We start from the raw sequence: 57,671 nt of genomic DNA on the forward strand, positions 1-57,671 counted from the left end.
ATTTTTAACTGAAAAACCGACGTGATTAACACTTAAGATCATGAGATTACCTGCTGGGTTTTGAAAATTTAGCATCCAACTTTCTAAAATACCTGTGACCTGCCCCCAGGATTAGATACAACGCTCAGTTAGTAATGTCGGATCCTGACCCTGACCCCGAATATGATCCAGTCATAATCAGGAATTACCGGCTTCATGTTGGTTGTGTATTCTGGCAACCAGCAGACTTCTCAGCAAATTCTGACGGGGTCATCCAGCCCAGCGCAGAATGGGGACGCCTCTGGTTATAGTGTATGCGCCAGGCCTCGATTTTGCACCGTGCATCCTCCAAAGACATAAACCAGTTCTCGTTCAGACATTCCTGTCGTAACCTGCCGTTGAAGGACTCCACCGTCGCATTGTCCGTCGGTGTTCCCGGGCGTGAGAAGTCGATTCTGATGCCTCTTTCGTACACCCATCTGTCCAGCATTTTCCCTGCAAATTCAGAACCATTATCGGTTTTTAGCAACTGAGGTAAAGGACGTCTGAACGCTATGCTATTCAGCATTTCTGCCACTTCTGTTGAACGCAAATTCTGCCTTCGGTGAATCGTGACTTTTTCATCGGCACATCCTCCGTTCAGGGGAGTCATTATCATGCCGGAATTCTGTTTCTGAATGGCGCAGGATTTTGGGGTAGGGTCACTCCTACCATGGAACAAAGCTCTTCTTTTCAGATAAACTTCAATGCAGCATAGCATTTTCTCTAACGAGATATCCTAAACGAGGTGGCACAAATAGAGTCAAATATGTGCGGATAGAGTTTAATGATCTATGTAGTATTGTTATGACACCAGTTTGAGCGATTTGTCTTCGATGGAAAAGTACTTTATACCAAGACCGTGTTTATACTGGAAAGTAGTTTGTATAACTTTCATAATAGATTATATATAATCTATTATTGCCATAACAAAGATGGGTACATAGTCTATCTTAAATGAGAGCTCAATTATGACCAGGAAAGAGGAAATTCTTCGTGCAGCTCACAGATGTATGCGAGAAAAAGGTTTCCATAATACTTCCGTACAAAATATTTCCCGAGAGGCTGGGGTGAGTACGGGGCTCATTTATCGTTATTACAAAAGTAAAGCTGAAATTATTGAAATTCTCATCATTGATGCCGTTAATAATTTAAAAAAGTTACTTACTGAAAATCACAGTCAAAGTAAAACTGACATTTTTTCGCCTGACTTCGTTTTTGCTGAAAATAGATCATTTATTGATAATGCACAAGAAAGTATTTCTTTACTGCTTGAGGTTTCGGCAGAAGCGCGTCGTAATCCATGCTACCAGTCTCTTTTTACCGCAGCGTATGAGGAGTTGAAAAATAATGTATATCAGCGTGAGGCTGAGCAGCATCCTGATATGTCCGAAAGCGCCCTTCGGACACGACTTTATTTTTCCTCACTTCTGATAGATGGACTGGTGATACGCCGACTCAGATTAGGAGAAGAGTCAAATAATGAGGCTGATAAAATAGCTATGCGGTTTTTAAATGTTATGACAGCAAGCCAGAACCGATGAGTTGTTATTCGATCTCGAAAAGGAAGGACTCAATTTTTTTGAGTTCCTCCAAATCCAGTTGTTCCTCTCTAAAAATTCGACAGAGAAACCCATCGATAACAATCAGTATCAACCTGATCCGATTGGAAGAATATTTCATCTTTCCTTTATTTCTGAAACATAAGGTTTCAATCAGCAATAATTCTTCTTTGCATAGTATTTCCCTGACCTCTTTATTGCGCGCTGCTTCAGAATAGGCTTCGAGCAAAAGGGCGTGATCTTGTGAAGACCAGCCCTGCCAAAAGGGAGACTGAACATCCAAAATATGTAACAACTCCGTCAGATGTATAAGGCGTTCAGTTAGAAAATTTCGCCACTCAGCGGCGATGATCCGCACCACCTCATTTATTAATTCCGTCTTGCTCTTGTAATGGCGATATAACTGTCCCGGCCCCATTCCTGTCTCTTTGGACAGATCGCTTATGCTGCCACCGTGAAATCCGGAGCGGCTAAAGCATACTTTAGCTGCCTCGGCTATTATTTTTCTTCGTTGGGTATATAAAAGGGTGTTAGATTTCTCAGTCAAAATATCACCAGTGACAAAATATAAAGGTTCTGCAAGGTGTTAACCCCCTCAAGACGAAGGGTTTATTCATCTTTAATTAATGCCATCGGGTGGCGACACTTCGATATATTCCCCGTCAATGTTGCGCTGATAATACCTGCCCGCCCTGACATAATAGCGTTTCCCGTTGTAATCCATCACCGACATGGCTTTATTATGAGCACGCGTGACAGGCGCTTCTACCACAACATATCGATTGCCTATTTCCCGGTAATAAGTGTCATTGAATAGCCAATACGTCAAACCTCCGATCACAATCATTTCTGCCGCAGGAGGCGGGACAGTAAACGGTGCCACTATACCTGGCATTGGGGGAGCGGCGATTGGCCTGCCCGGGCCGTCGAAGGGAACGGCATGGGCGCCAGCCGGTATGCTCAGACAAAATAAAAGGGTGCAGGTGTAAATCTTCTTCATAGATACCTCGTAATTTTTTGATTATATACAAAATCAACCTTGAGGCAGGTAATTGCCAGCCATCTCAACATACTGGTCTGGCTGGCAATCCGCCTTAGTGTTTAATCTCCGACTCTTTCAGGGCAGTTCCTCCCCCCATCACCTTGTAAAGCGTTATCAGGTTTTCGTAATACTCCTGCTGGGTACTGATAAGCGACGTTCTCGCCGTGTAAAGCGTACGCTGGGCAATGAGAGCGTTCAGCCAGCTATCCACACCATTTCGGTAGCGCAGATCTGACAGATGGTAATAACTTTGAGCTGAGGTCACGTAATTCTGCTGACCTGTTAACTGGTCATTGATAGTACCTCTGCGTGCCAGCGCATCGGCCACCTCCTGAAACGCGGTCTGAACGGCCTTATCATAGGCCGCTACGTAATATTCCTTTTGGGCTTTGGTGTAATTCAGCTGGGAGGTGTTATAGCCGCCGGAAAAAATGGGCAGGGAGATACTGGGCGAGAAGGACCACACGCCAGCGCCGTGTTTAAACAGAGATGAAAGGTCAGAACTGGCTGCGCCTCCACTGGCAGTCAGTGAAATGCTGGGATAAAAATTCGCCCTGGCAGCGCCGATGCTGGCATTGGCCGATTTCAGATTATGTTCCGCTTCCAGCACGTCAGGCCGGTTCAGTAAAACGTCAGAAGAGAGACCCGCCGGTATTTCCCGGAATGCATGGGAGAGTGTTTCAATGCCTTCAGGTAAAAGTGCGTCGGGAACCGTTTTTCCGACGACCAGGTCAAGCGCATTTTTATCCTGCGCTACGCTGGTTTTATAACTTGCCACATCGGCAAGCGCAGACTGATACGTGGTATCCGCAGAGGAGACATCCACCATCGATGCCGTTCCGTGACGAAGCTGCGCCTGTGTCACCTCCAATGACTGACGGGCACTTTCTGCGGTTTCCTGGGCGACCGCAAGATGACTTCGGTCGGCAGCCAGCGTCAGCCAGTAGTCGACCGTATTATAAAGCACGGTCAGGCGGGTACTTCGCGCCCCCTCAAGCGTACTGAGATACGTTTCATACTGCTCGCGGGTCAGGCTCTGGTTCTTACCAAACAAATCGAGCTCAAAGGAACTGACGCTGGCGTCTCCCTCGTAACTGGAGCTTATGGCGGTTTTATTCCCTTCCCCTGAGAGCGAACGGGAGTGACTCCCGCTGAGTTCAGCATTTATGGTCGGGAAAAGATTAGATCGCTCTTCCCCATATTGCGCCTTGGCGGATTTTACATTGGCAACGGCTTCGCGCAGGTCCCTGCTGCTGTCAAGCGACATCGCCACCACCTGCCGGAGTTTGGCATCCTGAATATAATCGTACCAGCCTGTGTCGCGATAACGTCCGACCGTCGCCTTGCCCGAACTGGCATAGGCCTCCCCTTGCGGGGAGGTGGCCGGTGTCGATAAGTCAGGACGCTTATAATCGGGATCCAATGAAATGCAACCGGCCAGCAACATTGGAAAGCATAGGATCAGAAGCTTAACGTTCATTTTGTTCTCCTTTTTCTTCTGCGGCATTACGTACCTCTTTATGGTCTGCCGGAAGTCCGGGAAACATGCGTCTTACCAGAACGAAGAACAGGGGGACCAAAAATATGGCCAGAAGCGTGGCAGTGACCGTTCCGCCAATGATGCCTGTGCCTATCGCAATCCGGCTGTTCGCGCCCGCACCGGAAGAAACCGCCAGCGGCAATACGCCGGCCGTAAAGGCAAGGGACGTCATAATTATCGGACGCAGGCGCATACTGGCTGCATGAATAGCGGCCTGCAGCAGATTTTCGCCTTTCCGATAATTCTCTTCGGCAAATTCCACGATGAGGATGGCATTTTTTGCTGAAAGCCCAATGATGGTCAGCAGCGCAACCTGGAAATAAACATCATTTTCCAGCCCGCGCAGAGTGATAGCCAGAAGGGAGCCAATGACACCCAGCGGAACGACCATAATGACGGAGAAGGGAACCGACCAGCTCTCATAGAGGGCGGCCAGGCAAAGAAACACCACAATCAGAGAAATACCGTAGAGGGACATGGCCTGATTGCCTGAGAGTTTTTCCTGGTATGAAAGTGATGACCAGGCGTACGTCACACCGGACGGCAACGTGCTGGCAAGCTTCTCCATGGCGGTCATCGCATCACCGGAACTGTTGCCAGAGGATGCACTTCCCTGAATTTCATACGAAGACAGTCCGTTGAAGCGTGAGAGGGTATCGGAGCCGTACACCCAGTGAGAGGAGGCAAAAGAAGAAAACGGTACCATTGTACTGTTGCCATCACTGTCAGTTCCGCGAACGTACCATTGATCGATATCCTCCGGCTTGCTGCGATGGTTCAAATCACCCTGCACATAGACTTTTTTCACACGACCGCGGTCAACAAAGTCATTCACATAGGTACCGCCCAACGCCGCGCTGAGCGTATCGTTAATATCACTGACGGAGACGCCAAGGGACTGTGCTTTGTCATCGTCGATGTCGACCTGAAGCTGAGGCAAGTCCGGCAGTGTATTGGCCCGGACGCTGTCCAGCGACGGATCTTTAGCCGCCTCAGAAATAAGTTGGTCACGGAGTTTAATCAGCGTGCTGCTGTCCGTCCCCGCGCGCGCCTGAAGCTCGAAGGTGAAACCATTGGACTGCCCGAGTCCCGAAACCGCCGGTGGGGTCAGTACGAAAATTTGTGCATCCCTGATCCCTGCCAGGTTCATCATTGCCCGCCCGGCAATAGCGTCAGCCGTGTTGTTACTGCCTTTGCGGTCATCCCAGTTTTTAAGTGAAATAAAGCCGATGCCCGCATTTTGTCCGCTGCCAGCGAAGCTGAAACCGTCAACCAGCATGCCGACATTAACGTTATCTTTCTCTTTGGTCTGGAAATACTGCTGTATTTCTTTGCGCACTTCACGGGTGCGGTTTTCAGTAGCACCAGGCGCCAGCTGGTACTGCACCATGATGTATCCCTGGTCTTCAGTAGGGAGAAAGCCGGTGGGCAGCCGCATGTACATGACGGCACAACCTAATAAAATCACCCCGTAAACAAGAATAAAACGCGTTGGCCCATGAATAACACGCCCTACGCCATTCTTGTAGCGGCCTAGAAGGGTACTGTATGTGCGGTTAAACCATCCGAAGAAGCCTTTATCATTGCTTTGCGGGTTATGGGGTTTAAGCAATGTTGCGCACAGGGCGGGCGTCAGTGTCAGGGCCACTATCACTGACAGCACCATAGAGGAAACTATTGTGATGGAGAATTGCCGGTAAATAACGCCCGTGGAGCCGCTGAAAAAAGTCATCGGCAGGAAAACGGCGGAAAGGACCATCGCAATCCCTATTAGTGCCCCGGTTATCTCTCGCATCGATTTTTCAGTGGCCTGGCGAGGGGGGAGATTTTCCTCGCGCATGACGCGCTCAACGTTTTCGACGACGACAATGGCGTCATCCACCAGCAAGCCGATTGCCAGCACGATACCAAACATCGTCAGGGTGTTGATGGAATAACCAAATGCTGAAAGCACCCCAAACGTGCCCAACAGCACAACCGGAACAGCGATAGCCGGTATTAAGGTGGTGCGGATATTTTGCAAGAAAACAAACATCACCAAAATAACCAGCAAAATGGCTTCGCCAAGCGTTTTAACCACCTCGGTGATGGATACTTTGACAAAGTCCGTACTGTCCAGCGGGTAAGCCACTACGTAACCGTCGGGCATGCTCGTCTGAAATTCAGCCACTATTTTTTTGACTTGTTCTGCTGTCGTGAGCGCATTCGCTCCCGATGCCAGCTGAACTGCAATCCCGGCAGCCGGATGACCATTGGCAATAACGTTAGAGCTGTAATCTTCGTTACCCATCTCAACCCGCGCCACGTCGCTCAAACGCACGGCGGAACCGTCAGATTTACTCTTAAGAACAATATGACGGAATTGCGCCGGCGTCTGAAGACGTGAGCGTGACTGAACGGTGGCAACCAGTTGCTGTTCTTTTCCTGACGGCATCGCGCCAAGCTGGCCGGAGGCAACCTGGGTATTCTGATTCTCAATCGCCGTTTGCACGTCAGAGGGCATAAGGGAATAGGCGGCAAGTTTGACGGGATCCAGCCAGATACGCATGGCATATTCTGAGCCAAAGACCTGAACGCCCCCGACGCCTGAAACGCGCGCCAGCGTGTCCTGCATGTTACTCACAAGGTAGTCTGCGACATCGGCGGAGGTGCTTTTATCTGTCTTGTCATACAGCGCCATAATAAGCAGGAAGTCGCTCTGCGCCTTCTCGACAGTTACACCTTGGGATGTCACCGAGTCAGGCAGGCGACTTTCTGCCTGCTGAACTTTATTTTGCACCTGAACCTGTGCGATATCCGGGTCGGTTCCCTGTTTAAAGGTCACGGTGATTTTCACCTGACCCGTAGACGCCGTGCTGGTCGAAGAGAAATACAAAAGGCCATCAAGACCGGTCAGCTCTTGCTCAATAACCTGAGTCACGCTGCTTTCAAGCGTTTCAGCGGATGCGCCCGTATACGTAGTCTGAATACTAATTTGAGGCGGCGCCACGTCGGGATATTGCGCAATAGGCAGGCTGTTAATGCTGATAATACCAAACAGCATGATGACGATGGCGATGACCCAGGCGAAGACAGGGCGTCTGATAAAAAACTGTGCGAGCATGCTTACTTGCCTCCGGTAGCGGTGATGGAAGCGTCGTTCGCAGCCGTGCTGCCAACCTCGGTGGTTTTAACGTCCATACCGGCCTGGACTTTACTCGTACCCTCTGTGATAAGACGTTCGCCCGCCTGAAGGCCGCCGGTAATCAGCCATTTATTGCCCACCACACCCTCGGTGGTGACCTGCCGGCTTTCAACTTTGTTGTCCTTCCCTGCGACAAGGGCCGTTGCATCGCCTTTGGCGTCACGCGTGATACCTTGCTGAGGGGCCAGGATGGCATTGTTGCGAACACCCTGGCTCACGGAGGCCCTGACGTACATACCCGGCAAAAGCTCATGTTCCGGGTTAGGGAAAATGGCCCGGAGCGTTACCGTGCCCGTGGATTCATCAACGGAAACCTCTTCCAGTTCAAGCTTCCCTTGATGCGGGTATTTTGTACCATCATCTAACGTCACGGTCACGGGGACGGTGTCTTCTTTCTGAGCGGCGTGTTGTTGCTGTTTCCTGAGCTTTAACAGCTGGGTACTGGACTGTGTTAAATCGACATAAATGGGATCCAGTACTCTTATCGTTGCCAGCGCATCGGTCTGGCTCGCCGTGACTAATGCACCTGGGGTCACGGATGAAATACCGATACGGCCTGAAATCGGCGCCCTTACCTGAGTGTATTCAAGATCAAGGCGGGCGCTCTGCGCTGCTGCCCGGTACTGCGCCACGGAGGCCACATTCTGTAGGTAGGTCGCTTGTGCATCGTCTGCATCCTGACGGGTTACGCCCTTTTCTTGCAGCAGCGCGGCATAACGTTCAGCTTTAAGTTTGCTGCTTTTCACCACGGCACTGGCATTGTTCATCTGCGCAACCGCTTCATCATAACTGGCCTGATAAGTGGCCGGGTCAATTTGATAAAGCACCTGTCCCGCCTGAACCTCATCCCCTTCCGTGAAAAGCCTTTTCTTGATGATGCCACCGACCTGTGGCCTGACATCAGACACCATCGTGCCGGTAACACGTCCTGAAAGTTCACTATAGAGGGTAACGGATTCAGACTTTAGGGTGACGACGCCCACGTCAGTAGGCATGGAACCCGGCCCCGGCATCCCGGCATTCTTTTGATCACAGCTGACGATCAAAAGTGCGAGCCCTGTAATAAATAATTTTCTGTAAACCATACGTAGATCGACCTTTAGTGAACGTTCATTCTCAACCTGAGACTTTACCAGCCCACATAAAAGACGTACGTAAGTACTACGAAAAGAGCCTGCATGAAAATTGAAATCATCTGGCGTATCTGTAACGAGGCGACAGGATAGCGTCAGGCACTATTAAGAATGCGAAAAGGCTCTGTGCAAGCCAGAAACTCTGCTGCAAGATGCACAAACTTTAGTCTGCTGGTGGATTTGTCGTGAAAAAAAAGTCGCTCTGCTGTGTATTATGGCCCTACCCGTGACCTCAATGGGCTCTGCAAAAACTGATGGACTGAGCCTGGGTGCCGGCGTCGCCATTGCGCAGAGCCCCTATAAAGATTATGACAATGATGTCCAGGCCCTCCCGCAAATCATGTATGAGGGAGACAACTTTTGGGTGCATGGGCTCGGGGCCGGGTACTATCTTTGGAACACGGATGAAGACAAATTGTCAGCGACGGTGTACTGGGCGCCTTTTAAGTTCAAATCTGATGACAGCAGCGATAATCAACTGAAACGACTGGATAATCGTAAGTCAACTGCCATGGCGGGATTCACTTACACCCACATGACAGCGTATGGCTTTCTCCGGGCCGCTGTCGCGGGCGATGTACTCGGCAACAGCGACGGTATGACAGGGAATGTGGGCTGGATGTATCCCTGGAGCGTGGGGGGTATTGATTTTCTTTCCGGCGCTGGCGTGGAATTTGCCGATGCCAAACAGAATAATTACTACTACGGGATCTCACAGAAAGAGTCGCGCAGAAGTGGTCTGAGTGCCTATGACGCAGGCAGCAGCTGGTCACCCTTTCTGGAACTCAATGCCGCCTATTCCATTAACGAAGACTGGAAAATTAACGTAGCCGCTCGTTACCTTCATCTTTCTGATGAAGTTACGGATAGCCCGATGGTCGATAAAAGCTGGACAGGTATCCTTTCGACCGGGGTGACTTATACCTTCTGAGATAATGAAAAAAGGGACGTCCGGCGTCACCAGCGGAATCAAATACTGGCCGCCGGGCGAAATCGCCGCTATCCATTTCATCCACAATCTGGCACCTGTATCTGACAGGATCCTCACTCTACGTATCACAAGGGAAGTGCAATTTCTTCATCATTGGCTTTCTCGCCATAATATAGCGAAGGCAAGAAACGAGATAAGAAGGTGAACTCAGTATAACAATGTCGTATAAGCGCTAATCCCATTTCATCTGTAGGATGACCGGAATCGTCGTTGCTCATCCCAAGAATAAAACGGCTACGCAGCACACATCCAAACGGCGTATCCCGTGCAATATGTAGCATCTGCCCATCCAATGGATCGCCCTGGCTGTCCAACCCGACCTCTTCACCAAAACCTATCCTTGCGGCAACGATTGCCGAGACGCAATCATCAGCCATCGCCTTTTCCAACGTTTTTTCTCCGAATATTGATGCAGGATTATGGAATTTCAGACAGGCGGGAATGGGCGGGATTTCAGCTAACGATTCAACGGCACGGATGCTGGCACCGTAATCACAAGCCGGTGTCGCCAAAAAGACGGTATATCGCTTTGCGAAGAATCGGGATGAATTGCTCGGCCTTTCAGTGCGTAATTGGACTGATAATTATGCGCCGCTCACACAACTCGACCCTAAGGATAAGAGTGACGTTTTACCAACCTTAAGAAAATTACTGACGGCCATTTGTGGTCAGGCACTTTCAGAATCAGCAGTGAAAATGTTCCGTCTTCTCAATACGACATTTCCGGGCAAGGGGGAACTGCTCAAAAAATATAATGAAAATGGTATTGAACGGGGCCAGCAATTACTCACCGACTGGATAACACGGCAACAAAATCATGGGTGGTTTCCGATGTTACCCGCAGACATCAGTGCCAAAGCCATCCTCGCTATGTGCGTCGCCGAGCCTTTACGGCAAACGGCTATTGGCTTAACTCATACCTTTGAGGATGAAGCAGTTGAGGCACATCTGGATTCTTGCATGCAATTCATTTTGCTCATATTCAATCGAGATAATGAATAACATGCTGCCATTTCGGTGTCGCTCACAGAACCATTAACCTACTTAATTTACACAGAGCAAAAACAAGTAAACGGTATTAATTTCAAAAAAAATCAGCGCATGTGAAGCAAATAGTCTCTGGACTGTAGCAATTGCCTAGAGCGTTCTCGGGGAGCCCCAACTCGCAAAGGCTATTGCATAGAAACATGGAGGGTCAGATTAATGTGAGTAACGTCTGCTATGTGCCATAAGCGGACTTTGCAAACATCACTGTTTTATTAAGAAGGTAACGGGTCAAAACATGTGGACTTCATTGACTGCGTTCCATCAACTCAAGCGTCTGACCATCGGGGCTTTGTAAATATATTACTCTGGTTCCCTGCATGGGTCCTGACAAGACTGTCTGAGGTTTACCCGGCGTCTTCCAGCCGTAGTCAGATACTTTGCCCAAGAGCGTATCAAGATCCTCTACATTAAACGCAAGGTGAGCGTAGCCAGGGATGTAGGGTGCTGAAGGCTCTTCTGGCTGTTCAATGTTATTGTATTGCAGTAATTCAACTTTAATACCAGCCAGTTCAAGCAAAGCCATTCGTACATCAGCTCCCCTTGCGCCTGTCACTTCATCAATAATAGGTCCAGACATTTTCCCTTCGCGTAATAACTCCCCTCCAAGAATATTAGTCCAGAAAAATAATGAGTCTTCAATATTTTTAACTGAAAAACCGACGTGATTAACACTTAAGATCATGAGATTACCTGCTGGGTTTTGAAAATTTAGCATCCAACTTTCTAAAATACCTGTTTTATTTCTTCACGATAAGTGCGATGGGATTTTTTCAGGAAAAAAAAAGCACAATTAAGTGCGGTCTGAAAAATATATTTACGATTCATTCACAGCGACAGCTGTACAGGTTAACTGCTCCCTGTTGATAACTACGCGACTGCGTTACAAGCCTGTATCTATTGTAGGAAAACTGCGAATGTCCGCTCCTCGCTCACAGCCGACATTTTCCATGGTTAGTGCCAACAGCGGACATTGACCAGTATTAAGACTCTGGTCACTCCAAATCTGACTCTTAACCGTCCAGAAGAATAGGGCATCTTCATTAGAAGTTTTCTGGAATTTGTCGAGATAAATAGGGTGCTTCGCCGTACTCGCTACTCCGGTTGCATTTTTCTGTTCCATCCAAAAGTGTCGGCGCAGGGTGCTAACCATTGACGGATTTTGGAATTGCACGACAGCGCCTCGGGTTCGAGCAAGCGCGCTCCGAAATTGGCATGCCGCAGGAAGCGCATATCCAGGCATTGCTCAAGTTGCCCAGCCAGCAGGGGAAAATCCATGAGGCTGTATAGTCGGGGCCATTTGATCAATTTTCGGTAGCGCAGTTGCTCCGACTCGATGCGCAAGTCATCATTTTGATATGGAAAGGCTAAACGGCAAAATCTATTCATCGAGCAATGCTTTAATATTAGCGGACGTTATTGCCGTAAGTTTTCGCGTAATTTGTTCTACAGGCCAGTCCCACCACGCCAATTTTTCCAGAGCTAGAATAATATCATCAGTAAAACGTTTCTTAATGACTCTTGCGGGATTGCCGCCCACAACTGTATATGGAGGGACATCTGAAGTAACCACGGAACGCGTTGAAATTATAGCTCCATTGCCGATCTTAACGCCTGGCATGATCATCGCCTGATAACCTATCCATACATCATTACCAATCACCGTATCACCTTTGTAGGGTAATTCACCGGGTTGAGGCATGCTTTTTTCCCATCCGTTTCCGAAGATGTAAAACGGAAAAGTAGAGAAGCCATCAATTTTGTGATTAGCTCCATTCATAATGAACTGAACACCTTTTGCTATCGCGCAAAACTTACCGATGATCAGCTTGTCACCAATAAATGGAAAGTGATAGAGAACATTACGCTCGAAGTTTTGCGAGTCCTCTGGGTCATCATAATAAGTAAAATCACCGATAATGATGTTGGGATTTGTCACGGTGTTTTTGATGAAACAAACCTGTGGAAAACCCTGCATTGGATGTGTATCAGCGGGATCTGGTCCGTACATAATTCCTCCCAAAAAGTCGTTATATTGCTTTAACGTAAATATAGCATGAAGCCAGTATCCCTTTAAGCGTAAGCATAATGTCCCCTTTACGCGCATAGCTGCCGGTTAGATACCGCAGACACCGGGTGAACAGCTCAGGCATGTATTAAAAAGTTCTAGTTAAAGATTTTTTTGTGAGGGCGGTCAGCCTGTATTGAACAGACGGAGGGTTGTGTCCAGATAGCGCGAGAATTTAATGACAGGCAATAAAAAATGTCGATTGCGCGGCTATATTGTACATAGCTGCACAATTAACGGGATCGTAAACTCTCAATTGTACTGTTGCTAAGCGTGAGAACCGATTTAACGCTGACGCTGATCCTATCGATAATGGCCTGCCGGGGGCCCAGACGCCATTCTTCACTGTTGTAAAAAGATTCCTGAGAGGATTTGAGCTGGGAGAGGCTGTTATAAGCTCTGATCAGATAGTATGCGTCGTTGTCATGTGCGGATATACCAAAAGAAATAATATCCATACCCGCTGAACGGTGAAGCGGAGCACTCTCCTCCGTCATGATTCTGTGGAAGTCTTTCCCGGTGCCGGGTTTTAGGGTGTACAGCAGAAATTCGACTGTTTTCATCTTCGATATCCTTTTCATTTTTCTGATCATGCTGAGCCTGAGCGTCTCCCGAGTGCCAAAAGCGAACGTTAAGGACATTGCGAGGCGTTATGTGATAACGAGTCGGTTAACTTGCCTTCAAGAATGTTACGGATCAAATCCAATGGGAAGATTGTTTCATTGGTACATCTGAGTTCTTCTATTGTCCACCAATAATGATCGCGAATGACTTTCTTTTCGTTACTACTCCACCCAGATCTGTCGATATCTGATTCATCTGTATTGATAATAAAGAAACGTTCTTCTGCAAGAACAGTCTCACCACTGGGCAAAACCATTGTGAAGGTTCTGGATGCTATTTGCGGTCCCGTAGTACTTCTTTTCAGACCTGTTTCTTCAAGTAACTCACGCAAAGCCGCCTGCTCGAAAGATTCATTGTGTTCAAGCCCACCCCCTGGGGTTGCCCAGTAGGATCTCCCACTCAGAGCATCATCTTTATGAACGAAGTTAAAGAGCAGCACGTGATTTTCAGGCGAGAGTATTATTAATCGCGATGATGGACGAATGCGCACAAAGTCACCTCAAGAGAATTTAAAACCCTATTTAGAATTATATATAAAAATAAATTAATGCATGAACAATCATTAATCCTGAATGTTTTTATAGCTTTAACATAACTCAAACGTCCGCTCCTCGCTCACAGCTAACCCACCACCACTCTCAGTCTCATAGCCACACACAAGACAGTTGCCTGGAGCCGCAGCGTCCCGTCTCCCGTGAAGACACGGCTTCAGCCGTTGCTGACCAGTGTTTTCAGAAAACGTTATTGAGTGGATTCCAGACGCTTGTCCAGGTTGACCATGGAAAAAATATTATTAATATCGTTCGGGGTTATCAGGCTGACTGTGTGGAGGGGAAGGTGTTTGGTTGGAAATTACTCTTGGCTCTGCTGACAGTAACGGTTGTTGGCTTCGCACTCTTTGGCTTCATTTTTTCACTCCAGCAGCTGGGGTAAACGACCGTCATTCTTTACTGCGGTTGGAGTATTTACCGGGCCTTAAAATGAAAAAACCCGCTCAGGGCGGGTTTTTTATCACTTTCACTTATCTGCTCAGGCTGTTGCCTTCATCGCTACCGTAAGTGTTAGTGCAATTATCGGCAATTACAGCGCGATAACATTTGCAGCTGAAGGGCCTTTCGCGCCGTTCTCAATAGAGAACTCCACTTTTTGGCCTTCGTCTAAGGTTTTAAAATCGCTGCTCTGAATGGCGGAGAAGTGTACGAACACGTCCTTGCTGCCGTCTTCAGGAGTGATGAAGCCGAAGCCTTTTTCAGGGTTAAACCATTTTACTAAACCAGTCATTTTGTTAGACATAGATACTTCCTTTCGTTTTTGAGCCGCTTATGCAGCGAAGATGGCCTGTTTTGCAGAGTTTTACTTATTGGGCACTTAGGAGGAGGCTCATGAAGAAGGGTATCTAGGATAACGCTTAAATGAGGACTGCTTTACTAAAACTGCTTTCATAAGGTCTGTGTTCCAAACCGATGCCGTCATAATAGACCTGGTTTGATTTTTTATGCAAGGATTAATTTTCGGTGAATAATTAAGCAGTCGAAGCACTGAAACAGGATGAGGGCAGGGGGAATCCATTATTGATGCATAAACAATAAAAGCCCTGACTGTACGAGTCAGGGCTTTTAAGGTACTGCTAACTTAAGATTTAACATTAATATACTTCGTTACTTTTTACTGCTATTTGGTACTGCTTTAAATGCACAAGTTACTACAGATAACATCGGGTACTGAAATTATAACTCCCTCCTTTATCGATTTAAAACCACCTGACAACTTACACCAACACAAATCAAGTCAGGCTAAACTACTTCAACTCGTACATTTCCCCTTCGCGATATATACTCTTTGATGCGTGGCTTTACTTCCTTCGCGATAGTTAAACTACTGACACTCATTGCTTTCGCGAACTCATAGTCAATAAAAAACAAAGCCTTACATCATCGCGCTTGTACTAACACTTATTACACTTGCCTACAACTATTACTACAATTAACACAACTACATGTATTTCAGACTATACATCAGGTACATCTACTTACATTTAGTACTACAACTTACGTTAACCCAAATTAATTATTAAACTAACGTATTCAATCTTTCTAAAACTAACAGAAATACATTTTCGTATCGCTGTTGAAACCTAATTTACGGATTTTTAGTACCGTGTCAACACTGTTTTTAATAACATGTTTTTATTAACAGTGTGCATCAGTTTGCAGATTTAAGAAGCTTCTGATTCCTTTATCTTCTGCATCTTTTTGAGCTGTATTTGCCTGTTGATCACTTTCACGGTGAAACACCTCGATAAAACAGTACTAACCCTTTATAGCGTTCGGTTCACCTTTTCGCTTCATTTCCCCTTGAATGTTGAAGCTGGCAACGCGCGTACTGTCACAAGTACAGACATTTATGGCACGTTTAAATGACATCCCTGCCGGGATAATAATTTCGAGCTTAGTATCTTTATTACCCAGGTGCTCTACCCTAAGGGTAGCGCTGAGTTATTTAGCGCTAATATGTACTGATGTTTTTGCAAATGCAGACCGGCCAGTGAGCCGGTTTTTTTGTGGAGGTATCTGGAAATGTGGCACCAAAAATATTAACTTGCCCGCTGCTGCCGAAACAGTAGCCGGCCCGCCAGGGCCGTGACTCTGCCTGCTGATGGCCCGCTTGCTAAAGGGGGCTTTTGTTTACCCAGAATTACACAAGACAGTTGCTCGCAGCTGTTCTGTCTTTTGAAAAGGCATTACGCGCCTGCGCACATTGATTCACTTTTGAAAGAAGAGCCCGATGATGATCAAGATAAACATGCTTCCCCTCTGCGCGCTGGCCGCGATCGGCCTGACGGGGTGTCAGAACCATCAGGATGATGTAAAGAATGAACGTGCGAAAAACGCCGCCACCGTGCAGCAGCCGGACACCTGCGGCGCGGGTTCCTTCAGTTATCTGATTGGCAAACCGGCCTCGGCACTTGATACGCTGCGGTTCGCGCAGCCGATGAGACACATCACACCAGACACGGCGGTAACGATGGATTACCGCGCCGAACGTCTGAATATTGAGTCTGATGAGAAAGGTGTGATCACCCGTTTGTACTGTTCCTAACCGATCTGCTTGTTTATTAAACAACTCAGGCGGGTTGCTGTGATTATTCTTAGAAACCTCATCGGAAATTAAGGTTTAGATCACAGATTTCATTACATTTTTTAATATTCAGAACGTCGATTAACCCTGTACTAAAATACAGTGTTGACACGCAGTTTATAACGAGTAGATTAGAACTTAACGCTGGAGAGGAGATGGTTAAGAGATTTATTATCCGGCGTGTATTACCGAGTAGTGAGTACCAAAGTTATTGAGCTGTAAATAAATGCGATGAAGGCCACGATGTATTTAGTATGGGTTCTTCAACACCGGGCTGAAATACCAAGCCACGTGAGAAGAGGATGTCAGGCCTCGAAGTAGAATACTGTAATCGCATCATGTGGACCATAACGCGATGATGTAAGGCCTTGTTATGAAGAGTAATGTTCGCGATTTGGGTACGTAAGTATGAAATCGAGAATGTCGCGAAGAAAGTAAGGCAACGCATCAAAGAGTCTATATCGCGAGGGCGATGTACTCATTAAGACAAATCTTAAGGATATGCCTTAATGAAATTAGCAGGATGAACGCTTATTCCATAAAACTCTAGGAGGACAGCAGTAAAGCAGTAACAAATATATCCTGTGAAAATATGTGCATCATGAGAAGTAGAGTTAAGTAATTAAGTTGATGAATGTTAAATATTAATTTGGTAGTACCCTGAAAGCCCCGGTGATTCATTACTGGGGCTTTCTCTATTTAGGGGTTGTGATAATTAAAAGTCCGGGTGTATCTCTGAATCCCAAAATCCTGTGATTATATAATCCACATGATTTTTATGTTCCGCTTTTATGTTCCGCTGATGGTTCCCGCCAGGCTGGCTTCTGCCCCGAGCAACACCAAAAAACAGACCAGCGTTGATTCACGGCTGGCTTTTGCCACCGGCAGGCCGCTCGCGACATCACTGATCGCATCACCTTTCTCAAGCCGGTACTCATCAAGAGTAATTTCACCGTCCATGACATACATCCACTGGGCAAAACCCGGATGCGACGGGACAGCGGTGGTGGAATCTTTCTCCAGCCGGATATCATAGACATACACCGCCTGATGAATTTCCAGCGGCGAATTGATCCCTTCCGGCGCGGCCAGCATGGTCCAGTGATCCACCCCGATGCCCTCCGGACGTTCCATAAACTGAACGCGGCTTTCTAAATCGGCTTTGCGCGGGCGGATAAAAATTTGCAACATTTCCGTCGCGACGAGCGGGGTGGATTCCTCGTGCCAGATGCTTTTACCGGCATTCATCATCATCAGTTTTTTCGGCGAAAGCGCCACGCGGTGCCCTGCGGCGTCTTCATGGACCATCGATCCGCGCCACAGGTAGCTGAGAATTTCATCATTGTTGTGTTCGTGCAGGGTGACCATTGTGCCTACGTCCAGCGTGGCGTGGTCGATGACGCTGAGCGGGCCGAATGCCTCATCACCCGCGTCCGGCAGAATAAGGCCTGGCCGCATACGTCTGATTTTGAAAGGGCCGTATTCGAATGTTGTTTTAGGCGCGGCGCGCAGTACGTTAAACATAATCTCTCCGGCTGATTTTCAGGCTGACAGGTTTTTTTAGCACACAATCTTCTCTAAAGCGCACCGTCCTGACAAAAAGGGACGAATACACCAGAAATAAAGGCCGCGTCCTTGCGGCACTGCGGTCGTCAGGTCAAATCCAGCAGGGCGTTCAGCTCGGCGATTTGCTGCTGCCAGCGGTTTTGCAACTCTGGTTTCTGATGTTTCGGCTTCCGCGCACGGTCTTCCTCCAGCTTACTTTCCAGATCCAGCAGCATCGCCAGCAGGCGTTCCTCTTCAGTTTCCTGCACCGGTATTGCGGATGTCTGCTTCTCGGCAGCCAACGCAACCGGCGGCGGCCCGCCTGCTAACATTGTGTAAACCGGTTTAAGGTCATGCCACTCCTCCAGCCGCTGTTTGTCGATAAGCCAGAACCGGTTGCAGCTTTGTTCAATCAGCCGCCGGTCGTGCGACACCAGCAGCACTGCGCCACTGAAGGTTTTCAGCGTTTCCGCCAGCTCTTCTTTGCCTTCCATATCCAGATGGTTGGTCGGCTCATCGAGCAGTAACAACGAGTAGTTCGCCAGCGTCAGGCCGATAAACAGCAGCCGTGAACGCTCACCCCCGCTCAGCGTGCTGACCTTTTGCTGATGGCGGATGTACGGGAATCCGGCGCCGATCAGCGCCATTTTTCGTTGTTCCTCAAGCAGCGGAGCAAACTGTGCCAGCGCATCGCTCAGGCTGTCGTCATCACGCAGTTGTTGCAGGCTCTGATCGTAATAACCCGTACGCACGCGGGGGTGAAAAATCACGCCGGGAACCACTGAGTCCCGGTGGATAAACGCCTGCCAAAGCGTATGTAAAAGTGATGATTTCCCGCAGCCATTGCGCCCGACCAGCGCAATACGGTCGCCACTTTTCACCCGCATCTCTTCCAGCTTAAACAGCACCGGAGCCTCTGGCGCGGGGCATACCTGCAAACCGGACATCGCCAGCACGCGGTCAGCCGGTAAGGCTTCACCGTTAAGCCGCAATTTCCACAGGTTACCGGCTGTCACCTCGGTTTGATCGTCTTTCAGCCGTTCTGCCTGTTTTTCCATCTGCTTGGCCTTGCGCGCCAGCCCTTCGTTGTCATACACGCTGCCCCACACCGCCAGCCGTTTGGCGCTTTTTTCCACGCGGTCGATCTCCTTCTGCTCGGATTTGCGGCGCAAAGCGTCAGCGCAGTCTTTTTCCTCCAGCGCCAGACGGGCCTGCGTACAAGGCAAACGGATAAATTGCAGGGTTTTATCGCGCAGGATCCAGGTGGCATTAGTGACGTTATCCAGCAGGCTGCGGTCATGGGAAACGAGCACAAAGCTGCCGTTCCAGTTTTTCAGAAACTGCTCAAGCCACAGCAGGGTGGGGAGATCCAGATGGTTGCTCGGCTCATCGAGCAGCAGCAAATCCGGCTGGCGGATCAGCGCCCGCGCCAGCAGCAGGCGGGTGTGCTGGCCGCCGCTGAGCGTGCCGGCGGTCAGATCCCAGGCCGTTTCGTCAAACCCCAGCGTGGCAAGCAGCACTTCTGCCTGCCAGCGTTCCGGCTGATGCAGACTTTCCGGCAGATGGTTCAGCACGGCGTCAATCAGCGAACCCCCGGCGAGCGCTGCCGGCAGATGCTGTTCAATACGGGCCATCAGACACTGGCCGGAGAGCGTCACCGTGCCGGAAGACGCGGCCAGATCGCCACTGAGGATTTTCAGCAGGGTACTTTTACCGCAGCCGTTATGGCCGATAAGCCCGATGCGGTCGCCTTTTTTCAGGCCGAAGGAAATCTCAGCCAGCAGCGGGCCGAAGGTATTATCAAAGGATAAGGATTGTGCAGACAATAATGTTGTCATGTTGCTTACTCAGGTTTTCAGGCATAGCTATGCCCATCGTCAGAAACGCCGACGATAACCGGTAAGCCGGAGGGAAGTTCTCAGGTTGTCAGTTAGCTTCGCTCAGGCGGGTTATCGCGGCACGGTGCCGGAAATACCTGAGCAGTGACGATCGCTAAGGACGAGTGAAATTAAAAAAACTTCACGGGTCAGCATGGCAATCCTCCTTATATAACGTTGGTGAATGAATGAGTTGAGTATATTGGGGATTTTGGATTTGTTCCAGTGACGAAAATCCCCGCCATACATTTATGCTGCAATCACTTCGTTTTCCAGCTTCTGCCGTTTGCGCAGGCCGGGGAACCACGTCATCCATAAGCCGACCACGATCAGCGTACCCACACCGCCGATGGCCGCGGCAGGCACTGCGCCGAGCCAGGCCGCCATCAGGCCGGATTCAAACTCGCCGAGCTGATTTGAAGTGTTGATGAAGATGGAATTGACTGCGCTGACGCGGCCGCGCATATCGTCAGGCGTATCGAGCTGCACCAGTGCGCCACGGATCACCATGCTCACCATATCGAATCCGCCGAGGGCGAACAGCGCCAGAATGGATAACCACAGCGAGGTGGAAAATGCGAACACCAGCGTCGCGGCACCAAAACCGGCGACGGCAGCAAACATGATTTTCCCGACGTTGCGGTTAAGCGCCCGGTGGCTGAGCCAGAAACCGACAATCAATCCACCGACCGCAGGCGCGCCGCGCAACAAACCTAATCCCCACGGCCCCGTGTGCAGAATATCGTGCGCGAATATGGGCAGCAGGGCGGTGGCGCCGCCGAGCAACACGGCAAACAGATCCAGAGAAATCACGCCCAGCACGTCGGGGCGGTTGCGGATAAACCCGATCCCGGCGAAAAGCGTTTTGAACGTCGCGGGTACGCGGCGCGGTGGCGTATGTTCGTAACGTAAACGGCTCACCATCACAATCGACAACAGATACAGCGCCGCACACACCGCGTATGCGACACCGGCGCCCGCGACATACAAAAAGCCGCCGAGCGCAGGGCCAACCATCGCCGCAGCCTGGCCGGAAACGCTGTTCGCCGCCATGGCGCGCGCCAGCAAATGCGGCGGCACCAGCGCAGGCAACATCGATTGCAGGGAAGGCGCTTCCATCGCTTTGGCCGTGGAAATCATGAAAATCAAACTGAGGATCACCACTTCATTTACGTGATGCGTCAGTGTCAGCCAGGCCAGCGCGGCGATAGCGACCCACTCGGCAATTTGCCCGAGCAGCACCACGCGGCGGCGGTCGAACTGATCGGCAACGTGGCCGGCGACCAGCGCCAGCAACACCGACGGCAGAAACTGCACCAGGCCGATCAGCCCGAGGTCGAACGCCCGGCCGGTCATCGAGTAAATCTGCCAGCTCACCACAATGGAAAGCATCTGGAAACCGAAGCTGGATGCCGCACGGGCGATCCAGAAAGCGACAAACGAGCGGTGCTGTAACAGTGAGTCCGACTGGCCGGAGAGAGCAGACATGACAAATCCCTGAAGAAAATGAAAGATGCCGGGTCTGCGGTCGGTGACGACTCGTTAGCCCGGCAATTATTGTGTATACAAATAATTAACAAACAAGGTGAGTCGTATATTTATCACAAAACCTGCGGCAAATCTTCAACCCGCAGAGTGAACAACGTTGTCGTACGCGGTCTGGCGGTGCTGCCTGCGGATTGCCACCATGCAAAACGGCCTCCGCAGAGGCCGTTATTTAGCGTTTTAAACAGGTGTGAACCTTTACCAGCGCAGTTCGCGGCCGGAATATTCCACAAAATGATGGCCGCCTTTGCCGCGCCATTTTTCGAATACATCAGCAATGCCGTTGGTGCTTTCAGAGATGGTCAGCGTGGCATTTTCGCCACCCATGTCAGTCTGCACCCAGCCCGGATGCACGGACAACAGCGTCTGACCCTGCTTGTCGGTTTCTTCTTTCAGCGGACGCGTCAGCATATTCAAAGCCGCTTTGCTGGCGGAATACAGCGGGTAGGTGGCGACGTCGTTTTCATTCAGGCTTGCCAGTTCAGACGTCATCAGCGCGATGACACCGGTTTTCGCTTTCAGCAAAGGCAGCAATTCTGTTGCGCAGCGCACCGGGGAAAACGTGTTGGTCATAAACAGCCTGACGATCTCTTCATCATCTGCCTGATTGACGTCCTGATGATCCGGGCCGAATGCCCCTGCGTTAACAAAAATCAGGTCGAACGTGCTGTCTGAAAGCGCATCTTTCACCGCCTTGCGTTCATCAGCTTTATTGATGTCCAGCTTCAGCCACTCTGCAGAGGACGGACTGCCGGCAGGAACCGCATCACGCGTCGTCGCGGTGACCTGCCAGCCGCGTTCTGCCAGAACATTTACCACGCCTAAACCGATACCGCGCGAGGCGCCAATGATCAATGCTTTCTGAGAATTAGTCATATTCATCCTTTATGTTCAATGGGTTATATCAGATATTCGTTTTCAGCCTTTCGTCATGTTACCGGCAGTATGCGGCAGAGCCCGCGGGGCGGCAATGGCTCGCTGTCCCATTTTCCCGGTGTGCGGTTGACGTCTTCACGTTTTACGCACCGGCCGGTTTTATAAAATAATTAAAATAGTTTCATTGCGAACAGGTAATGATTTTTAATGAGTTTTTGACGAATTTGACTTAAACGGACGTTGAATTCGCGGTGCGACAGAGGCAATTTCCCGTTTTATGGCTAATCTTATTTAAGCTGCTGTCAGGTTTATATATTTAATATGGCCTTATGCGGTGGTTCTCAGGAGTTTAACGTACCTTATTTGCTTTTTTTTAATGAAAAGTATGGTAACCAATGGAGATATCAAAATGATTGAAAACCCTAACCCTGCACCAGGGCATTACAATAATACGCTGGTTGAACCGGTAAATTCTGTTCCCCTTAAACGTATTTCATGGAGTGCGGTATTCGCGGGTGTCATTATTTCAATGGTGGTTTATCTGCTGTTGTCCATATTAGGTACCGCGGTCGGAGCCAGTACCATTGATCCGCTGAAAGAACAAAATCCGCTGGACGGTCTGGGTATGGGCGCGGCCATCTGGACCGGTGCCAGTATGTTGATCTCCATCGCGGCCGGTGCTTACGCCAGCGGCCGTCTGGCCCAGCGCGAAGGGGCGCTGCATGGTCTGTTAATGTTTGGCGTCAATACGCTGATTTGCGCCTGGTTCCTGCTGGTGGTGGTGAATAATGCCATGAGCGGTGCGATGAGCGTGGTGGGTTCCGGGTTGCAAACGTTAGGCAGCGGAATATCCGCCGCCGCGCCGCCGGTGACTCAGATGGTAAAAGATAAACTGGGCGAGAATAATATTAACCTCGACAGTTTACAGAATGAACTTGAAACCACGTTGCGTCAGACGGGTAAACCGGAATTACAGCCGGAGAACTTGCAAAATAAAGCGGAAGGTGAAGTCAATAATGCACAGGCGCAGGCCGATGACACCGCGAACCATCCGCAAACTGCCGACACTGATTTGACCAACTTTATTAAGGGCCTTATTTCCCGTAATGAAGCGACATTCCAGGCCGCTGACCGCGAAGCGCTGAAAAATATCATCAAAGCGCGTACCGGTAAAAGCGATCAGGAAGTGGATCAGATTGTCAGCCAGGCTGAGAAAACCTATCAGCAGGCGCGGGCAAAATACGAAGAACTGAAACAGCAGGCGGAGCAGAAAGCCCGTGAAGCTGGCGAGAAAGCCGCTGCCGCCACGGCGAAAGCCAGCTGGTTCGCCTTCTTTATGTTAATCGTTGAAGCCGTACTGGCCGGTGCGATGGGCATGTTGGGTCGCCGCACTCAGCCTGAGCCGGTGTTTACACATCAGCGTCATTAACGGCTAAGTCAGTTGTCATTTATACCCGGAGGGAGATAGCGATATCTCCCTCTTTTTTATGTGCAGATTTACCCCGCGCCGCCGCGCATCCCGCAACATTTCCGTGCTCCCTCCCGCCTGAACGCCCGCAAATGCCATGCGTTATTGCCACCCTCCGGCGCAGTGCGTAATGTGGAGGTTTCGAACAATTCTCTCAGGTGAAAAAAGCATGATCACCCTTAAATGGTTTAGCCTCGTCTTTGTCTGTGTTTTGCTGCTGTCATTTGGATACAGCTATGCCAAAGCGACCCAGACCAAAGAAGAACCCGTGCAAAACTGGTCAACGGCACGCCGTGATTCCGCCGGGATTGCACCAGACCCGGTTAAGCTCAAAGACACCGCGATTGTGCAGATTTACGTTGCACCCACTTACGGATGGCGCGGGCTGGTCGCCGTCCACCCGTGGATTATTTTCAAACGTGAAGGGGAAACCGCCTTTACCCGTTACGACGTGGTCAGCTGGGGCAGCGACAACGTCGTTCGCCGCAACTACGCCATACCTGACGGCTACTGGTTTGGTTCAAGGCCGAGAAAGCTGGTCGATCACCGGGGCGCGTCAGCGCAGGCGCTGATCCCGCAGATTGAAGCGGCCATCAAAAATTACCCTTATCCGCATACCTATCACGCCTGGCCGGGCCCGAACAGTAATACCTTTATGGCGCATATTGGCCGTGAAGTGCCGGATCTCAAGCTAGATATGCCGTCGAATGCGATCGGTAAAGACTATCGCGGCATCACCAATCCGATCGGTTTACCGCCGTCGGGGCGTGGCGTTCAGGTATCGGTGCTGGGGCTTCTCGGCGTCACGATGGGCGTGGAAGAAGGCGTGGAGGTCAATGTGTTAGGGCTAAATCTCGGCATTGATATTAAGTCTCCGGCGCTGCGTTTACCCTTCATCGGGCGTGTAGGTTTTGATAATCCCGGCAATGCCGAACTCTGAGCAGATACCCCCTTCAACACATCAGTTTCATTAAACAATTCCGCCGTTTTTTATTCTGCTGATTTTTCACCTTTGCCTGAAGTGATTCAGGCAAAACACCCTAAGGAATTATTCAGAATAATCGTTCGCTTTTCTCTCATTTCACCCTCCTGCCACGCTGTATAAGACAAATTCTGGTGATTTTCTTTGTAAGGATTTCGCAAATATTCCTAGGATTTGCCTGACTTTTGTAAAGCTTTTCCGACGATTGTGAACGAATCCCCTGATTTCAGTGTGCTTTTTGTCACTTCACGACAACTTTTTGTGAGAAAAATAACACCCTGATATCACAGGCAAATTCATTCATCTGATGAATGCAAAACTTAGGATTTTTCGCACCGCGTGAATGTGTCCTCCGATTGTTTCAGAGCGTTCCGACGGTTTTCAGCCACTATTTCTGAGTGAGGAACATTGCAATAATGATGCCGTAAGTGAAAAGGAAGAGATGTTTCGGAAACAGTGCGACAGCGGCACGAGGATGTTTCCGACAGGATACCGACAGGAGCGTCAGATGAAAAAAATGCTTAAGAGTGTCGTAACAAAGTGCAGCGTGCTCACTCTGTTTCTGACGCTGCCGTTTATCACACAGGCCGCCGTTTCAGAAACAGCGCCACAGTGGGCCACTGCGCCGTCGATGAAAGGCATGGATTCGGTGGATCTGAAAACCGCCATTTTGCAGGCGTTTTCACGCAGCCCGTCCGTTACCCAGCAGGCGTATCAGATGGGGATTGGTCAGGCGCAAATCCGCGAAGCGCAAAGTGCGTGGTATCCGCAAATCGGGCTGACCGCCAATACCGGTAACTCGACGCAGCAGGACTCCTTCAACAGTCTGAACAATGCGGCGGCTTACGGCCTGACGCTCTCACAGCTGGTTTACGATTTCGGCAAAACCAACGCCAGTATTCACCAGCAAAAATCTGCCCAGGAAAGCTATCGCTACAAACTGCTGGCGACACTGTCTGACGTCGCCGAACAAACGGCAACGGCGTATCTCGATGTGCTGAAATATCAGGATCTGACCCAGGCGGTGCAGGATAATATTAATGCGCTCGAAGAAGTCCGGCGAATGTCTTCTTTGCGCGCCGATGCCGGATTAAGTACCCGATCGGATGTGTTGCAGGCGCAATCACGTATTTCCGGGATGCGTTCAACACTGAAACAATATCAGGCGAGCTTATCTGCGGCGAAAGCCCAATTAGCGTCGCTGACCGGCGTGAAAGCAAATCATTACCTGCCCGTGTCCGGTGTGAATTTAGATCCGCCGGTCATGCCGGATAATATTAATTATTCGCGGGTGCCGTCCGTGTTATATGCGCAGGCGCAACAAGAATCCGCCTCATTTGAAGTGAATAAAGCCAAGTCTGATTATTTACCGACCCTGAGTTTACAGGCCAGTCGAACCCGTTACGAAACAACCAATAATCCTTACTGGAATAATCAGATCCAGCTGCACGTGAATGCTCCGCTCTACCAGGGAGGCGCGGTTTCCGCCCGCGTCAGCCAGGCGGAAGGGCATAAAAACATTGCCGCCACGCTGGTCGATCAGGCCAAGCTGGATGTACTGCAAAAAGCCTCTGTGGCTTATGCCAACTGGGCTGGCGCACAAGGGCAGTTGCAGGCCAGTGCGGATCAGTTGCAGGATTCAGTCCGCTCGCGTGATGTGTATAAAAACGAATATAAGCTCAATCAACGCACCCTGAATGACTTACTCAGCGTGGAACAGGATGTATTCCAGGCGCAGTTTTCACAGGTCAGCGCCCGATACGACAGCTGGTATTCGCAAATAAATTACGCCACGGCGATGAATGATTTATTGCCACAACTCGGTATTAACCAGGGCGTGAGTCAGTCACTGCCTGATTTAAAGTAACCTGCAGTTCCGACAGAAAAACAATGCCAGGTTAATGGCGTTGTAATAACACCTATTGGGTATATAAAAGGAATGGACACAATATCATGAGCAAAACCATGGATATTATCTCTCGTAAAACGTCATTGAAAAATGTTTTCACCGCAGAAGGAAATACATCCGTCGCGATGAATGAATCCGGTGTGGTCGTTATTCATGACGCAGTGAAAAATGTCGCCAGCTATGAACGCAGCGGCAATGATCTGATTATTCATATGCAGGATGGTTCGGTTATTCGCTGTGTAGGATATTTCGAGAATATAGGTGATAAAGACGAGAATAAACTGGTCTTTCAGGATGAAAATCAGCAGATGACCGAGGTGAATTTCACCGACGCCACTGCCCCTCATGATACGCCGGTATTTACCCTCACCGCGGCGGAAACCCCGCTGGCGGACATGAGCAGCTTAATGCTCAGCACGGCAGAAGTGACCGTGGAATGGCCGTACCTGCTGGCCGGTGTGCTGGGCGCGGGCGCGGCGGGCGCGTTGCTGGGTCACAGCGGCGGCACCGACGAAAAAACCAGGGTCATCGATAACACCAAAGATGTCGAAGTGGCACAGCCGACGTTCCTCGTGACCGACACGCAGGGCGACAGCCAGGGCATTCTGGCGAATCAGGCGGTGACCGACGACACGCGTCCGACATTCACCGGCACCGGGTATCCGGGGGCGGATATCGCCATTGTGGATGCCAGCGGTAACATCATTGCCACCACCGTGGTTGACGCAAACGGGCAGTGGACCGCTCAACTGGCCGCGCAGTCTGCCGGTTCGCATACCTACATGGTGGTACAGGAAAGCAACGGTTCCACCACCAGCGCAGGCTCCATCACCCTGACCATTGTCACGGCCAAAGCCTCCCTGAGCATCGACACCATGGCGGGCGATAACGTGCTCAACGCTGCCGAAGCAGGCAGCGACGTTACGCTTTCCGGTAAAAGCGAAAACCTGGCGGCGGGCACCACCGTGACCGTTTCACTCAACGGCTCAAGCTGGCAGACCACCGTGGGCGCAGACGGCTCCTGGTCCGTGCAGGTGCCGGCGGCAGACGCACAGGCTCTGGCTGACGGCGTTCACACCGTGCAGGTCAGCGGCGTGGATCGCGCCGGTAACAACATCACTTCCGCCTCAACGCTGACAGTGGATACGCACCCTCCGTCGCTGACCATCGGCACGCTGGCGGGCGATGACATTCTTAATGCGGCGGAAGCGGGCAGCGACCTGATCCTCAGCGGCACCTCCGATGCCGGTGCCGGTCAGACCGTCACTCTGAACCTGAACGGCCAGACCTACACCACGACCGTTGGCGCAGACGGCAACTGGTCCGTGAGCGTTCCGGCCGCGCAGGCAGGCGCACTGGCGAACGGCAACGTTACCCTCAGCGCCAGCGTCAGTGATGCGGCGGGCAACAGCACTTCCACCACGCATGATTTCCGCGTAGACACCACCGTGCCGGTCGTCACCATCGATACCATCGCCGGTGACAACATCCTCAACAGCGCGGAGCAAATGCAGGCGCACATCGTCAGCGGCAGCAGCACCGGCGGGGAAGCGGGCGACACCGTCACGCTGATCATCAACGGCCAGACCTACACCACAACGCTGGCGGCGGATGGCTCATGGAGCATCGGTTTACCGGCGTCCGTGTTCAGTTCGCTGGCAGACGGCAGCCACGATGTCAGCGTCAGCATCACCGACAAAGCAGGCAATACCGGCAGCCAGACCTCTACCCTCGTACTGTCTTCCGATTTGCCGGAACTGACCATCGATACCGTCGCGATTGAAAACGTGATCAACGCCGAAGCCAAAGGCGCAGCGCTGGCCGTCACCGGCACCAGCAGCAGCCCGGATGGCACCTCCGTCACCCTGACGCTCAACGGTGTGGATTACACCACCCGCGTCAGCGGCGGCCAATGGTCAGTCAGCATTCCGGCGTCCGATGTGGCGAAACTCGGCGAAGCCCATTACACCCTGACCGTCGTCAGCACCGACGCGGCCGGAAACACCGGCAGCGCATCGCATCAGGTGCAGGTGGATTCCGTGTTACCGCAGGTCACGGTGAACGTCACCGCGGGCGATGACATCATCAACGCCACAGAAATCACCGCTGACCAGATCCTCAGCGGGAAAGTCACCCATGCGGCGGCGGGCGATACCGTGCTCGTCACCTTGGGCGGCCACACTTATCAGACCACCGTCGCAGACGACCTGAGCTGGAGCGTCAGCGTGCCAGCGGCAGACTGGCAGGCGCTTGGCGACGGAAATCTTACCGTCAGCGCGTCAGTGACCAACCAGCACGGCAACACCGGCAACGGCGAGCGCGAAATCATCATCGACGCCAGTCTGCCGGGCTTGCGCATAGATACCGTTGCGGGCGATGACATCGTCAACAGCATCGAAATCCAGCAAAACCAGATCATCAGCGGCACCAGCACCGGCATTGCCGAAGGCAGCACGGTGATCGTGACGGTCAACGGCGTGGAGTATCGGGCGAATGTGAGTGCCAGCGGCAGCTGGTCAGCGGCCATTCCGGCGGCAGACGTGGCGAACTGGCCAGCGGGCGAGCTGAACATCAGCGTGACCGGCTCCAGCACGTCGGGCAACAGCGTCAGCATTGCCAACAACATCACCGTTGATCTCAGCAGCGTGGCGATTGCCATCGACACCATCGCGCTGGACAACATCCTCAATGCCGCGGAAAAAGCGGCAGATGTCACGCTGAGCGGCACCACACAAAATGTCGAAGCCGGTCAGCAGGTGACGGTGAATTTCGCGGGCGGCACCTATCAGACGACGGTGCAGGCGGACGGCAGCTGGAGCGTCACCGTTGCGGCGGCGGACATCAGAAATCTGAAAGACGGCGACACCAACGTGAGCGTCAGCGTGACAAACGTCGCGGGCAATAACGCCAGCGCGGCGCAGGAACTGACGGTAGACACCGCCGCGCCAACGCTGAGCCTTAACGTGATCGCCGGTGACAACGTGCTGAACAGCGCCGAAGCGGGCGCGGACGTGGTTGTGAGCGGGACGACAACCGCCGAACCCGGTCAGCAGGTGACGGTTACCCTTAACGGCAAAACCTACACCGCGGACGTCGCGGCCGACGGCACCTGGCGCACCACGGTGCCGACGGCAGACGCGGGGGCGATCACCGACGGCACTTACACCGTCAGCGCCAGCGTCAGCGATATCGCCGGTAACACCACCGGCGCGAACGGCTCGCTGCTGGTGGACGTGACCGCGCCAACGCTGACCATCAATACTGTGGCTGCCGACGACGTGATCAACGCGCAGGAGCATCAGCAAAACCTGATGATCACCGGCGGCAGCACCGGCGTGCCTGCGGGCGGGCTGGTCACGGTTGAAATTGACGGCCACAGTTACACCGCTGCGGTTGATGCGTCGGGCAACTGGAGCGCCGGCGTTCCGGCCTCTGTGGTCAGCACCCTGAACGATACCGGCTACACCATCACTGCCAGCGCGAAAGACTCGGCGGGCAATCCGGGTTCCGTCACGCACGGCGTCACGGTAGATAACGTTTCTCCGGTACTGACCATCAACACCGTGGCCTCCGACGACGTGATCAACGCCATCGAAAAAGGCGAAGCCCTCACCGTCAGCGGCACCAGCGACGGTGCGGACGGATCAACCGTCACCCTGACCCTCAACGGCAAAGCGTACAGCACCCAGGTCAGCGGCGGCGTCTGGGCGCTGGACGTTCCTGCGGGCGACGTGGCAAACCTCGGCGAAGCGAACTACACCCTCAATGCCTCCAGCACCGACGCGGCGGGCAACACCGGCAGCACCACGCACAACGTGCTGGTCGATACCTCGCTGCCATCCGTGATCATCAATTCGGTGGCGGGCGATGACGTGATCAACGCCGCCGAAGCAGCGGCAGACCAGACCCTGAGCGGCCGCGTCACCAACGCGGCAGAGGGTGACATAGTCACTATCACCCTCGGCGGCAAAACCTACGAAGCCAACGTGCAGGCAGATCTGAGCTGGAGCGTCAGCGTGCCATCGGCTGACCTGCAAGGGTTCGGCGACGGTGACCTGACCGTCAGCGCCAGCGTGACCAACCAGCACGGCAACACCGGCTCGAATGAGCGTGATATCGCCATCGACGCCAACCTGCCGGGCCTGCGTCTGGATACCGTGGCCGGTGACGATATCGTCAACAGCATTGAAACCCAGCAAAACCAGATCATCAGCGGCACCAGTACCGATCTCGAACCGAACAGCACTGTGACGGTGACCGTGAACGGCGTGGAATATTCTGCCAGCGTGAAGGCCAACGGCAACTGGTCCGCGGCCATTCCGGCAGCGGACGTGGCGAACTGGCCTGCGGGCCCGCTGGCCATCACCGTCAGCGGCGCGGACGCCTCCGGTAACCCGGTGACCATTACGCAAAACATCACCGTTGATCTGAGCAGCGTGGCGATCACCGTCGATACCATTGCGGCTGACGACATCATCAACGCGGCGGAAAAGGCGGCAGACCTGACGTTGAGCGGCAAGACGCAAAACGTTGAAGCCGGTCGCGACGTGACCGTCAACTTTGCCGGTCACATTTACACGGCCAAAGTGGGCGACGACGGCAACTGGAGCGTCACCGTTCCGGCAGCGGACATGGCGGCGCTGAAAGACGGCGACGCCACGGCGACCGTCAGCGTAACTAATGCGGCAGGTAATAGCGCCAGCGCGGCGAATACCGCAGAAGTGGACACCTCTGCGCCAACGCTGACCATCGACACCCTCGCCGGTGACAACGTGCTGAACAGCGCGGAAGCGGGCGCAGACGTGGTATTGAGCGGGACGACAACCGCCGAAGCCGGTCAGCAGGTGACGATTACCCTTAACGGCAAAACCTACACCGCCGACGTCGCGGCAGACGGCACCTGGAACACCACGGTGCCGGCGGCAGACGCGGGGGCGATCACTGACGGCACTTACACCGTCAGCGCCAGCGTCAGCGATATCGCCGGTAACACCACCGGCGCGACCGGCTCGCTGCTGGTGGACGTGACCGCGCCAACCCTGACTATCAATACCGTGGCAGCCGACGACGTGATCAACGCGCAGGAGCATCAGCAAAACCTGATGATCACCGGCGGCAGCACCGGCGTGCCTGCGGGCGGGCTGGTCACTGTTGAGATCGACGGCCACAGCTACACCGCTGCGGTGGATGCGTCGGGCAACTGGAGCGTCGGCGTTCCGGCGTCTGTTGTCAGCACCCTGAACGATACCGGCTACACCATTACTGCCAGCGCGAAAGACGCGGCGGGCAATCCGGGTTCCGTCACGCACGGTGTCACGGTGGATACCGCTGCACCGGTGCTGACCATCAACACCGTCGCCTCTGATGACGTGATCAACGCCATCGAAAAAGGCGAAGCGCTGACCGTCAGCGGCACCAGCGACGGCGCGGACGGTTCAACCGTCACCCTGACTCTCAACGGCAAAGCGTACAGCACCCAGGTCAGCGGCGGCGTCTGGACGCTCGACGTTCCGGCAACTGATGTCGCAAACCTCGGCGAAGCGAACTACACGCTGAACGCCTCCAGCACCGACGCGGCGGGCAACACCGGCAGCGCCACGCACAATGTGCTTGTCGATACCTCGCTGCCATCCGTGATCATCAACGCGGTGGCGGGCGACGACGTGATCAACGCCGCCGAAGTGGCGGCAGACCAGACCCTGAGCGGCCGCGTCACCAATGCGGCAGAGGGTGACACTGTCACCATTACGCTCGGCGGCAAGACCTACGAAGCCAACGTGCAGGCCGATCTGAGCTGGAGCGTCAGCGTGCCATCGGCTGACCTGCAAGGGTTCGGCGACGGTGACCTGACCCTCAGCGCCAGCGTGACCAACCAGCATGGAAATACCGGCAACGGCGAGCGCGATATCGCCATCGACGCCAACCTGCCGGGCCTGCGTCTGGATACCGTGGCCGGTGACGACATCGTCAACAGCATCGAAATCCAGCAAAACCAGATCATCAGCGGCACCAGCACCGATCTCGAACCGAACAGCACTGTGACGGTGACCGTGAACGGCGTGGATTATTCCGCCAGCGTGAAGGCCAACGGCAGCTGGTCGGCGGCAATCCCTGCCTCGGACGTGGCGAACTGGCCTGCGGGCGAGCTTGCCATCACCGTCAGCGGCGCGGACGCCTCCGGCAATCCGGTGAGCATTACGCAAAACATCACCGTTGATCTGAGCAGCGTGGCGATCAGCGTCGATACCATCGCGGTGGATGACATCATCAACGCGGCGGAGAAAGCGGCAGACCTGACCCTGAGCGGCACCACGCAAAACGTTGAAGCCGGTCGCGACGTGACCGTTAACTTTGCCGGTCACATTTACACGGCCAAAGTGGCCGACGACGGCAGCTGGAGCGTGAATGTTCCGGCAGCGGACATGGCTGCGCTGAAAGACGGCGACGCCACGGCCACCGTCAGCGTGACCAACGCGGCAGGTAACAGCGCCAGTGCGGCGAATACCGCAGAAGTGGATGCTTCCGCGCCGGTGGTGACCATTAATACCGTCACCAGCAGCGACGTGCTGACCGCCGTTTCGGGCAATGCAGACGTCACGCTGACCGGCACCAGCACCGCTGAAACCGGGCAGACCGTCACCATTACGCTCGGCGGCAATACCTATCTTGCGCAGGTTGCCGCAGACGGCACCTGGACCACCACCGTACCGGGCACTGTGTTCTCCGGCCTGGGCGATGGCAGCTACACCATCAACGCCTCGGTCAGCGATATCGCGGGCAATCCGGCATCGGCAACAGGCACCGCGCAGGTAGATCTCACCGCGCCGGTCGTGACCATCAACACCGTCGCGGGCGATAACGTCATTAACAGCAGCGAACATGCGCAGGCGCAGGTGATCAGCGGCACCGTCTCCGGCGTGGAGGCGGGCAGCGTTGTTATCGTCACCATCAATAACGTCGATTACCGTACGGTCAGCGACGCCAGCGGCAACTGGAGCGTCGGCGTTGCGGCGGACGTGATCAGCGGTCTGAACGACGGCAGCTACACCATCACCGCACAGGCGACGGACGTGGCCGGGAACACGGGTTCTGCAAACCGCGATGTGACCGTCGAAACGACCGCGCCGGTATTTACCATCAATGACATGGCCGGTGGCGACAACATCCTTAATGCCACCGAAGCGCTCACCACCCTGACCATCACCGGTACGGTGTCCGGTCTGGCGGATGGCACCCAGGTTATCGTCACGCTTAACGGTCTGGACTATCAGGGCACCGTGACCAACGGCGCGTGGAGTGCGGACGTTCCGGCGAGCGATCTGGCGAACCTCGGACAGGCGTTGTATCAGGTGAGCGTGCGTGGCACCGACGAGTACGGCAACAGCGGTTCAGTCAGCAAAGGGCTGCAAACCTCTTCTGACAGCCCGGCCGTGACCATCAACGTGGTGGCCGGTGATGACGTGATCAACGCCAGCGAAGTGACCGCCGATCAGGTGATCAGCGGCACCGTGCTCCATGCGGAAGCGGGGCAACAGGTGGTGGTCACCGTGGGCGGCAAGACGTATCACGCCGAGGTACAAAATGACCTGACCTGGAGCCTGACCGTTCCGGCTGCCGATCTCGCGGCAATGGGCGACGGCGCGCTGACGGTTTCCGCAACGGTGACCAATCTCAGCGGCAACACCGGTTCCGGTGAGCGTGATATTGCCATCGATGCGGCGATCCCCGGTTTACGCATTGATACCATTGCCGGTGACGACATCGTCAACAGCATTGAAATTAACCAGAACCAGATCATCAGCGGCACCAGCACCGGTATCGCCGAAGGCAGCACGGTGATCGTGACGGTCAACGGCGTGGAGTATCGGGCGAATGTGAACGCCAGCGGCAGCTGGTCAGCGGCCGTTCCGGCGGCAGACGTGGCGAACTGGCCTGCGGGCGAGCTGACGGTTTCCGTCAGCGGCACCAGCTCAGCCGGAAACAATGTCACCATTTCTGACGACATCACGGTGGATCTGACCGGTGTGGCGATCGCCATCGACACCGTCACCACCGACAACATCCTCAACGCGGCGGAAAAAGCGGCAGATCTGACCCTGAACGGCACAACGCAAAACGTTGAAGCCGGTCAGAATGTCACGGTGATTTTCGCCGGTCATACCTACACCGCCAAAGTGGCCGACGACGGCAGCTGGAGCGTGACCGTTCCGGCGGCAGACATGGCGGCGCTGAAAGACGGCGACGCTACCGTTTCCGTGAGCGTCACCAATCTGGCAGGCAACAGCGCCAGCGCGGCGAATACTGTGGAAGTAGACACCGCCGCGCCAACGCTGACCATCGACACCCTCGCCGGTGACAACGTACTGAACAGCGCCGAAGCGGGCGCAGACGTGGTAGTGAGCGGGACGACAAACGCCGAAGCCGGTCAGCAGGTGACGATTACCCTTAACGGTAAAACTTACACCGCCGACGTGGCGGCAGACGGCACCTGGCGCACCACGGTGCCGGCGGCAGACGCGGGGGCGATCACTGACGGCACTTATACCGTCAGCGCCAGCGTCAGCGATATCGCCGGTAACACCACCGGCGCAACCGGCTCGCTGCTGGTGGACGTGACTGCGCCAACGCTGACTATCAATACCGTGGCCGCCGACGACGTGATCAACGCGCAGGAGCATCAGCAAAACCTGATGATCACCGGCGGCAGCACCGGCGTGCCTGCGGGCGGGCTGGTCACGGTTGAGATCGACGGCCACAGCTACACCGCCGCGGTGGATGCGAACGGCAACTGGAGCGTCGGCGTTCCGGCCTCTGTGGTCAGTTCCCTGAACGATACCGGCTACACCATTACTGCCAGCGCACAAGACGCGGCGGGCAATCCGGGTTCCGTCACGCACGACGTCACGGTAGATACCGTTCCTCCGGTACTGACCATCAACACCGTGGCCTCTGATGACGTGATCAACGCCATTGAAAAAGGTGAGGCCCTCACCGTCAGCGGCACCAGCGACGGCGCGGACGGTTCAACCGTCACCCTGACCCTCAACGGCAAAGCGTACAGCACCCAGGTCAGCGGCGGCGTCTGGACGTTGGACGTTCCGGCAACTGATGTCGCAAACCTCGGCGAAGCGAACTACACGCTGAACGCCTCCAGCACCGACGCGGCGGGCAACACCGGCAGCGCCACGCACAATGTGCTTGTCGATACCTCGCTGCCATCCGTCACCATCAATGCGGTGGCGGGCGACGATATCATCAACGCCGCCGAAGCGGCGGCAGACCAGACCCTGAGCGGCCGCGTCACCAACGCGGCAGAGGGTGACACTGTCACCATTACGCTCGGCGGCAAAACGTATGAAGCCAACGTGCAGGCCGATCTGAGCTGGAGCATCAGCGTGCCATCCGCTGACCTGCAAGGGTTCGGCGACGGCGGCCTGACCGTCAGCGCCAGCGTGACCAACCAGCACGGCAACACCGGGTCGAATGAGCGCGATATCGCCATCGACGCCAATTTGCCGGGCCTGCGTCTGGATACCGTGGCCGGTGACGACATCGTCAACAGCATCGAAATTACCCAAAACCAGATCATCAGCGGCACCAGTACCGATCTCGAACCGAACAGCAATGTGACGGTGACCGTGAACGGCGTGGATTATTCTGCCAGCGTGAAGGCCAACGGCAGCTGGTCGGCGGCCATTCCGGCAGCGGACGTGGCGAACTGGCCTGCGGGCCCGCTGGCCATCACCGTCAGCGGCGCGGACGCCTCCGGCAATCCGGTGAGCATTACGCAAAACATCACCGTTGATCTGAGCAGCGTGGCGATCACCGTCGATACCATCGCGGTTGATGACATCATCAACGCGGCAGAGAAAGCCGCAGACCTGACGCTGAGCGGCACCACGCAAAACGTCGAGGCCGGTCGCGACGTGACCGTTAACTTTGCCGGTCACATTTACACGGCCAAAGTGGGCGACGACGGCAGCTGGAGCGTGACCGTTCCGGCAGCGGACATGGCTGCGCTGAAAGACGGCGACGCCACGGCCACCGTCAGCGTGACCAACGCGGCAGGCAACAGTGCGAGCGCGGCGAATACCGCAGAAGTGGATGCTTCCGCGCCAACGCTGACCATCAACACTCTCGCCGGAGACAACGTGCTCAACAGCGCCGAAGCGGGCGCAGACGTGGTGCTGAGCGGGACGACAAACGCCGAAGCCGGTCAGCAGGTGACGATTACCCTTAACGGCAAAACCTACACCGCGGAAGTCGCGGCAGACGGCACCTGGCGCACCACGGTGCCGGCGGCAGACGCGGGGGCGATCACCGACGGTACCTACACCGTCAGCGCCAGCGTCAGCGATATCGCCGGTAACACCACCGGCGCAACCGGCTCGCTGCTGGTGGACGTGACCGCGCCGGTGGTGACCATCAACACTATCGCCGGTGACGATGTCATCAACCTCAGCGAACACGCTCAGGCGCAGGTGATCAGCGGCGGCAGCACCGGCACGGTCAGCGGTAACACCGTGACAGTGGTGATTGACGGCAACACCTACACCACCGTGGTGGATGCCAGCGGTAACTGGAGCGTCGGCGTACCGGCCAGCGTGATCAGCGGCATTTCTGACGGCACTTATACCGTCAGCGTCAGCATCACCGACAGCGCAGGCAACACCGGTTCTCAGACCCATGATGTCACCGTCGACACCGGCCTGCCGGGCCTGAGCATTGATGCGATTTCGCAGGACAACGTGCTGAATGCCATTGAAAAAGGTGAAGACCTGACAATTTCCGGCACCGGCACCAACCTGAGCGAAGGCACGCAGGTTACCGTGACGCTGAACGGCGTGACTTATACCGCGCAGATTGCGGCGGGCGTCTGGAGCCTGACGGTTCCGGCCAGCGCACTGGCGGCACTGGGCGAAGCGAACTACAGCGTGACCGCCAGCGCCAACAGCGATATCGGCAACAACATCACCGAAAGCGCTAACCTGCTTGTCGATACCTCGCTGCCATCCGTGATCATCAATGCGGTGGCGGGCGACGACGTGATCAACGCTGCCGAAGCGGCGGCAGACCAGACCCTGAGCGGCCGCGTCACCAACGCGGCAGAGGGTGACACTGTCACCATTACGCTCGGCGGCAAAACGTATGAAGCTAAAGTCCAGGCAGATCTGAGCTGGAGCGTCAGCGTGCCATCGGCTGACCTGCAAGGGTTCGGCGACGGCGACCTGACCGTCAGCGCCAGCGTGACCAACCAGCACGGCAACACCGGCAACGGCGAGCGCGATATCGCCATCGACGCCAATCTGCCGGGCCTGCGTCTGGATACCGTGGCCGGTGACGACATCGTCAACAGTATTGAAATTAACCAAAACCAGATCATCAGCGGCACCAGCACCGATCTGGAACCGAACAGCACTGTGACGGTGACCGTGAACGGCGTGGATTATTCAGCCAGCGTGAAGGCCAACGGCAGCTGGTCGGCGGCCATTCCGGCGGCGGACGTGGCGAACTGGCCTGCGGGCCCGCTGGCGATCACCGTCAGCGGCGCGGACGCTTCCGGTAACCCGGTGACCATCACGCAAAACATCACCGTTGATCTGAGCAGCGTGGCGATCACCGTCGATACCATTGCGGTGGACGACATCATCAACGCCGCGGAAAAAGCGGCAGACCTGACCCTGAGCGGCACGACGCAAAACGTCGAGGCCGGTCGCGACGTGACCGTTAACTTTGCCGGTCACATTTACACGGCCAAAGTGGCCGGCGACGGCAGCTGGAGCGTGAACGTTCCGGCAGCGGACATGGCTGCGCTGAAAGACGGCGACGCCACGGCGACTGTCAGCGTGACTAATGCGGCGGGCAACAGCGCCAGCGCGGCGAATACCGCAGAAGTGGATGCTTCCGCGCCAACGCTGAGCCTTAACGTGATCGCCGGTGACAACGTGCTCAACAGCGCCGAAGCGGGCGCAGACGTGGTCGTGAGCGGGACGACAAACGCCGAAGCCGGTCAGCAGGTGACGATTACCCTTAACGGTAAAACCTACACCGCCGACGTGGCGGCAGACGGCACCTGGAACACCACGGTGCCGGCGGCGGACGCGGGGGCGATCACTGACGGCACTTACACCGTCAGCGCCAGCGTCAGCGATATCGCCGGTAACAGCACCCGCACCGACAGCGCCCTGCTGGTGGATGTCACTGCGCCGGTGGTCACCGTCAACACCGTCGCCGGTGATGATGTGCTGAACACCGCAGAACATGCGCAGGCGCAGGTGATCACCGGTGGCAGCACCGGGACGCAGGCGGGCAATCTGGTGACGCTGGTGATTGACGGCAACACCTACACCACCGTAGTGGATGCCAGCGGCAACTGGAGCGTTGGCGTACCGGCGAGCGTGATCAGCGCGCTGGCCTCCGGCGAAACGACCTTCACGGTGAGCATCACCGACAGCGCGGGCAACACCGGCAGCACCGGCCATCTGATCACCGTCAATACCGATGCGGTCAGCCTGAGCATCGATGCGATTGCGCAGGACGACATCATCAATGCGGCGGAGCACGGCAACAGCCTGACGCTTTCCGGCAGCAGTGAAAAACTGATTTCCGGCACAGAAGTCGCCGTTGTGCTGAACGGCAAAACCTACACCGCACAGGTGGATGTCAACGGTGACTGGACGCTGAGCGTTCCGGCGACCGATGTCGCCAGCCTGACGGACGGTAACTACACCGTGACCGCCAGCGCCCGCGATACGGCGGGTAATCCGGCCAGCGCCAGCCATGACGTGCTGGTGGATACCACCGCACCGGCGCTGTTGATCAACCCGATCACCACCGACGGCATGCTGAACGCGGCAGAACTGGGACAGCCATTAACCCTGAGCGGCACCTCCACGGCGCAGGCTGGTCAGACGGTGAGCGTGACGCTCAACAGTGTCACGTATACCGCGCGGGTTAACGCCGACGGCACCTGGTCGGTGCAGGTTCCGCAGGACGACGTGGCAGCCTTGCAGGACGGCACCCTGACGGTCAACGCCAGCACCACGGACGTGGCGGGCAACCCGGCCTCGGCGAGCGCGTCAGTGATTGTCGATACCCTTGCGCCGACGCTGACCATCAGCACCATTGCCGGTGATGACATCATCAACACCACCGAGCAGCAGGCGGGTCAGACCATCAGCGGCACCACGTCGGCAGAAGCCGGTCAGACGGTGACCGTGACCTTCAACAACCGCGAATACCACGGCACCGTCACCGCAGAAGGGACGTGGAGCGTGAATGTGCCTGCGGCAGATTTCAACGGTGTGGCCGACGGCAGTTATACCGTCAGCGCGTCCGTGACGGATGTGGCGGGGAACCCGGCAGCGGCGGATTCTTCTGTCAGCCTCAGCGGTGTGGTGCCTGAAGTCACCATCAACACCTTCGCGCAGGACGACGTGATCAGCGCGGCGGAACACGCCGGGCCGCTGGCGATTACCGGGACCTCAACGGCACCGGCAGGTTCCATCGTGACGGTAACGCTGAACGGCCAGAGCTACACCACGCAGGTCGGCAACGACCAGAACTGGACGCTGAACCTCAGCGCCAATGCGGTGAATGCGCTGGCGGATGGCGAGAATTACACCATCACCGCGTCGGTCACCAACAGCATCGGCAACGTCGGTGCGGCCAGTCACGACATTGCAGTTGATACCACTGCGCCATCGATGACCATCACCCTGGATTCGATCAGCGATGACACCGGCCGCAGCAACAGCGATTTCGTGACCAGCGATAACACCATCACGCTTAACGGCACGCTGTCTGCGGCATTGGGCAACAACGAATTCGCGCAAATCAGCCTGGATGGCGGGGTGACCTGGACTGACTTAACCGTGACCGGCACGACCTGGCGCTATGCGCAGGGGAGCGCGCTGGCGGATGGCAGTTACACCTATAACGTGCGGGTGATTGATGCGGCAGGCAACGTCGGTTCGACGGCGGCGCAGACCGTGGTGATTGATACCCTGGCACCGGACGCCAGCCAGACCATCAGTATCGATGCGATTTCGCAGGATACCGGCCTGAGCAACAGCGACTTTATCACCAGCGACACCACCATTAACCTGCGCGGCACGCTCGGCGCGGCGCTGGGGGCGGATGAGTATGCCCAAATCAGCCTCGACGGTGGCACTACCTGGCAAGACGTCAGCATCAGCGGCCTGACCTGGACCTACATCGATGGCCGTACGCTGACCGACGGGGATTACAACTACCAGATGCGCGTGGTCGATCTGGCCGGGAACGTCGGCGCGACCGCCAGCCAGGTGGTCACCATCGATACCACGGCACCGGACAGCAGCAAAACCGTCAGTATTGATGCAATAAGTCCGGATACCGGTCTGAGCAGCACCGACTTTGTGACCAGCAGCACCGCGCTGACCGTCACCGGTAAGCTCGGCGCGGCGCTGGCTGCCGACGAGTTCGTGCAGGTCAGTCTCGATGGCGGTGTGACCTGGTCGAACGCGACCACCATCGGCACCGGCTGGACATTTGTGGATGGCCGCACGCTGACGGACGGTGATTACACCTATAACGTCCGCGTGGTGGACACGGCGGGTAACGTCGGCAGCGTGACCTCGAAAGTGGTTACCGTTGATACCGTTGCGCCGGACAGCACTAAAACCGTGACCATCGACAGCATCAGCACGGACACCGGTATTTCAGACAGCGACTTCGTGACCAGCGATACCTCGCTGACGGTCACCGGTTCGATTGGCGCGGAACTTGGCGCAGGCGAAGTGGTGCAAATCAGTGTTGATAACGGCGCGACCTGGACCACCGTGACGCTACAGGGCAGCACCTGGCGCTACGTGGATGGCCGCACGCTGACCGACGGCCAGACGCTGTATCAGGTTCGCGTGGTGGATCAGGCCGGTAACGTCGGCCAGACCGCGCAGCAGGTGGTGACCATTGACACCACCGCGCCGACGCAACTCATCACCATTAGCGCGATCAGCACTGACACCGGCGATTCCGCCAGTGACTTTATTACCAGCGACAATACCCTGACGTTCACGGGAAGACTTAGCGCAACGCTGGCGACCGACGAAAGGGCGCAAATCAGCCTCGACGGCGGCAACACCTGGACGGATGTGATCGTTAACGGCCAGTCATGGAGCTATGACGCCACCGGCACCGTGCTGACCGACGGCAATCATAACGTGCAGGTCCGGGTTATCGATCAGGCAGGCAACATCGGCACGATCGGCAGCCAGACCGTGGTCATCGACACGCTGAACCCGGAAGCGGTCGCGACCATCGTTCAGTATTCGGATGACGAAGGCGACCGTCAGGGATCCTTCGGTTCCGGCACTTACACCGATGAAACCGCACCGACGCTGAGCGGCACGCTGAGCAAGGCGCTGGCCGATGGCGAAGTGCTGAAAATCTACCGCAACGGCGTGTTTGTTGGCGTCGCGACGGTGGTCGGTCTGGCCTGGACCTTCTCGGATTCGGCGCTGGCTGACGGCACCTATGTTTACGTCGCGACTTCGCAGGATCTGGCGGGGAACACCACGTCATCCACCGATTTTACATTGACCGTGGATACGTCAATTCCGACCACCATTGCCACCGTGACAGCGGAATCTACGCAGGACACCACGCCGATCATCAGCGGGACCTTGTCCGAAGCGCTGGGCGAAGGCATGTATGTGCAGGTGGTGGTCAACGGCGTGACCTACACGTCGGAAGCTGGCGGTGCCGTGGTCGTCGATCCGCTCAATAACACCTGGTATTTGCAGGTGCCGGGCGCTCTGGGGCTGGCAAGTTATGACGTGACCGCGCAGGTAAGAAGCAGCGCCGGTAACGGTAACGATGCGGGCATCAGCACCAGCGCGATCATCGTGTATGCCGAAACCGCCGTGGACACCAGCTGGGCCACCACCGCAGGGGCGACAACCACCAACGCGATGGCGTTCAGCGTGAACGCTAACGGTTTGTGGAACATTGTCACCGGTATCTCCGATTACACCAGTACCGACCTGAACAGCTATACCGGCACCACGCTGACCAACTCCCGCGGCAACATTGTGGTGAGTTATACGCTGGCGGATACCGACCGTAACGGCACGTCAGACATTTATGCGACGGAAACCAACTACGGCGGCAGCATCCAGGGCAAATGGACGGCGAACCCGGACGGCACTTACACCTACGGCCAGCAGGCTGTCGGCACGCTGATCTGGTATGGCGGCGTGATTGCTTACGACAAAACCGGCGATGGCTGGGTGGATCTGGCCTACGGCGATGCGGGCGGCGACTCCCGTACGTATCTGGTCAATAACAACGGCGTACTTTCCGCGGACGGTACCAACGGCGCGGCAGGGCTGGCGGGGGTGACATACCGTGAAATCTCCGGCGTGGATATCAACAACGACGGTACCGTGGACATCGTTCAGCACACCAACCGCAACGGCGCGTATGCGCTGACGGTGGTGAGCAACAACGGAACCGGCACGCTGACAGAAACCCAAAATATCGCCAACGTCTTTGTGCCGAATGCGGCCAACACCACCACGGCGGTGTCGATGACCTGGGCGGACTTCAACGGCGACGGCCTGATGGATTTGTACATTTCCTCCGGTCTGAACCCGAACGGCACATACAACTATGGCGGCGCGATTTATTACAACAGCGGGCAGGGCACCCTGCTGACCACGCCAACGGCGGTGGGCGCGGCGACGACGAATGCGGCGTCAGCCGGGTATCTCTCCGCCGCCGTGGACTGGGACGGTGACGGTGATATGGACATCATCAAGTTCAGCACCTACTCCGGCAGCCAGACCGCCACGCTGTTCATGAATGACGGCACCGGTAACAACTGGAGCAGCAACACGCTGGCCACCGCACTGGTCAACGTCACGGGGATTGCCACCCTCGATTACGACTGGAACGGAACACAGGATCTGCTGGTGTCGCAGGCTAACGGCAAAGTGGTGTACATCGCCAACAACAGCACCATTGCCGACGGCACGGCGATCCACCTGCGCATTCTCGACGGCGAAGGGATGAACGTGTTCTACGGCAATACCGTACAGCTGTACAACTCAGCCGGTGAACTGGTGGCCTCGCAGATCATCAACGCCCAGTCAGGTATCGGGATTAACGATGCCTCGGCGCTGGTGAATTTCTACGGGCTGGATCCGAATGAAACCTATTCGGCGGTGCTGGTGCGCAACATCAACGGCGTGTCGTCCAATGCTACCTGGACTGACCTGACCGCAGGCGATGGCACCAGCAGCTACTCGGTAACGGCGGATGCCGCCACCGGCGGACAAAGCGGCACCCTTACCGGCACCGGCTACAACGATACGTTTATCGCGGAAAGCGGCACCTATATCTACAACGGTTCCGGCGGCTGGAGCACCACGTCAGACCATGCGACATGGAGCGCCACCGGGGGTCAGGATATCGTCGATTACCGCAATGCCACCAGCGGAGTCACCGTGGATCTGAGCAACACCAATGCCCAGAACACCGGGTTCAACACGTCAACCTTCAAAGATATCGAAGGCATTGCCGGGTCGAACTTTGACGATGTGTTCACCGGCAGCGCGGGCGATAACGTGTTCGAAGGGCGCGGCGGCAACGACACCTTCAACCTGGGCAACGGCGGGCACGACACGCTGCTGTACAAGTTGCTCGACAGTGCTGACGCCACCGGCGGTAACGGTGCCGATACCATCAACGGCTTTACGGTCGGCACATGGGAAGGCACGGCGAACACCGACCGACTTGATCTGAGCGATCTGTTGCAGTCGAGCGGTTACACCGGTACGGCAGATGCCAGCTACGTCAACGGCGTCGCCACCCTGGGCGCTGGCGTCGGCAATCTGGCGGAGTACCTGAGCGTCAGCACCGAAGGGAATGACACCGTCATTAAGGTCGATCTGGATGGCAGCGGCACAGCGCAGTCGATGACCACCATCGCCACGCTGACCAACGTTCACACCGATCTGGCGACGCTGCTGGCGAACCATCAGTTAGTGGTTGGCTAACGGCAACCGGAAAGCGGCGGGGCAGAGGGATGATCCTCTGCTCCGCTTCTCCCGCTCAATATTCATGTTCTGGAATGAACGTGAAGGAACAATGAATTAGGGAACAATGCAGATGAATAAAGAGATCATGTCAGAGAAAAGCAGTACCGCACCGGAGGCCGTGGCGTTCGATGGCCGCGCCGCGCAGGCGGAGAAACAAAAAGGGTATAGCGCGTGGCTGAGCGCCATGCTGGATGTCGCCCGCCACTATCGTCTGGATTATTCAGAAGAGCATGTGAAAGCCACGCTCGCCTGGGAGATGGGCGCACCGCAAAACAGCGTGCTTGATGAGATGGCGCGCAAACTCGGGCTGGCGCGCGTAACCCGCTCATTCCATCCTGCCGATCTGGACCCGATGTCCGTGCCGTTTATTTTGACGCTGGACAATGGCCGTCTGGGCGTGGTGACGCATCTGGACGCCAGCGGCCAGTGCGCCGTGCAGTTTACCGAGGATCAGGGGCTGGAAACCACGCTCACTCCTGAACAGCTTTTATCGCGGGTGCAGAGCATCACTCTGCTGCGCCCTTTGCAGGCCCTGCCGGATGCGCGCGTTGATAACTACATCAAGCCGTACAAAAAGAACTGGTTCTGGGATCTGGCCCTGAAAGACTGGCGTCGCTACGGCGACATCATGGTGGCGGCGATGATCGCCAACGTGCTGGCGCTGGCCGGTATGTTGTTTTCCATGCAGGTGTACGACCGCGTGGTGCCCTCGCAGTCGGTGCCGACGCTGTGGGTGTTATTCGGCGGCGTGATGATCGCCATTGTGTTTGAATTCGTGATGCGCATGGTGCGCGTCCATATTTCTGACGTGGTGGGGAAACGCGCCGATCTGCGCATTTCCGACCGCGTTTTTGGCCGCGCGCTGCGCATTAAAAACGGCGCCCGCTCCAAATCCACCGGCTCCTTTATTTCGCAAATCCGCGAGCTGGAATCGGTGCGTGAACTGATCACCTCGACCACCATCAGCGTGATTTCCGACCTGCCTTTCTTCCTGTTATTCACGGTCATTCTGTGGATGATTGGCGGCCCGCTGGTGTTTGTGGTGCTGCTGGCGATCCCGCTTTTTCTGATCCCAGGGTTACTGATCCAAAAACCGCTGGCGAGACTGGCGAACGAAGGCATGCGCGAATCCGCAGTGCGAAACGCCTCACTGGTGGAAGCGGTGGAATCTCTGGAAGACATCAAACTGATGCGCGCTGAACAGCGCTTTCAGAATCAGTGGAACCACTGCAACGAAGTCTCCGCCGACATCAGTATGCGTCAGCGTTTTCTCACCAGCCTGCTGATGACCTGGACGCAGGAAGTGCAGTCGATCGTTTACGCCATCGTGCTGCTGGTGGGCTGTTATCTGGTGATGAACGGCGACATGACCACCGGTGCGCTGGTGGGGACGACCATCCTCGCCTCCCGCACTATCGCGCCGCTGGCGCAGATCTCCGGCGTGCTCTCCCGCTGGCAGCAGGCCAAAGTGGCGCGTAAAGGGCTGGATGAACTGATGCAGCGGCCTGTCGATCAGGAAGACGGGCAGAAAATGGTGCATAAGGCGCAGATCGCCGGTGAATACCAGGTGCACGATGCGGTGTTCTATTACGACGAAGAAGAGAAAGTGGCCAATCTGGCGCTGAACAACCTGCACATCAGGCCGGGCGAGAAGATCGCCGTGCTGGGTAAAAACGGTGCCGGTAAATCGACGCTGTTGCAGGTGCTGGCCGGCATGCAGCAGGTACAGCAGGGGCAGGTGGTGCTGGATAACGTCAACATCAAACAGATCGATCCGGCGGATTTACGCCGTGACGTGGCGCTGCACAATCAGCACGCCAGACTGTTTTTCGGCTCGGTGCGCGACAACATTACCATGGGCAGACCGCAGGCCACGGACGACGAGATCCATCAGGCGCTGGTGTTAAGCGGAGCGCTGACCTTTGTGCAGCAAAAAGAGAATGGCCTGAATTTCCTGATCCACGAAGGCGGCGTTGGCCTCTCCGGCGGCCAGCGTCAGGCGCTGTTATTGGCGCGTCACATCATCATGCAGCCGCAGGTGTTGCTGCTCGATGAACCGAGCGCGTGGCTGGATGAAATCTCCGAGGCGAATCTGATCACTCACCTGGCCGCGTGGGGTAAAGGCAAAACGCTGGTGGTCGCCACCCACCGTCTGGCGCTATTGCAGTTGGTGGACAGGATTATCGTGATGGACAACGGACGCATCACGCTCGACGGCAGCAAAGACGAGATCCTCAGTAAACATTTCAGACCGAAAGGGCAGCCAGCCCAGGCCGCGAAAGCCGTCAATAAGGAGATGACATCATGAATGGAAACAAACGCCATCACCGGCCACTGAGTGAAAATACCTTGCCGCGTTCGACCCTGCTGGTGTGGAGCCTGGCGCTGATGCTGTTGTGCTTCACGCTGTGGGCGAATTTCTACACGCTCGACGAAGTCACCACCGGCACCGGCAAAGTCATCCCTTCGGCGCACGAACAGATCGTGCAATCGCTTGAGGGCGGTATCGTTCACAGTATTGACGTGCGCGAAGGCGAAGTGGTGGAGCGCGGCCAGCGTCTGGCGCAGCTCGACCGCACCAAAACCGAGTCCGGCGTGCAGGAAAGCCAGTCCCGTCTGCACGCCGCGCTGGCGACGGCGGCACGCCTGACCGCACAGATCAACGGCACACCGCTGACGTTTCCGGCCGATCTTGACGATGAACCGGAGCTGGTGAAATCCGAAACTGAACTGTACAACTCCAGCCGTAACAGCCTGGAGAAGCAGCTTTCCGGCCTGAAGCAGGGCGTGGCGCTGATCCGCCGCGAGCTGAGCATGACCGTGCCGCTGGTTAAACAGGGCGCGGCCAGCGACGTGGAAGTGCTGCGTCTGCAACGTCAGATCAACGAAATGGAAAGCAAAGCCACCGATCTGGAAACCCAGTATCACGTGCGTGCGGGCGAAGAGCTGGCGAAAGCCAATGCGGAGATCGAAACCCAGCGCTCGGTGGTTTTAGGCCGTAAGGATTCCCTGAACCGTCTGGAGTTTTTCTCCCCGGTTAAAGGCATTGTGAAGAATATTGACGTCAACACCGTCGGCGGTGTGATCCCGCCGAATGGCAAACTGATGACGCTGGTGCCGATTGACGATCAGATGCTGGTGGAGGCACAAATTTCACCGCGCGACGTGGCGTTTATTCACCCCGGCCAGAAAGCCAAAGTGAAAATCACCGCCTACGACTATTCGATTTACGGCAGTTTTGACGGAGAAGTGACCACGATTTCGCCCGACACTATTCAGGACGAGGTTCGCCGTGACGTTTATTATTACCGCGTGAACATCAAGACCAACGCCAATTATCTGGAAAATAAGCATCATGAAAAGTTTTATATTTTCCCCGGCATGATCGCGACAGTGGATATCAAAACCGGCAACAAAAGCATTCTTGATTATCTGCTGAAACCGCTGAACAAAATGAACGAAGCCATGCGTGAGCGTTAAGCCTGACGGCGGCATGACACAGAAAAGGGCGCGTTACCTGAGGTAGCGCGCCCTTTTTGCGTCACCGGCAATCGTGTTACTGGAAGTAGATATCGCCGGATTCGGCTTTGAGAATTTTGCCGTCGGTGTCGGTGATCATCGCGTAATTGCCCGCGATGTAGGTCCAGTGGCTGCCTGCGTCAGGGGCGGGCAGGTGGCGCTGTTGCCAGTCAACAATTTCATAAGGCTTGGTGCGGTATAAACCGGGCACGGTGTCGCCCAGTTTGTATTCGGTCGAGTCATCGAAGAACGATTTGATCTCATGAGAAGGGGTCGCCGCAGACGCGGTGTGCGACAGCGTCATCACGGAGGAGAAAACCAGAGCTGACAACATCATCATTTTTGAGTAACGCATAATATATCCCGTTAAAAACTATCAATATAACGTCCGTCGTCAGTCCTTTGTCGTCGCAACGAAGCCTGTACTTTTCAGTCTGGTCAGGATAATAACGAGAAACAGGCCGTAAGGCGGGGCGAATAATTGTGTCGAAATGCAAATGAGTGAAAGGGTTTCCCCTGCGGCGGGCAAGGGCTGCCACAGACTCAGAAATATCCTTAATGACACATAACCTGGCATATCTGTTCTACCTTTAGGGTTCCTTCATTCGTTTTTATACAAGGAGCCTGTGTATGAACAACAACAAAACGATCCCCGTTTCCCTTAACGATCCGCACGTGGACACTTTTCCAAAACCGCCTTTTGAACAGCAAAAGCAGCCGTTCCCCGGTCTGGTAAGCAAGATGATCCCGGTGCCCGATCACGGTGAAACCTCTTATAAAGGCAGTTCACGTCTGAAGGGGCGTAAAGCGCTGGTGACCGGCGGTGACTCGGGTATCGGCAGGGCGGTGGCGATAGCCTTTGCCCGCGAAGGGGCCGATGTCGCGATAAACTATCTGCCCGATGAAGAGCCGGATGCGCAAGATGTGGTGGCGTTGCTGCGCAAGGAAGGGGTGAAAATCGTCACGATTCCGGGCGATATCCGCGAGGAAAAATTCTGTCAGACGCTGGTCAAAGAGGCGGCTGAACAGCTTGGCGGGCTGGATCTGCTGGTCAACAATGCGGGGCGTCAGCAGTTCTGCAATTCGATCAAAGACCTGACCACCGAAGCCTTTGACGCCACGTTCAAAACGAACGTCTATGCCATGTTTTGGATCACCAAAGCCGCGCTGGACTATATGCCACGTGGCAGCGCAATCATTAATACGTCTTCGGTTCAGGCATTTTTACCGAGCGATAATCTGCTCGATTATTCGCAGACCAAAGCGTCGATTGTCGCCTTCACTAAAGGTCTGGCGAAGCAGCTGGCCGCAGACGGTATTCGTGTTAATGCCGTTGCGCCCGGCCCGTACTGGACCGTTCTGCAAACCTCCGGCGGCCAGCCGCAGGAAAAGGTCGAGAAATTTGGTGAGCAGTCACCGCTTGGCAGACCGGGGCAGCCCGCCGAGATTGCCGGCATGTACGTGGCGTTAGCCTCCAGCGAAAGCAGCTACACCTCCGGACAGGTGTGGTGTTCGGATGGCGGTACCGGCACGGTCTGACCGACATTTCCCCTCAGAAACAACAAAGGCGCCCTCATCAGGCGCCTTTTTTTTGGCAAGGCAGGGTTAACGGCTCATCTCGTTAAGTTTCGCCATCACCTCATCCGACAACGTCAGCCGCGCGCTGGCCAGGTTTTCCTGCAAATGCTGCGAAGATGAGGTGCCGGGGATCAGCAAGATATTAGGAGAACGCCTGAGCAGCCATGCCAGCGCCACCTGCATCGGCGTGGCCTGTAATTCAGCGGCCACCTCATTAAGCTGTGTTGACTGCAAAGGCGAGAACCCCCCGAGCGGGAAGAACGGCACCCAGGCGATCCCCTGTTCAGCCAGCTCATCCACCAGCGCGTCGTCGTGACGGTTGGCGAGATTGTACATGTTCTGCACGCAGGCGATCGGCGTGAGTTTGCGGGCATCGGCCACTTGTCTGGCCGTCACATTGCTCAGCCCGATATGGCGGATCAGACCCCGCTCTTTTAACGCGATCAGCGCCTCCAGCTGCGGTTCCAGCGAACCTTCCGCGGGCTTATACACGTCGAGCATACTGCGCAGGTTAACGACGTCCATTGTCTCCAGCCCCAGATTGCGCAGGTTATCTTCCACCGCGCGGGTCAGCTCCGGTGCCGAAAACGCAGGTAACCAGCCTCCCTTTTCATCACGCCGCGCGCCGACTTTGGTGACGATGCACAGGTCATCGGGATAAGGATGCAAAGCCTTTTTGATCAGCCGGTTGGTTTCATGCGGGCCGTAAAAGTCGCTGGTGTCGATGTGATTGACGCCCGATGCAACCGCGTCTTTCAACACCTGAATCGCCCGCGCTTCATCTTTCACCGGACCAAAAACACCGGGGCCTGCCAGTTGCATTGCGCCGTAACCTAAGCGTCCAACTTCACGGTCGCCGAGGCGATAAGTCATTGAGGGTTGTGACATGGGGGTTCTCCTGTGTGTGTACATTCATTGTATCGGGCAACTGGCTGTGCAACTATCCGGTGAAATCAGGACAAACTGTACGAGGTTACGCACAATGCCAATGGACATCGCTCTGCTGCACGCCGTGGTGGAAGTGGCGAAAGCCGGGGGATTTCGGGAAGCGGCGCGGGTCACCGGCAGCAATGCCTCCCGGCTGAGTGATGCCGTGCGCCGTGCGGAACAGCAACTCGGCATCCGCCTGTTTCATCGCACCACGCGCACCGTCGTGCTGACCGAAGCAGGCCGGGCGCTGATGGAACGCCTGTTACCGGCCATGAATGAGGTCGATGCCGCGCTGGACGCCATCAATCGTTATCGCAACACGCCGGGCGGCACGCTGCGGCTGAACGTGCCGGTCAGCGCCACGCGCCTGATTCTGCCCGCGCTGGTGCCGGCGTTTTTGCGACGTTATCCGGATATCCAGCTGGAGATCATCGCCGAAAGCAATGTGCAGGATGTGTTTCGCGACGGTTGCGATGCCGGTATCCGCTATGACGAATGTCTCGAACAGGACGTGGTGGCGATCCCCATCGGCCCGCGCCGTCAGCGTTTTGCCGCCGCTGCGTCGGCGGATTATCTCGATCGTCATGGCAGACCCGCACACCCGCGTGATCTGATGAAGCACGCCTGCCTGCGTGGCCGTTATGCCAGCGGCATCATGACTGCCTGGGAGTTTGAGCGGGAGGGGGAAAATCTCAGCGTACAGGTCAGCGGCCCGCTGGTGGTCAGCGTCGGCGGCGCGGTGGATCTGGCGGTGGATACCGCGAAAGCGGGCGGCGGCATTCTCTATCTGTTTGAAGACTGGCTGCAACCCGCCTTTGCCAGCGGTGAGCTGGAACCGATCTTACAGCCGTGGTGGCTGTCGTTTTCCGGGCCCTATCTTTACTACAACGATCGCCGTCTGATCCCTGCGCCGTTGCGGGCATTTATTGATTTTGTGCAGGAGGAAAACCTCCGTTGTCACCGCTGACCCCACGTCAGCGGTGCGTGCCTTCAGGGCAGGTCGTGCTGCCAGCTTTTGTAGACAAATTCCAGGGTATAGCCGTCAGGATCGACCACACCGGCGGCGTAATAGCGCGGATCGTAATAAAGACGTGCGCCCGGCGCGCCGTTATCCTTCGCCCCGGCGTTGATTGCGGCGGCGTATGTTTCATCCACCATGGCCTTACTGCTGGCGACAAAGCCGATATGCGAGGCATCGCCGGTGGCTTTTGCCTGGCGCAGCCAGAAAAATATCCGGCCATGTGCGCCAAAACCGGTGAGATCAGGGTGCCCCGGCGGCCCGTCTTTGCCGTCGTAATCGACCCGCGAGGTGATGCCAAGCGGTGCCAGCGCGGCGGTGTAAAACCTGACCGAACGGTCAACATCACGCACTGAAACAAAAATGTGATCGAGCATAGAATCTCCGTCCGTCTTAAATGTGGTAGCCACCGGCGACTTCAATGGACTGCGCATTGATCCAGCGGCTGTCATCCGAAATCAACCCTGCGATCGCCTTTCCTACATCGTCCGGTTCGCCGACGCGGCCCAGTGCGGTCTGCGACGCCAGCAATGTTTCCAGCTCATCGTTGAGGCCACCGCCCAGCCCGGTCCGGATTGCGCCGGGCGAAACTGAATTTGCGCGAATGCGACGCGGGCCAAACTCTTTCGCCATATAACGCGTCAGTACCTCAAGCCCGCCTTTGAAGGCGGCGTAAGGCGCAACGCCGGACGTCGTGACGCGGGTGGTGGCGCTGGTCACATTGACAATGTGGCCGCCATCAGTGAGCAACGGCAACAGTGTCTGCGTCAGGAAGAACGGGCCTTTCAGATGGACGTTAAACAGGTTGTCGAACTCATTTTCAGTCACGGTTTCGATCGGGTTAAACAGGCCAAAACCGGCGTTGTTGATCAGCACATCAAAATCACGGCGTTGCCAGAAACCTTCCAGCACTGCCGCGAGTTGTGTACGAAAGGCAGCAAACGTCTGTGTACGGGAAACATCAAGCTGCATTGCCACGGCTTTGCCTCCGGCGGCGTCGATTTGCCTGACCACCTCGTCGGCCGCTTCCGGGTGACGATGCCAGGTCAGTATCACGCCCATTCCTTTTGCTGCGCACTCAATTGCTGTACTTGCCCCGATGCCGGTGCTTCCGCCTGTGATAAGAATGACTTTCATGATGTTGACTCTCGTTGTGTGGGTGTGCAGTAAGACTAAAGAAAGGCACCGGCTGAGGCTTCTGCGTTCCTGCTCGATTCTTGCCTGTTTCTGCTTTAAGCTCCCCGCACCCCTTTACCGCTGAGGCAGGATATGGATTTGCAATCCCAACTTGATGAACTGCGCGGACTGGCCGCTCATGCCGGGAACTGGCGAACAGAAACCGGGATCCCGCGCGTTGCCATGGTGCAGGGGAAAGTCCCGGCGGCGGCGCTGGCCGCAGTCTATGAGCCGATGATCAACCTTATCCTCAGAGGAAGTAAAACCATGACGGTGGGGGAGAAGGTCTTTAATTACGACCCCGCCTCTTACTTTGTTATGTCTGTGGATTTACCTGCGGTGGGCGCAGTTCACCCCGCATTGACCGGCGAACCTTATCTGGCCGTAAGCCTGACCATCGACCCCCAGCGCGTTGCCACCTTGCTGGATGATTTACCGCATTCGCAGATGAAGGGCAGGCCGGAAGGCGGGTTCTCGGTGGCGTCAGTCACGCCGGAGTTGCTTGATGCCTGGGTGAGAATGCTGCGTCTGATGAAAACGCCTGACGACATTCCCGCTCTCGCGCCGGGCTACGAGCGCGAAATTCTTTATCATGTTCTCAAAGGCCCCCACGGCTGGATGCTCAGAGATATTGCCTCGCCGGGTACCATGCTGGCGAGGATCAGCAACGCTATCCAGTGGCTGAGGCACCATTTTGCCGAAGAGTTTGTGGTTGAAACCCTGGCCGGGCGCGAGGCGATGAGCGTTTCGGCGTTTCACCGGCACTTCAAGGCGGTAACGGCCATGAGCCCGTTGCAGTATCAGAAACGCGTCCGGCTGCTCCATGCCCGAACGCTGCTTTTAGGCCGTCAGCAGAGCGTCACTTATGTGGCTCAGGAAGTGGGCTACCGGAGTGTGCCGCAGTTTAACCGGGACTATGCGCGCATTTTCGGGCTGCCTCCGCTGAAAGATGTGGCGCAACTGCGTAAGGTGATCAACGTGCGCGAGAGCCAGTGACGCGCCCCTCAGTCGAGTTTCAGCGCCGCCATCACCAGCGAAAATGCCGGTGAATGCTGTTTTCTGCTGGGGTAATAGAGGTAGTAGCCGGGAAACGGCAGGCACCAGGCATCGAGCACCCGCAGCAGGCGGCCTTCTTCGATGTGCGGCGCAAACTCTTCTTCCGGTAAAAACGCAATGCCCAGACCGGCCAGCGCGGCATCCACCATAGGGGCGGAAGTATTAAAGGTCAGTTGCCCGTTCACCCGCACGTTGACCGGCCCCTCTTCGTTATCAAACTCCCAGACATAAAGCCCGCCGGACGTGGTCTGGCGCATATTCATGCAGTTGTGTTGCAGCAGGTCATGCGGCGTCTGCGGCAGCGGATGTTTAGCAAAATACGCCGGGGAAGCCACCGCCGCCATGCGTAAGGCGGGGCTGACGGGCATCGCGATCATGTCTTTATCGATGGTGTCACCCAGGCGCACACCGGCGTCAAACTTATCGGCGACGATATTTCGAAAGCCGTGGTTGGCATCAAATTCCAGCCGGATGTCGGGGTATTCGCGTAATAACGGCGACAGTTTTGGCATCAGCAGGGTTTTAAGCACGTGCGGGCCGCAGGTAATACGTACGGTGCCGGCCGGTTTATCTCGCATCTCGGTCAGCATATCCAGCCCGGCTTCAATCTCGTCAAAGTGTGAGCCAATCGCCAGCAATAACCTCTCTCCCGCCGCCGTCGGCGACACATTTCTGGTCGTGCGCGTGAGCAGGCGAATGTCCATTTGATTTTCCAGAGCGGTAATGGTCTGGCTCAGCGCCGGTTGCGTGACCCCGAGCAGCGCGGCAGCGCGGGTAAAACTCCCTTCACGGGCGACCGTGATAAAAGCGATCAGATCATTGAAATTACGTTTCATCACAGCTTCCGTCCTTCTATTAATAAGCAGAGCTTATAAGCCCATTAAGGATTCATTACCTAGTAAGAATATACCCGCCCTGTAGAATTTCCGGCAAGCAATAACGTCCGCAAAACAGGAAATACTTTCCCGGCGTTATACCTTTAACTTCATGTTATTTCAGTTTTTATTCCCGTGAATAAAGACCGGGCGGGGCTTGCCAAAAATTCATCATTTAGCGTTGAAAAAGGAAGGAAATGTGACATCTGCCGTTGAAAACGCGCTGCCTGACCGAGAGCGGGCCGCGCACTGGAACGGGGTATGGGCGATTACCCTGTGCGTATTTGCGCTGGTTGCGTCGGAGTTTATGCCCGTCAGCCTGCTGTCACCGGTTTCCCGCGATCTGGGTATCAGCGAGGGGCTGGCCGGGCAGGGGATCGCCATCTCCGGTGCGCTGGCGGTGTTGACCAGTCTGTTGATCTCAACACTGGCCGGAAATATTGACCGAAAAATTCTGCTTTTAGGGCTGACGACCCTGATGGCTGTTTCCGGCGTGGTGATAGCCCTGGCCCCTGATTACCTGACTTACATGGTTGGGCGCGCACTGATTGGCGTCGTCATCGGGGGCTTCTGGTCGATGTCGGCGGCGCTGGCTATCCGGCTGGTGCCACGGGATCAGGTTCCCCGCGCCCTGGCGATATTCAACGGCGGCAACGCGCTGGCGATGGTGATCGCCGCACCGCTCGGCAGTTATCTGGGGTCGGTGATGGGCTGGCGTGGCGCATTCTTTTGCCTGGTGCCGGTCGCGCTGGTGGTCTTTATCTGGCAGTGCGTCAGCCTGCCTTCCATGAAAACGGCGGCGAAGGAAAAAAAGGCCGGAAATGTGTTACGCCTGCTCAGAAAACCACAGGTTGCCACCGGGATGGCGGCGTGCGGGCTTTTCTTTATGGGGCAATTCGCGCTCTTTACCTACCTGCGCCCGTTTCTTGAAACGGTGACCGGGGTTGACGTCTCCACCTTGTCATTGATTTTGCTGACCATCGGCATGGCCGGTTTTATGGGCACCCTGATCATCGGCATTTTTCTGCGCAAAGGCTTTTATCTGACGCTGATGGCGATCCCGCTGATGATGACGGCCATTGCCGTGATGCTGATGCTGACGGGGCACCGGCTCTGGATTGTCGCGCCGTTGCTGGGTCTTTGGGGGCTGGTGGCGACGGCGGCACCGGTCGGGTGGTGGTCATGGGTAGCGCGGACCTTTCCCGACAACGCCGAAGCGGGCGGCGGGCTGATGGTCGCGGTGGTGCAACTTTCCATCGCGCTGGGCTCTACCGCCGGAGGGCTGGCTTTTGACTCTGCGGGCTGGCAAACCACCTTCGCCATCAGCGGCGTTCTGCTGACTCTGGCGGCCTGTCTGACATTTATTACATCACGCACACAACACTGACGACATATTCACTTTTTACCGGGCGAACGGATGCCCAACCCATACCACTCCTGTTGAGGATATTTCGATGAAAATTTTTTCTATGTTGGTCGGGCTGTTAATCAGCTCGTTTGCGGCCACCGGCGCCGATATGTCTGGCGGTGCAGATAACTTTTACAAAAGCGACAAAGTTACGCAGCAAAAGGTGACGTTTAAAAATCAGTATCAGATGGAGGTCACCGGAAATCTGTTTATGCCAAAAGACAGGGATAAAAATGCCAGGTATCCGGCCATTGTGGTGGGTCATCCGATGGGGGCGGTGAAAGAACAAAGTTCCAATCTCTACGCACAGAAACTGGCTGAACAAGGTTTTGTGACGCTGGCTATCGATCTCTCTTTCTGGGGCGAAAGTGAAGGGAAACCGCGTAACGCCGTCGCACCAGATATTTACGCTGAAGATTTCAGCGCCGCAGTGGATTACCTCGGTACGCGCCCGGATATCGACAGAAACCGGATTGGCGCGCTGGGTATCTGCGGCAGCGGCAGCTTTGTGATCAGCGCGGCGAAAATTGATCCGCGCATGCGGGCCATTGCTACCGTCAGCATGTATGACATGGGCGCGGTGAACCGTCACGCACTCAATCATTCGCTCACGCTGGCGCAGCGCAAGGACATTATTGAACAGGCGGCGCAGCAGCGTTACAGCGAATTCACCGGCGGCGAAATACGTTATACCAGCGGTACAGTGCATAAAATCGATGCGGACACGCCGCCGGTGGCGAAAGAGTTCTACGATTTTTACCGCACGCCGCGCGGAGAATTCACACCCAAAGGATCTTCCCCTGCGCTGACGACGCACCCGACGCTGACCAGCAACGTCAAGTTTATGAACTTTTATCCGTTCAACGATATCGAAACGATTTCACCGCGGCCAATGCTGTTTATCACCGGCGAAAACGCGCACTCCAGGGAATTCAGTGAAGATGCCTACAAACTTGCCGGTCAGCCGAAAGAGTTAGTTATTGTACCCGGTGCGGGTCATGTTGACCTCTACGACCGCACCGATCTGATCCCTTTTGCAAAACTGACGTCATTCTTTAAACAAAACCTGAAATAAAACTTAACTATTTCTTCATCACTGCGCCTGATGCGACGTAAGTCATCGCATCAGGTATTTATATTTTCAAATAATATAAAATCTTAATGAATTATTTATAATAATCATTTTGACAAGTTAATCATGATTGATAAATGATTTTTTAATATTTAAGAGTTAACTAAATCCTATTATTTCACGGTCATTTACAAAAACATAACGTACAGATCAGTGGCAGAGGAAATATGGGGTAATTTCAGCTATGTCATTCAAATAAGAATGAATTAAGAGTAATGTGGGAACTGATTAGTCAGGCTTAAAAATTTATGGCCGGACGATTTTTATTCACTTTTCAATAATGGATTATATCGCTATGCCTGGGCAAAAAAGTATCTGTGAAAGTATATTAGACTATTGTTATTCGATTT

General features: G+C 55.0%; 36 protein-coding genes and 1 pseudogene (1 of these 37 running past the window's edge). 16 read left to right on the forward strand and 21 right to left on the reverse strand.

The features are described from left to right. Positions 1–193: 193 nt before the first annotated feature. Positions 194–499: pseudogene (locus tag ED901_RS16775) on the reverse strand (integrase core domain-containing protein); the annotation flags it as partial. Positions 500–989: 490 nt separating this feature from the next. Here ED901_RS16775 and ED901_RS16780 point away from each other — a divergent pair. After that, complete coding sequence (locus ED901_RS16780) at positions 990–1,562, forward strand: TetR/AcrR family transcriptional regulator (RefSeq protein WP_122096579.1); 573 nt, start codon at positions 990–992, stop codon at positions 1,560–1,562. A 4-nt stretch (positions 1,563–1,566) separates the two neighbouring features. Here the strand turns inward: ED901_RS16780 and ED901_RS16785 are convergent, their stop codons facing one another. The 5 genes from ED901_RS16785 to ED901_RS16805 all read right to left on the reverse strand — a co-directional run bounded on the left by ED901_RS16785 (position 1,567) and on the right by ED901_RS16805 (position 8,431). Next, positions 1,567–2,127, reverse strand: a complete 561-nt coding sequence (locus tag ED901_RS16785) for a TetR/AcrR family transcriptional regulator (protein WP_162997886.1) — start codon at positions 2,125–2,127, stop codon at positions 1,567–1,569. 72 nt (positions 2,128–2,199) lie between these two features. Next, on the reverse strand, positions 2,200–2,580 hold the full coding sequence (locus ED901_RS16790) for a DUF6515 family protein (RefSeq protein WP_122096581.1): 381 nt from the start codon (positions 2,578–2,580) through the stop codon (positions 2,200–2,202). Between the two features lie 94 nt (positions 2,581–2,674). Then, a complete protein-coding gene (locus ED901_RS16795) occupies positions 2,675–4,102 on the reverse strand; it encodes an efflux transporter outer membrane subunit (RefSeq protein WP_122096582.1) in 1,428 nt (475 codons plus the stop codon). Then, positions 4,092–7,265 (reverse strand): efflux RND transporter permease subunit, encoded by a 3,174-nt coding sequence (locus tag ED901_RS16800; protein WP_122096583.1) that lies wholly within the window; start codon positions 7,263–7,265, stop codon positions 4,092–4,094. Before ED901_RS16800 ends, ED901_RS16795 begins: the two co-directional genes overlap by 11 nt. Before the next feature lie 2 nt (positions 7,266–7,267). Next, positions 7,268–8,431 carry an efflux RND transporter periplasmic adaptor subunit gene (locus ED901_RS16805; protein ID WP_122096584.1) on the reverse strand — a complete coding sequence of 388 codons (1,164 nt, stop codon included), beginning with the start codon at positions 8,429–8,431 and terminating at the stop codon, positions 7,268–7,270. Positions 8,432–8,693: 262 nt separating this feature from the next. Between ED901_RS16805 and ED901_RS16810 the strand changes: the two genes are divergently transcribed. Then, positions 8,694–9,410: a MipA/OmpV family protein gene (locus tag ED901_RS16810; RefSeq protein WP_122096585.1), complete on the forward strand. Its 717-nt coding sequence runs from the start codon at positions 8,694–8,696 to the stop codon at positions 9,408–9,410. A gap of 125 nt (positions 9,411–9,535) precedes the next feature. Here ED901_RS16810 and ED901_RS16815 read toward each other — a convergent pair whose 3' ends face one another. After that, the gene (locus tag ED901_RS16815; protein ID WP_240993952.1) at positions 9,536–9,982 is read right to left on the reverse strand and encodes a DAPG hydrolase family protein; all 447 of its coding nucleotides are present in this window, start codon (positions 9,980–9,982) and stop codon (positions 9,536–9,538) included. A gap of 52 nt (positions 9,983–10,034) precedes the next feature. Here ED901_RS16815 and ED901_RS16820 point away from each other — a divergent pair, with 52 nt between their 5' ends. Beyond that, a complete protein-coding gene (locus ED901_RS16820; RefSeq protein ID WP_162997887.1) occupies positions 10,035–10,472 on the forward strand; it encodes a TetR/AcrR family transcriptional regulator C-terminal domain-containing protein in 438 nt (145 codons plus the stop codon). Between the two features lie 289 nt (positions 10,473–10,761). Here the strand turns inward: ED901_RS16820 and ED901_RS16825 are convergent, their stop codons facing one another. From ED901_RS16825 to cspE, 5 genes are all read right to left on the reverse strand, one after another. Then, positions 10,762–11,199: a VOC family protein gene (locus ED901_RS16825; protein WP_122096587.1), complete on the reverse strand. Its 438-nt coding sequence runs from the start codon at positions 11,197–11,199 to the stop codon at positions 10,762–10,764. 696 nt (positions 11,200–11,895) lie between these two features. Then, positions 11,896–12,525, reverse strand: coding sequence for a Vat family streptogramin A O-acetyltransferase (locus ED901_RS16835; RefSeq protein ID WP_122096933.1), 630 nt, complete (start codon positions 12,523–12,525; stop codon positions 11,896–11,898). A 290-nt stretch (positions 12,526–12,815) separates the two neighbouring features. Then, the gene (locus ED901_RS16840; RefSeq protein WP_122096934.1) at positions 12,816–13,145 is read right to left on the reverse strand and encodes an NIPSNAP family protein; all 330 of its coding nucleotides are present in this window, start codon (positions 13,143–13,145) and stop codon (positions 12,816–12,818) included. 68 nt (positions 13,146–13,213) lie between these two features. Continuing rightward, positions 13,214–13,696: an NUDIX hydrolase gene (locus ED901_RS16845; RefSeq protein ID WP_122096588.1), complete on the reverse strand. Its 483-nt coding sequence runs from the start codon at positions 13,694–13,696 to the stop codon at positions 13,214–13,216. A 590-nt stretch (positions 13,697–14,286) separates the two neighbouring features. Beyond that, positions 14,287–14,499, reverse strand: coding sequence for a transcription antiterminator/RNA stability regulator CspE (cspE, locus tag ED901_RS16855; protein ID WP_056779359.1), 213 nt, complete (start codon positions 14,497–14,499; stop codon positions 14,287–14,289). A gap of 1,491 nt (positions 14,500–15,990) precedes the next feature. Between cspE and ED901_RS16860 the strand changes: the two genes are divergently transcribed. Then, positions 15,991–16,305 (forward strand): I78 family peptidase inhibitor, encoded by a 315-nt coding sequence (locus ED901_RS16860; protein ID WP_122096590.1) that lies wholly within the window; start codon positions 15,991–15,993, stop codon positions 16,303–16,305. Positions 16,306–17,133: 828 nt separating this feature from the next. On the opposite strand, the gene ED901_RS16865 is transcribed toward ED901_RS16860, so the two are convergent. The 4 genes from ED901_RS16865 to ED901_RS16880 form a co-directional block, all read right to left on the reverse strand. Next, entirely contained in the window at positions 17,134–17,868 is a 735-nt protein-coding gene (locus tag ED901_RS16865; RefSeq protein ID WP_122096591.1) for a pirin family protein, read from the reverse strand. Between the two features lie 128 nt (positions 17,869–17,996). After that, positions 17,997–19,727 (reverse strand): ABC-F family ATP-binding cassette domain-containing protein, encoded by a 1,731-nt coding sequence (locus ED901_RS16870; RefSeq protein ID WP_122096592.1) that lies wholly within the window; start codon positions 19,725–19,727, stop codon positions 17,997–17,999. A gap of 288 nt (positions 19,728–20,015) precedes the next feature. Further along, entirely contained in the window at positions 20,016–21,254 is a 1,239-nt protein-coding gene (locus ED901_RS16875; protein ID WP_122096593.1) for an MFS transporter, read from the reverse strand. Positions 21,255–21,509: 255 nt separating this feature from the next. Continuing rightward, the gene (locus ED901_RS16880) at positions 21,510–22,187 is read right to left on the reverse strand and encodes an SDR family oxidoreductase (RefSeq protein ID WP_122096594.1); all 678 of its coding nucleotides are present in this window, start codon (positions 22,185–22,187) and stop codon (positions 21,510–21,512) included. Between the two features lie 409 nt (positions 22,188–22,596). On the opposite strand from ED901_RS16880, the gene ED901_RS16885 reads away from it, so the two are divergent. The 6 genes from ED901_RS16885 (at position 22,597) to ED901_RS16910 (ending at position 48,109) form a co-directional block, all read left to right on the forward strand. After that, entirely contained in the window at positions 22,597–23,616 is a 1,020-nt protein-coding gene (locus tag ED901_RS16885) for a hypothetical protein (RefSeq protein ID WP_240993953.1), read from the forward strand. A gap of 208 nt (positions 23,617–23,824) precedes the next feature. Next, positions 23,825–24,595: a DUF3750 domain-containing protein gene (locus ED901_RS16890; RefSeq protein WP_056772644.1), complete on the forward strand. Its 771-nt coding sequence runs from the start codon at positions 23,825–23,827 to the stop codon at positions 24,593–24,595. Positions 24,596–25,145: 550 nt separating this feature from the next. Beyond that, complete coding sequence (locus tag ED901_RS16895) at positions 25,146–26,504, forward strand: TolC family outer membrane protein (RefSeq protein ID WP_082465701.1); 1,359 nt, start codon at positions 25,146–25,148, stop codon at positions 26,502–26,504. Between the two features lie 86 nt (positions 26,505–26,590). Next, positions 26,591–44,587 carry an Ig-like domain-containing protein gene (locus tag ED901_RS16900; RefSeq protein WP_122096595.1) on the forward strand — a complete coding sequence of 5,999 codons (17,997 nt, stop codon included), beginning with the start codon at positions 26,591–26,593 and terminating at the stop codon, positions 44,585–44,587. Positions 44,588–44,699: 112 nt separating this feature from the next. Next, on the forward strand, positions 44,700–46,937 hold the full coding sequence (locus tag ED901_RS16905) for a type I secretion system permease/ATPase (RefSeq protein WP_256370289.1): 2,238 nt from the start codon (positions 44,700–44,702) through the stop codon (positions 46,935–46,937). Continuing rightward, complete coding sequence (locus ED901_RS16910) at positions 46,934–48,109, forward strand: HlyD family type I secretion periplasmic adaptor subunit (protein ID WP_122096596.1); 1,176 nt, start codon at positions 46,934–46,936, stop codon at positions 48,107–48,109. Before ED901_RS16905 ends, ED901_RS16910 begins: the two co-directional genes overlap by 4 nt. A 76-nt stretch (positions 48,110–48,185) precedes the next feature. On the opposite strand, the gene ED901_RS16915 is transcribed toward ED901_RS16910, so the two are convergent. Beyond that, on the reverse strand, positions 48,186–48,503 hold the full coding sequence (locus ED901_RS16915) for an RcnB family protein (RefSeq protein WP_056772628.1): 318 nt from the start codon (positions 48,501–48,503) through the stop codon (positions 48,186–48,188). Positions 48,504–48,778: 275 nt separating this feature from the next. Between ED901_RS16915 and ED901_RS16920 the strand changes: the two genes are divergently transcribed. Next, positions 48,779–49,687, forward strand: coding sequence for an SDR family oxidoreductase (locus ED901_RS16920; RefSeq protein WP_122096597.1), 909 nt, complete (start codon positions 48,779–48,781; stop codon positions 49,685–49,687). A gap of 66 nt (positions 49,688–49,753) precedes the next feature. On the opposite strand, the gene ED901_RS16925 is transcribed toward ED901_RS16920, so the two are convergent. Continuing rightward, entirely contained in the window at positions 49,754–50,614 is an 861-nt protein-coding gene (locus ED901_RS16925; RefSeq protein ID WP_122096598.1) for an aldo/keto reductase family oxidoreductase, read from the reverse strand. Positions 50,615–50,708: 94 nt separating this feature from the next. Between ED901_RS16925 and ED901_RS16930 the strand changes: the two genes are divergently transcribed. Next, entirely contained in the window at positions 50,709–51,623 is a 915-nt protein-coding gene (locus ED901_RS16930) for a LysR substrate-binding domain-containing protein (RefSeq protein ID WP_122096599.1), read from the forward strand. Positions 51,624–51,646: 23 nt separating this feature from the next. Here ED901_RS16930 and ED901_RS16935 read toward each other — a convergent pair whose 3' ends face one another. Beyond that, on the reverse strand, positions 51,647–52,051 hold the full coding sequence (locus tag ED901_RS16935; protein WP_122096600.1) for a VOC family protein: 405 nt from the start codon (positions 52,049–52,051) through the stop codon (positions 51,647–51,649). A 16-nt stretch (positions 52,052–52,067) separates the two neighbouring features. Next, complete coding sequence (locus tag ED901_RS16940; RefSeq protein ID WP_122096601.1) at positions 52,068–52,811, reverse strand: SDR family NAD(P)-dependent oxidoreductase; 744 nt, start codon at positions 52,809–52,811, stop codon at positions 52,068–52,070. Positions 52,812–52,943: 132 nt separating this feature from the next. On the opposite strand from ED901_RS16940, the gene ED901_RS16945 reads away from it, so the two are divergent. Beyond that, positions 52,944–53,846: an AraC family transcriptional regulator gene (locus ED901_RS16945; protein ID WP_122096602.1), complete on the forward strand. Its 903-nt coding sequence runs from the start codon at positions 52,944–52,946 to the stop codon at positions 53,844–53,846. 8 nt (positions 53,847–53,854) lie between these two features. On the opposite strand, the gene ED901_RS16950 is transcribed toward ED901_RS16945, so the two are convergent. Further along, complete coding sequence (locus ED901_RS16950) at positions 53,855–54,742, reverse strand: LysR family transcriptional regulator (RefSeq protein WP_056772602.1); 888 nt, start codon at positions 54,740–54,742, stop codon at positions 53,855–53,857. A gap of 238 nt (positions 54,743–54,980) precedes the next feature. Between ED901_RS16950 and ED901_RS16955 the strand changes: the two genes are divergently transcribed. From ED901_RS16955 to ED901_RS16965, 3 genes are all read left to right on the forward strand, one after another. After that, positions 54,981–56,168 carry an MFS transporter gene (locus ED901_RS16955; RefSeq protein WP_240993954.1) on the forward strand — a complete coding sequence of 396 codons (1,188 nt, stop codon included), beginning with the start codon at positions 54,981–54,983 and terminating at the stop codon, positions 56,166–56,168. Between the two features lie 67 nt (positions 56,169–56,235). Continuing rightward, positions 56,236–57,264 carry an alpha/beta hydrolase gene (locus ED901_RS16960; protein ID WP_056772600.1) on the forward strand — a complete coding sequence of 343 codons (1,029 nt, stop codon included), beginning with the start codon at positions 56,236–56,238 and terminating at the stop codon, positions 57,262–57,264. A gap of 352 nt (positions 57,265–57,616) precedes the next feature. Then, positions 57,617–57,671 carry the 5' end (the start) of a hypothetical protein gene (locus ED901_RS16965; protein WP_162997888.1) on the forward strand. 683 nt of this gene lie beyond the right edge of the window, so the window shows 55 of its 738 coding nt (coding positions 1–55); the start codon lies at positions 57,617–57,619; the stop codon falls past the right edge of the window.

This window comes from Rahnella sp. Larv3_ips (genome assembly GCF_003697865.1).
Taxonomy (GTDB): domain Bacteria; phylum Pseudomonadota; class Gammaproteobacteria; order Enterobacterales; family Enterobacteriaceae; genus Rahnella; species Rahnella rivi.

Bases quoted from the DNA above. Each gene is read 5' to 3' on its own strand.
- ED901_RS16780 (WP_122096579.1), top strand. From the start codon at position 990: ATGACCAGGAAAGAGGAAATTCTTCGTGCAGCTCACAGATGTATGCGA.
- ED901_RS16790 (WP_122096581.1), bottom strand. From the start codon at position 2,580: ATGAAGAAGATTTACACCTGCACCCTTTTATTTTGTCTGAGCATACCG.
- ED901_RS16795 (WP_122096582.1), bottom strand. From the start codon at position 4,102: ATGAACGTTAAGCTTCTGATCCTATGCTTTCCAATGTTGCTGGCCGGT.
- ED901_RS16800 (WP_122096583.1), bottom strand. From the start codon at position 7,265: ATGCTCGCACAGTTTTTTATCAGACGCCCTGTCTTCGCCTGGGTCATC.
- ED901_RS16805 (WP_122096584.1), bottom strand. From the start codon at position 8,431: ATGGTTTACAGAAAATTATTTATTACAGGGCTCGCACTTTTGATCGTC.
- ED901_RS16810 (WP_122096585.1), top strand. From the start codon at position 8,694: ATGGCCCTACCCGTGACCTCAATGGGCTCTGCAAAAACTGATGGACTG.
- ED901_RS16825 (WP_122096587.1), bottom strand. From the start codon at position 11,199: ATGATCTTAAGTGTTAATCACGTCGGTTTTTCAGTTAAAAATATTGAA.
- ED901_RS16835 (WP_122096933.1), bottom strand. From the start codon at position 12,525: ATGTACGGACCAGATCCCGCTGATACACATCCAATGCAGGGTTTTCCA.
- ED901_RS16840 (WP_122096934.1), bottom strand. From the start codon at position 13,145: ATGAAAACAGTCGAATTTCTGCTGTACACCCTAAAACCCGGCACCGGG.
- cspE (WP_056779359.1), bottom strand. From the start codon at position 14,499: ATGTCTAACAAAATGACTGGTTTAGTAAAATGGTTTAACCCTGAAAAA.
- ED901_RS16860 (WP_122096590.1), top strand. From the start codon at position 15,991: ATGATGATCAAGATAAACATGCTTCCCCTCTGCGCGCTGGCCGCGATC.
- ED901_RS16865 (WP_122096591.1), bottom strand. From the start codon at position 17,868: ATGTTTAACGTACTGCGCGCCGCGCCTAAAACAACATTCGAATACGGC.
- ED901_RS16870 (WP_122096592.1), bottom strand. From the start codon at position 19,727: ATGACAACATTATTGTCTGCACAATCCTTATCCTTTGATAATACCTTC.
- ED901_RS16875 (WP_122096593.1), bottom strand. From the start codon at position 21,254: ATGTCTGCTCTCTCCGGCCAGTCGGACTCACTGTTACAGCACCGCTCG.
- ED901_RS16880 (WP_122096594.1), bottom strand. From the start codon at position 22,187: ATGACTAATTCTCAGAAAGCATTGATCATTGGCGCCTCGCGCGGTATC.
- ED901_RS16885 (WP_240993953.1), top strand. From the start codon at position 22,597: ATGATTGAAAACCCTAACCCTGCACCAGGGCATTACAATAATACGCTG.
- ED901_RS16890 (WP_056772644.1), top strand. From the start codon at position 23,825: ATGATCACCCTTAAATGGTTTAGCCTCGTCTTTGTCTGTGTTTTGCTG.
- ED901_RS16895 (WP_082465701.1), top strand. From the start codon at position 25,146: ATGAAAAAAATGCTTAAGAGTGTCGTAACAAAGTGCAGCGTGCTCACT.
- ED901_RS16900 (WP_122096595.1), top strand. From the start codon at position 26,591: ATGAGCAAAACCATGGATATTATCTCTCGTAAAACGTCATTGAAAAAT.
- ED901_RS16905 (WP_256370289.1), top strand. From the start codon at position 44,700: ATGAATAAAGAGATCATGTCAGAGAAAAGCAGTACCGCACCGGAGGCC.
- ED901_RS16910 (WP_122096596.1), top strand. From the start codon at position 46,934: ATGAATGGAAACAAACGCCATCACCGGCCACTGAGTGAAAATACCTTG.
- ED901_RS16915 (WP_056772628.1), bottom strand. From the start codon at position 48,503: ATGCGTTACTCAAAAATGATGATGTTGTCAGCTCTGGTTTTCTCCTCC.
- ED901_RS16920 (WP_122096597.1), top strand. From the start codon at position 48,779: ATGAACAACAACAAAACGATCCCCGTTTCCCTTAACGATCCGCACGTG.
- ED901_RS16925 (WP_122096598.1), bottom strand. From the start codon at position 50,614: ATGTCACAACCCTCAATGACTTATCGCCTCGGCGACCGTGAAGTTGGA.
- ED901_RS16930 (WP_122096599.1), top strand. From the start codon at position 50,709: ATGCCAATGGACATCGCTCTGCTGCACGCCGTGGTGGAAGTGGCGAAA.
- ED901_RS16935 (WP_122096600.1), bottom strand. From the start codon at position 52,051: ATGCTCGATCACATTTTTGTTTCAGTGCGTGATGTTGACCGTTCGGTC.
- ED901_RS16940 (WP_122096601.1), bottom strand. From the start codon at position 52,811: ATGAAAGTCATTCTTATCACAGGCGGAAGCACCGGCATCGGGGCAAGT.
- ED901_RS16945 (WP_122096602.1), top strand. From the start codon at position 52,944: ATGGATTTGCAATCCCAACTTGATGAACTGCGCGGACTGGCCGCTCAT.
- ED901_RS16950 (WP_056772602.1), bottom strand. From the start codon at position 54,742: ATGAAACGTAATTTCAATGATCTGATCGCTTTTATCACGGTCGCCCGT.
- ED901_RS16960 (WP_056772600.1), top strand. From the start codon at position 56,236: ATGAAAATTTTTTCTATGTTGGTCGGGCTGTTAATCAGCTCGTTTGCG.